Origin of the sequence: Streptomyces sp. NPDC048349 (genome assembly GCF_040651925.1) — a bacterium.
Taxonomy (GTDB): domain Bacteria; phylum Actinomycetota; class Actinomycetes; order Streptomycetales; family Streptomycetaceae; genus Streptomyces.
Genome location: NZ_JBEZLA010000064.1, coordinates 1 through 43048, shown reverse-complemented (window position 1 = coordinate 43048; position 43048 = coordinate 1). Strand labels below are relative to the sequence as shown.

The 43048-nt window shown below is 70.9% G+C and carries 39 protein-coding genes, 1 tRNA gene and 2 pseudogenes; 20 read left to right on the top strand and 22 right to left on the bottom strand.

The window, feature by feature from the left end; genetic code table 11:
* Positions 1–128 precede the first annotated feature (128 nt).
* From fabF to AB0D44_RS28275, 5 genes are all read right to left on the bottom strand, one after another.
* Positions 129–1394 (bottom strand): beta-ketoacyl-ACP synthase II, encoded by a 1266-nt coding sequence (gene fabF, locus AB0D44_RS28295; RefSeq protein WP_362596010.1) that lies wholly within the window; start codon positions 1392–1394, stop codon positions 129–131.
* A 79-nt stretch (positions 1395–1473) separates the two neighbouring features.
* Positions 1474–1722, bottom strand: a complete 249-nt coding sequence (locus AB0D44_RS28290; protein WP_361760513.1) for an acyl carrier protein — start codon at positions 1720–1722, stop codon at positions 1474–1476.
* Between the two features lie 54 nt (positions 1723–1776).
* Positions 1777–2781, bottom strand: coding sequence for a ketoacyl-ACP synthase III (locus AB0D44_RS28285; protein WP_362596008.1), 1005 nt, complete (start codon positions 2779–2781; stop codon positions 1777–1779).
* Between the two features lie 19 nt (positions 2782–2800).
* On the bottom strand, positions 2801–3718 hold the full coding sequence (locus AB0D44_RS28280; RefSeq protein WP_362596006.1) for an ACP S-malonyltransferase: 918 nt from the start codon (positions 3716–3718) through the stop codon (positions 2801–2803).
* A gap of 89 nt (positions 3719–3807) precedes the next feature.
* Positions 3808–5025, bottom strand: coding sequence for a helix-turn-helix domain-containing protein (locus tag AB0D44_RS28275; protein ID WP_362596004.1), 1218 nt, complete (start codon positions 5023–5025; stop codon positions 3808–3810).
* Between the two features lie 81 nt (positions 5026–5106).
* Between AB0D44_RS28275 and AB0D44_RS28270 the strand changes: the two genes are divergently transcribed.
* On the top strand, positions 5107–5799 hold the full coding sequence (locus tag AB0D44_RS28270; protein ID WP_362596002.1) for a pirin family protein: 693 nt from the start codon (positions 5107–5109) through the stop codon (positions 5797–5799).
* On the opposite strand, the gene AB0D44_RS28265 is transcribed toward AB0D44_RS28270, so the two are convergent.
* Entirely contained in the window at positions 5796–6617 is an 822-nt protein-coding gene (locus tag AB0D44_RS28265; RefSeq protein ID WP_362596000.1) for a serine hydrolase domain-containing protein, read from the bottom strand. The genes AB0D44_RS28270 and AB0D44_RS28265 overlap by 4 nt on opposite strands.
* A 51-nt stretch (positions 6618–6668) precedes the next feature.
* On the opposite strand from AB0D44_RS28265, the gene AB0D44_RS28260 reads away from it, so the two are divergent.
* The gene (locus AB0D44_RS28260) at positions 6669–7061 is read left to right on the top strand and encodes a MerR family transcriptional regulator (RefSeq protein ID WP_362595998.1); all 393 of its coding nucleotides are present in this window, start codon (positions 6669–6671) and stop codon (positions 7059–7061) included.
* Positions 7058–8092, top strand: coding sequence for an aldo/keto reductase (locus tag AB0D44_RS28255; protein WP_362595996.1), 1035 nt, complete (start codon positions 7058–7060; stop codon positions 8090–8092). The genes AB0D44_RS28260 and AB0D44_RS28255 overlap by 4 nt, the downstream gene beginning before the upstream one ends.
* A gap of 52 nt (positions 8093–8144) precedes the next feature.
* Here AB0D44_RS28255 and AB0D44_RS28250 read toward each other — a convergent pair whose 3' ends face one another.
* The 3 genes from AB0D44_RS28250 to AB0D44_RS28240 form a co-directional block, all read right to left on the bottom strand.
* On the bottom strand, positions 8145–8999 hold the full coding sequence (locus AB0D44_RS28250; protein WP_362595994.1) for a DUF4429 domain-containing protein: 855 nt from the start codon (positions 8997–8999) through the stop codon (positions 8145–8147).
* A 75-nt stretch (positions 9000–9074) separates the two neighbouring features.
* Positions 9075–10214: an alpha/beta hydrolase gene (locus AB0D44_RS28245; protein ID WP_362596016.1), complete on the bottom strand. Its 1140-nt coding sequence runs from the start codon at positions 10212–10214 to the stop codon at positions 9075–9077.
* Between the two features lie 194 nt (positions 10215–10408).
* Positions 10409–11101 (bottom strand): TetR family transcriptional regulator, encoded by a 693-nt coding sequence (locus tag AB0D44_RS28240; protein ID WP_362595992.1) that lies wholly within the window; start codon positions 11099–11101, stop codon positions 10409–10411.
* A 346-nt stretch (positions 11102–11447) separates the two neighbouring features.
* On the opposite strand from AB0D44_RS28240, the gene AB0D44_RS28235 reads away from it, so the two are divergent.
* Positions 11448–11828: a peptidase inhibitor family I36 protein gene (locus AB0D44_RS28235; protein ID WP_362595990.1), complete on the top strand. Its 381-nt coding sequence runs from the start codon at positions 11448–11450 to the stop codon at positions 11826–11828.
* Here AB0D44_RS28235 and AB0D44_RS28230 read toward each other — a convergent pair.
* Together AB0D44_RS28230 and aceE are read right to left on the bottom strand one after the other, a co-directional pair.
* On the bottom strand, positions 11825–12703 hold the full coding sequence (locus tag AB0D44_RS28230; RefSeq protein WP_362595988.1) for a potassium channel family protein: 879 nt from the start codon (positions 12701–12703) through the stop codon (positions 11825–11827). The genes AB0D44_RS28235 and AB0D44_RS28230 overlap by 4 nt on opposite strands.
* A 139-nt stretch (positions 12704–12842) precedes the next feature.
* Entirely contained in the window at positions 12843–15575 is a 2733-nt protein-coding gene (aceE, locus tag AB0D44_RS28225) for a pyruvate dehydrogenase (acetyl-transferring), homodimeric type (RefSeq protein ID WP_362595986.1), read from the bottom strand.
* A gap of 458 nt (positions 15576–16033) precedes the next feature.
* Between aceE and AB0D44_RS28220 the strand changes: the two genes are divergently transcribed.
* From AB0D44_RS28220 to AB0D44_RS28195, 6 genes are all read left to right on the top strand, one after another.
* A complete protein-coding gene (locus AB0D44_RS28220) occupies positions 16034–16462 on the top strand; it encodes a DUF3052 domain-containing protein (RefSeq protein ID WP_069920150.1) in 429 nt (142 codons plus the stop codon).
* A 159-nt stretch (positions 16463–16621) separates the two neighbouring features.
* Positions 16622–17080: a peroxiredoxin gene (locus tag AB0D44_RS28215; protein ID WP_362595984.1), complete on the top strand. Its 459-nt coding sequence runs from the start codon at positions 16622–16624 to the stop codon at positions 17078–17080.
* Between the two features lie 176 nt (positions 17081–17256).
* Complete coding sequence (locus AB0D44_RS28210) at positions 17257–17832, top strand: TerD family protein (RefSeq protein ID WP_266788238.1); 576 nt, start codon at positions 17257–17259, stop codon at positions 17830–17832.
* A gap of 158 nt (positions 17833–17990) precedes the next feature.
* The gene (locus AB0D44_RS28205) at positions 17991–18566 is read left to right on the top strand and encodes a TerD family protein (RefSeq protein WP_362595982.1); all 576 of its coding nucleotides are present in this window, start codon (positions 17991–17993) and stop codon (positions 18564–18566) included.
* Between the two features lie 25 nt (positions 18567–18591).
* Positions 18592–19707 (top strand): DUF475 domain-containing protein, encoded by a 1116-nt coding sequence (locus AB0D44_RS28200; protein WP_362595980.1) that lies wholly within the window; start codon positions 18592–18594, stop codon positions 19705–19707.
* Positions 19708–19823: 116 nt separating this feature from the next.
* On the top strand, positions 19824–20567 hold the full coding sequence (locus AB0D44_RS28195; protein ID WP_362595978.1) for a Tellurium resistance: 744 nt from the start codon (positions 19824–19826) through the stop codon (positions 20565–20567).
* Positions 20568–20648: 81 nt separating this feature from the next.
* Here the strand turns inward: AB0D44_RS28195 and AB0D44_RS28190 are convergent, their stop codons facing one another.
* Positions 20649–21425: a TerD family protein gene (locus tag AB0D44_RS28190; RefSeq protein ID WP_362595976.1), complete on the bottom strand. Its 777-nt coding sequence runs from the start codon at positions 21423–21425 to the stop codon at positions 20649–20651.
* 194 nt (positions 21426–21619) lie between these two features.
* Between AB0D44_RS28190 and AB0D44_RS28185 the strand changes: the two genes are divergently transcribed.
* Genes AB0D44_RS28185 through AB0D44_RS28170 form a run of 4 tightly spaced genes read left to right on the top strand, consistent with a single transcriptional unit; the run spans position 21620 to position 26844 of the window.
* Positions 21620–22786 (top strand): HpcH/HpaI aldolase/citrate lyase family protein, encoded by a 1167-nt coding sequence (locus AB0D44_RS28185; protein ID WP_362595974.1) that lies wholly within the window; start codon positions 21620–21622, stop codon positions 22784–22786.
* An 8-nt stretch (positions 22787–22794) separates the two neighbouring features.
* Positions 22795–25350, top strand: a complete 2556-nt coding sequence (locus AB0D44_RS28180) for a phosphoribosyltransferase (RefSeq protein ID WP_362595972.1) — start codon at positions 22795–22797, stop codon at positions 25348–25350.
* Positions 25347–26180, top strand: coding sequence for an HAD family hydrolase (locus AB0D44_RS28175; protein WP_362595970.1), 834 nt, complete (start codon positions 25347–25349; stop codon positions 26178–26180). The genes AB0D44_RS28180 and AB0D44_RS28175 overlap by 4 nt, the downstream gene beginning before the upstream one ends.
* 4 nt (positions 26181–26184) lie before the next feature.
* The gene (locus AB0D44_RS28170; protein WP_362595968.1) at positions 26185–26844 is read left to right on the top strand and encodes an O-methyltransferase; all 660 of its coding nucleotides are present in this window, start codon (positions 26185–26187) and stop codon (positions 26842–26844) included.
* 138 nt (positions 26845–26982) lie between these two features.
* Here AB0D44_RS28170 and AB0D44_RS28165 read toward each other — a convergent pair whose 3' ends face one another.
* From AB0D44_RS28165 to AB0D44_RS28155, 3 genes are all read right to left on the bottom strand, one after another.
* Positions 26983–27201: a zinc ribbon domain-containing protein gene (locus AB0D44_RS28165; RefSeq protein ID WP_362595966.1), complete on the bottom strand. Its 219-nt coding sequence runs from the start codon at positions 27199–27201 to the stop codon at positions 26983–26985.
* A 33-nt stretch (positions 27202–27234) separates the two neighbouring features.
* Positions 27235–27783 (bottom strand): DUF4383 domain-containing protein, encoded by a 549-nt coding sequence (locus tag AB0D44_RS28160; protein ID WP_362596014.1) that lies wholly within the window; start codon positions 27781–27783, stop codon positions 27235–27237.
* A gap of 479 nt (positions 27784–28262) precedes the next feature.
* On the bottom strand, positions 28263–29591 hold the full coding sequence (locus AB0D44_RS28155) for a hypothetical protein (protein ID WP_362595964.1): 1329 nt from the start codon (positions 29589–29591) through the stop codon (positions 28263–28265).
* 21 nt (positions 29592–29612) lie between these two features.
* Between AB0D44_RS28155 and AB0D44_RS28150 the strand changes: the two genes are divergently transcribed.
* Positions 29613–29687: transfer RNA gene (locus AB0D44_RS28150), tRNA-Val, on the top strand.
* Between the two features lie 68 nt (positions 29688–29755).
* On the opposite strand, the pseudogene AB0D44_RS28145 reads toward AB0D44_RS28150, so the two are convergent.
* Positions 29756–30683, bottom strand: a pseudogene (locus AB0D44_RS28145) (site-specific integrase); the annotation flags it as partial.
* 32 nt (positions 30684–30715) lie between these two features.
* Between AB0D44_RS28145 and AB0D44_RS28140 the strand changes: the two are divergent.
* Positions 30716–30922, top strand: a pseudogene (locus AB0D44_RS28140) (NUDIX hydrolase); the annotation flags it as partial.
* 625 nt (positions 30923–31547) lie between these two features.
* Here the strand turns inward: AB0D44_RS28140 and AB0D44_RS28135 are convergent.
* Together AB0D44_RS28135 and AB0D44_RS28130 are read right to left on the bottom strand one after the other, a co-directional pair.
* The gene (locus AB0D44_RS28135) at positions 31548–32480 is read right to left on the bottom strand and encodes a hypothetical protein (protein ID WP_362595962.1); all 933 of its coding nucleotides are present in this window, start codon (positions 32478–32480) and stop codon (positions 31548–31550) included.
* Positions 32481–33242: 762 nt separating this feature from the next.
* Positions 33243–34058 (bottom strand): TIGR04255 family protein, encoded by an 816-nt coding sequence (locus tag AB0D44_RS28130; protein WP_362595960.1) that lies wholly within the window; start codon positions 34056–34058, stop codon positions 33243–33245.
* 576 nt (positions 34059–34634) lie between these two features.
* Between AB0D44_RS28130 and AB0D44_RS28125 the strand changes: the two genes are divergently transcribed.
* The 3 genes from AB0D44_RS28125 to AB0D44_RS28115 all read left to right on the top strand — a co-directional run bounded on the left by AB0D44_RS28125 (position 34635) and on the right by AB0D44_RS28115 (position 36385).
* Positions 34635–34814 carry an HGGxSTG domain-containing protein gene (locus AB0D44_RS28125; RefSeq protein ID WP_362595958.1) on the top strand — a complete coding sequence of 60 codons (180 nt, stop codon included), beginning with the start codon at positions 34635–34637 and terminating at the stop codon, positions 34812–34814.
* A 766-nt stretch (positions 34815–35580) separates the two neighbouring features.
* Complete coding sequence (locus tag AB0D44_RS28120; RefSeq protein ID WP_362595956.1) at positions 35581–36087, top strand: hypothetical protein; 507 nt, start codon at positions 35581–35583, stop codon at positions 36085–36087.
* Between the two features lie 73 nt (positions 36088–36160).
* A complete protein-coding gene (locus AB0D44_RS28115) occupies positions 36161–36385 on the top strand; it encodes a DUF2277 domain-containing protein (RefSeq protein WP_362595954.1) in 225 nt (74 codons plus the stop codon).
* Positions 36386–36417: 32 nt separating this feature from the next.
* On the opposite strand, the gene AB0D44_RS28110 is transcribed toward AB0D44_RS28115, so the two are convergent.
* From AB0D44_RS28110 to AB0D44_RS28095, 4 genes are all read right to left on the bottom strand, one after another.
* Entirely contained in the window at positions 36418–36981 is a 564-nt protein-coding gene (locus tag AB0D44_RS28110; RefSeq protein WP_362595952.1) for a hypothetical protein, read from the bottom strand.
* Positions 36982–37150: 169 nt separating this feature from the next.
* Positions 37151–37798 (bottom strand): VTT domain-containing protein, encoded by a 648-nt coding sequence (locus AB0D44_RS28105; protein ID WP_362595950.1) that lies wholly within the window; start codon positions 37796–37798, stop codon positions 37151–37153.
* 208 nt (positions 37799–38006) lie between these two features.
* The gene (locus tag AB0D44_RS28100) at positions 38007–39665 is read right to left on the bottom strand and encodes an alkaline phosphatase D family protein (RefSeq protein ID WP_362595948.1); all 1659 of its coding nucleotides are present in this window, start codon (positions 39663–39665) and stop codon (positions 38007–38009) included.
* Between the two features lie 255 nt (positions 39666–39920).
* Entirely contained in the window at positions 39921–40565 is a 645-nt protein-coding gene (locus tag AB0D44_RS28095; RefSeq protein WP_362596012.1) for an HNH endonuclease family protein, read from the bottom strand.
* Positions 40566–41098: 533 nt separating this feature from the next.
* On the opposite strand from AB0D44_RS28095, the gene AB0D44_RS28090 reads away from it, so the two are divergent.
* Positions 41099–41680, top strand: a complete 582-nt coding sequence (locus tag AB0D44_RS28090; protein WP_362595946.1) for a TMEM165/GDT1 family protein — start codon at positions 41099–41101, stop codon at positions 41678–41680.
* Positions 41681–43048 lie beyond the last annotated feature (1368 nt).

Here is a 43048-nt window from a genome sequence, read left to right as displayed (position 1 = left end):
TGAACCGCTCGGCGGTGACCGGCGCCCCGTCGAGGCTGATCCGCTCGGTGACCGACTGCACATGCGGGCTGGTGTAGCGGCCGGCGACTGCCGGGCGGGGCCCCTTCACGTGGAACCGTGCAACGGGATCAGACGGTGCGGAACGCCAGCGTGACGTTGTGGCCGCCGAAGCCGAAGGAGTTGTTGATCGCGGAGATCGGGCCGTCGGCCGGCAGCTTGCGCGGCTCGCCGCGCACGATGTCCGCGTCGATGTCCTCGTCGAGTTCGTCGATGTTGATCGTCGGCGGGGCCAGCCGGTGGTACAGCGCCAGCACGGTCGCGACGGTCTCGATGCCGCCCGCACCGCCCAGCAGGTGGCCGGTCATCGACTTGGTCGCGGAGATCGCGATGTGGTCGAGGTCGTCGCCCAGGACCTTGCGCAGGGCCTTCAGCTCGGCCGTGTCACCCTGCGGGGTGGACGTGGCGTGCGCGTTGACGTGCACCAGTTCGGCCGTGTCGAGCCCGGTGTTGTCGAGCAGGTTCTGCACCGCGGCGGCGACACCGCGGCCGGTCGGCTCCGGCTGCGCGATGTGGTGGCTGTCCGCGGACAGGCCCTGGCCCAGCACCTCGCAGTAGACCCGGGCACCGCGCGCGGCGGCGTGCTCGGCGGACTCCAGGACGACGACGCCCGCGCCCTCGCCCAGCACGAAGCCGTCACGGGCCTTGTCGTACGGGCGGGAGGCCAGCTCGGGGTTCTCGTTGTTCTTGGACATCGCCATCATGTTGGCGAACGCGGCGATCGGCAGCGGGTGGATCGCCGCCTCGGTGCCGCCCGCGACGACCACGTCGGCGCGGCCGGTGCGGATCATCTCGACGGCGTAGCCGATGGCCTCGGCGCCCGACGCGCAGGCGCTGACCGGAGTGTGCACGCCCGCCTGGGCGTTGACCTCCAGGCCGACGTTGGCGGACGGGCCGTTCGGCATGAGCATCGGGACGGTGTGCGGGGAGACCCGGCGCACACCCTTCTCCTTCAGGACGTCGTACTGGTCGAGCAGGGTCGTCACGCCGCCGATGCCGGAGGCGATCACGGTGCCCAGACGCTCGGGCGCGACGCCCGCGTCCTCACCCGCCGGGGCGGTGTAGCCGGCGTCGGCCCACGCCTCGCGGGCGGCGATGACGGCGAACTGCGCCGAGCGGTCGAGCTTGCGGGCCAGCGGCCGGGGCAGGACCTCGCTCGGGTCCACGGCGACCGGTGCGGCGATGCGGACCGGGAGTTCGGCGAAGCGCTCGCCCTCCAGGGGCTTAACGCCGGAACGGCCGGCGAGCAGACCTTCCCAGGTCGAAGCGCTGTCGCCACCCAGCGGAGTGGTTGCGCCGATACCGGTGACGACCACGGTGCGATTGGTCGGGCTCACAGGAATTCTTTCTCCACGTCTCAGGGGGTGCTGAATTGTCACGGCGCCACCGCCGGGTGGCGACAAACGCTCGTCAGGCTCAGGCCTGGTGGTTCAGGATGTAGTCCGCGGCGTCGCCGACCGTCTTGAGGTTCTTGACGTCCTCGTCCGGGATCTTGACGTCGAAGCGCTCTTCGGCGGCGACGACGACCTCGACCATGGAGAGGGAGTCGACGTCGAGGTCGTCCGTGAACGACTTGTCGGTCTGGACGTCCTCGACGGGGATGCCGGCGATCTCGTTGACGATCTCCGCGAGACCGGCGACGATCTCTTCCTGGGTGGCGGCCATGTGGCGCTCCTTCTCTGGGTAACTGGGTATTCGGGCCGGATGCGAATCCGGACCCTAGGGGAGGGTAACGACCGTCGCGGCGTAGACGAGTCCCGCCCCGAAGCCGATGACGAGCGCGGTGTCGCCGCTCTTCGCCGCTCCGGTCGCCAGGAGCCGCTCCATAGCGAGCGGGATCGAGGCGGCCGAGGTGTTGCCGGTGGTCTCCACGTCACGGGCGACCGTGACGTGCTCCGGCAGCTTCAGAGTCTTCACCATCGAGTCGATGATCCGCATGTTTGCCTGGTGCGGAATGAAGACGTCCAGGTCGTCCGCGGTGATCCCGGCGGCGTCGAGCGCCTGCTGGGCCACCTTGGCCATCTCGAAGACGGCCCAGCGGAAGACCGCCTGGCCCTCCTGCGTGATGGCCGGGAACCTCTCGGTGCTGTCCTTGCTGCGGAACTCGTCCCACGGCACGGTCTGCTTGATGGTCTCGGACTTGTCGCCCTCCGAACCCCACACCGTGGGGCCGATGGCCGGCTCCTCCGAGGGGCCGACGACCACGGCGCCGGCGCCGTCACCGAACAGGAAGGCCGTCGCGCGGTCCTCCAGATCGGTCAGGTCCGAGAGCCGCTCCACGCCGATGACCAGGACGTACTGGGCCGAACCCTCGACGACCATGCCCTTGGCCAGGGTCAGGCCGTAGCCGAAGCCGGCACAGCCCGCGGAGATGTCGAAGGCGGCGGGCTTGCCCGCGCCGATCCGGTGCGCGATCTCCGTGGCGACGGCCGGGGTCTGCTTGAAGTGCGAGACCGTCGAGACGATCACGGCGCCGATCTGCTCGGCGGAGACACCGGCGTCGGCCAGCGCCTTGCCGGAGGCCTCCACCGACATCGCGGCGACGGTCTCCTCGGGCGAGGCCCAGTGCCGGGTCGCAATGCCCGAGCGGGACCGGATCCACTCGTCGGACGAGTCGATCGTCTCGAGGATGACCTCGTTGGGCACCACACGGGTCGGGCGGTAGCCGCCGACACCGAGGATGCGGGCGTAGGGGGAGCCCTTGGCCGGCTTGATCTTGGACATGCTGTGTGGGCTCCTTCTCTCAGGCCGTCTGCTCGGCGATGAGCGCCGCGGCCTTGTCGAGATCGTCCGGGGTCTTCAGGGCCACGTTCGGTACGCCCTTCAGCGCACGCTTGGCCAGACCCGTCAGGGTGCCGCCGGGGCACAGCTCGATGATCCCCGTGACGCCCAGCTCGGCGAACGTCTCCATGCACAGGTCCCAGCGGACCGGGTTCGCGACCTGGCCGACCAGGCGGGCGACGACATCGGCGCCCGTGGTGACGACATGACCGTCCTTGTTCGACACGTACTTCAGCGCCGGGGCCGCCGGGGAGAGGACCGAGGCGGCCTTCTCCAGCGCGTCGACCGCAGGAGCCATGTGGTGCGTGTGGAAGGCGCCCGCGACCTTGAGGGCGACGACCTTCGTGGAACCCTCGGGCTTCTCGGCCACCAGGGCGGCGATCTGCTCCGTGGTGCCGGCGGCCACGATCTGGCCCGCGCCGTTGATGTTGGCCGGGGTCAGACCCAGCGCCTCCAGGTGCGCGACGACCACGTCACGGTCCCCGCCCAGGACCGCGGCCATGCCGGTCTCGGTGACGGCGGCGGCCTCGGCCATGGCCAGACCGCGCGTACGGACCAGCGACAGCGCGTCCGCGTCGGACAGGACGCCGGCGTACGCGGCGGCGGTGAACTCACCGACGCTGTGGCCCGCCACGGCACCGAAGGCCGAGGCCGGGCCGAGCGCGCCGGCGGACAGCAGACCCGCCGCGACCAGCAGCGGCTGGGCCACGGCCGTGTCGAGGATCTCGTCCGCGTCAGCTTTGGTGCCGTAGTGGACGAGGTCGAGCCCGATGGCGTCCGACCATGCGGCGACGCGGTCAGCGGCACCGGGGAGGTCGAGCCAGGGAGTCAGGAAGCCGGGCGTCTGAGCGCCTTGGCCGGGAGCGACGAGTACGAGCACCCTCACACTCTCTCTTGTGGAGGGTCCCTGCCGCCCGTGGGGACAGGGACCAAGAACCGTCGGGGTAATTGTTGATGTCCGACAAAAGTCTAGGACTGGCTCTCGCCGTCGGCCAGACGCCCCAGGATCAGGGCGATCCGCAGCGTGAACGCGGAGCGGACATCAGAAGGTGACCAGCCGGTGACGTCGGTCACACGTCGCAGCCGGTAGCGCACCGTGTTGGGGTGCACGAACAGCATGCGGGCCGCCCCCTCGAGACTGCTGGCCTGCTCCAGATAGACACTCAAGGTCTCCAGCAGCGCCGACCCCGCCTCTTCCAGCGGTCTGTAGATCTCCTCCACCAACTGCTCCCGCGCAGCGGGATCCGAGGCGATCGCCCGCTCCGGCAGCAGATCGTCCGCCAGCACCGGGCGCGGGGCGTCCTGCCAGGCCGTGCAGGCCTTCAGCCCGGCCGCCGCGGCCTGCGCCGACTTGGTCGCGTTCAGCAGATCGGCCACCACCGGGCCGGCCACCACCGGACCGGCCGCGAACGGCCCGATCAGGGACTTCGCCACCTGCATCGGGTTGTCGCTGCCGCCCGCGATGACGACGAGGCGGTCACCGAGCACCCCCGTCAGCACCTGGAGCTTGTGGTGCCGGGCCGCGCGCCGGATCGCCTCGACCGTCAGCTCGCTGTCCCCCTCCGGCGCGGTGCCCAGCACCACGCACACGTGCTCCGGGGAGTTCCAGCCCAGCGCCGCCGCCCGCGAGAGCGCGCCCTCGTCGGCCTCACCGGACAGCACCGCGTTGACGACCAGCGACTCCAGCCGCGCGTCCCACGCCCCGCGCGCCTCGGCGGCCTGCGCGTACACCTGGGCCGTCGCGAAGGCGATCTCCCGGGCGTACACGAGCAGCGCCTCGCGCAGGATCTGCTCGTCGCCCGGGGCCGCCACCTCCTCGATCGCCGTCTCCATGACCTCGATCGTGGTGCGGACCATCTCCACGGTCTGGCGCAGGGTGATCGCCCGGGTCAGCTCCCGCGGAGCCGTCCCGAACACGTCGGTGGAGATCGCCTGCGGGGTCTCCGGGTGCCGGAACCACTCCGTGAACGCGGCGATGCCGGCCTGGGCGACCAGGCCGATCCAGGACCGGTTCTCCGGGGGCATCGCCCGGTACCACGGCAGGGTCTCGTCCATCCGCGCGATCGCGTTCGCGGCGAGCCGGCCGGAGGACTTCTCCAGTCGGCGCAGCGTCGCGGTGTGCGGATGGGCGGGAGCGGGATGCGCGGCGTGTGTCGCGGGGGAATGCTCACGTTCGGGTTGGGGCACGGGACAAGACTGCCTTATCGGGACGGCTGCGCGGAGTCCGGTCCCCTCCCCGGCCCGCGCCCGGCGGCTACGGTGGCCCCCATGATTGATGTACGCCGCGGCTCCGACCGGTACGAGGGAGGGGATCCGGCCGCCGGGATCACCACCCGGCACGCCTTCTCCTTCGGACCCCACTACGACCCGGACAACCTGCGCTTCGGCCCCGTCCTGGCCTGCAACGAGGAGACCCTCGCCCCCGGCGCCGGATTCGACGAGCACCCGCACAGCCACACCGAGATCGTCACCTGGGTCGTCGAGGGCGAGCTCACCCACCGCGACGACACCGGCGAGGAAGGCGTGGTGCGGCCCGGCGACGTACAGCGGCTCAGCGCCGGATCCGGTGCGCGGCACGTGGAGCGCAACGACGGCGAGGGGCGGCTGCGCTTCGTGCAGATGTGGCTCGCGCCGCTCACGCCCGGCGGCGAGCCCTCCTACGAGGTGGTCAGGGGCATCGGCGACCACGCGCCCTACCCGCTGCCCGCGGCCGGAGCCGTGCTGCACGTCCGGCGGCCGGGCGCGGGCGAGCGGGTGCCCGTACCGGCGGCGGAGCGGGTCTACCTGCACGTGGTGCGCGGGGACCTGCGCCTGGACGGGGAGGAGCTGGGGCCGGGGGACGCGGTGCGGATCACCGGCGAGAAGGACCTGGAGATCGTCGCCGGGTCCCCGGGCGAGCTGCTGATCTGGGAACTGCCGGCCGCGCCCGCCGCGCCCGCCCCGCCCGCCCCGGCGCTCTAGCGGGAGGAGCGGAGGTCGGCGAGGACCGCGTCGGTGAACGGGGTCCACGCCTCCACCGCCCACGGGCCGAACGCGCGGTCCGTCAGGGCCACGCACGCGGCGCCGACGTCCGGGTCCACCCACAGGAAGGTGCCGGACTGGCCGAAGTGGCCGAAGGTGCGCGGGGAGGAGGAAGTTCCCGTCCAGTGCGGGGACTTGCCGTCGCGGATCTCCATGCCCAGGCCCCAGTCGTTCGGCGACTGGTGCCCGTAGCCGGGCAGGACGCCCTTGAGGCCGGGGTGCACGACGGAGGTGGCCGCCGCCACCGTCCGGACGTCGAGCAGCCGGGGCGCCTGGAGCTCGGCGGCGAACCGTACGAGGTCGGAGACGGTCGAGACGCCGTCCTTGGCGGGCGAACCCTCCAGTGTGGTGGAGGTCATGCCCAGCGGCTCGCACACCGCCTGGTGCAGGTACTGCGCGAAGGGGATGCCGGTCGCCTTGGTGATGTGGTCGCCGAGCACCTCGAAACCGGCGTTCGAGTACAGCCGGCGCTGCCCGGGCGGGGCGCTGACCCGGTGCTCGTCGAAGGCCAGCCCGCTGGTGTGCGCGAGCAGGTGACGAACCGTCGACCCGTCGGGCCCGGCCGGCTCGTCCAGCTCGATCGCCCCCTCCTCGTACGCGACGAGGGCCGCGTACGCGGCGAGCGGCTTGGTGACCGAGGCCAGCGCGAAGCGGTGGTCGACGGGTCCGTGGGAGCCGGCCAGTGTGCCGTCGGCGCGTACGACGGCCGCCGCGGCCGTCTGCACCGGCCAGTTCTCGATGATCCGCAAGCTCTCCATGGCGTCGAGCCTACTTGCTTGGAGTGCACTCAAGGGTTTTAGCGTGTGGCCATGAGCCTGACGCAGACGCGGTACACGATCAGCGAGGTCGAGGCCCGGACCGGTCTGACGCAGCACACGCTGCGCTGGTACGAGCGGATCGGCCTGATGCCGCACGTGGACCGCTCCCACTCGGGGCAGCGGCGCTTCAGCGACAAGGACCTCGACTGGCTGGCGTTCGTGGGCAAGCTGCGCGCGACGGGGATGTCGGTGGCGGACATGGTCCGCTACGCCGAACTGGTCCGCGAGGGCGACCACACCCTCGACGAACGCCGCGAGCTGCTGGAGGCCACCCGGCGCGACGTGCGGGCGCGGCTCTCGGAGCTGACGGACGCGCTCGCGGTACTCGACTACAAGATCGATTTCTATGCGATGAACGCGGTCGCGGGGAAGGTGCAGGCATGACGGTCACAGCGGAGTACGACGGCACCGCCATCGAGCAGGTCGAGCTCGGCAAGGGCGGTCCGCTCGTCGGCGTCCAGGGCCTGGGCTGCATGGGCATGAGCGAGTTCTACGGGGACACCGACGAGGCGGCGGCCCGCGAGACGCTGGACGCGGCGCTGGCCGCCGGGGTCACCCTCTTCGACACCGCGGACACCTACGGACTGGGCCGAAACGAGGAGTTCCTCGCCCCCTTCGTGGCCGCGCACCGCGAGGAGATCACCCTGGCGACGAAGTTCGCCATAGAGCGCAACGAGGATCCGCTCTACCGCGGCGTCCGCAACGACCCCGCCTACGTCCGGCAGGCGGTGGAGGCGAGCCTGCGCCGGCTCGGCGTGGAGGTGATCGACCTGTACTACATGCACCGGCGCGACCCCGCGGTGCCGCTCGCCGAGTCGGTGGGGGCCATGGCGGAGCTGGTGCGCGAGGGCAAGGTGCGCCACCTCGGGCTCAGCGAGGTCACCGGGGCGGAACTGCGCGAGGCGCACGCCGTGCACCCGATCGCGGCGCTCCAGTCGGAGTGGTCGCTCTTCAGCCGGGACGTGGAGCGCAGCGCGGCGGGTGCGGCGGCCGAGCTGGGCGTGGCCTTCGTGCCGTACTCCCCGCTGGGCCGGGGCTTCCTGACCGGGGCGTTCGCCGATGCGTCGGCGGACCTGGCCGCCGGGGACTTCCGCCGCCACCAGCCGCGTTTCACCGGCGAGAACGCGAAGGTGAACGCGGCGCTGCTGGATCCGGTGCGGGAGGTCGCCGCGGCGCACGGCGCGAGCCCGGCGCAGATCGCCCTGGCCTGGGTGCACCAGCGGGCGCAGGTGCACGGGCTGACCGTGGTCCCGATCCCGGGCACCCGCAAGGCGGCCCGGCTGCGGGAGAACGTGGCGGCGTCGCGGATCACGCTGACGGCGGCGGAGCTGGCGCTGCTGGAGCCGATCGCCTCCCGGGTCGCGGGGGACCGCTACCCGGACATGACGTTCACCTCGGCGTCCCGCGAAGCGTAGCCGGGCCTGAGGGACAGGCCGGGCGGGGCGGGCGGGGCGCGGCGGGACCGGATCAGGGCCGCTCGGCGGTGAACCGGTCCCGCAGGGTGACGTACTCCGCGTCCGTCAGCAGGCCGGCCGAGTGGAGCTCGCTCAGGTGCTCGAGCCGCTCGTCGGACGGCCGGGGCGAGGGGACGGCGGCGACCGGCGTGCGCCCCCGCAGGGCGGCGAGGACGGCCGCGGCGAACGGCAGCGACTCGTGCACCGCCCCGCACCCCAGGGCGAAGACGGCCGCCGCGAGGTCATGGCTCGGGCGCGGGTCGGCCCCGGCCGGCGGGGGCTCGCGCAGCAGCAGCCGCAGGTGGCCGCCGGGCCCGGCCGGGGAGCCCCACTCGACGCCGGAGAGGGCGGCCAGCGGGTAACGCTGGTCGCCCGCCTTCCATTTGGTGCTGGTCGCGCCGGTCCGGGACCAGTGGAAGGTGACCGCCGAGCCGTCGAAGGCCACGCGCGCGTCGTACGCCTTCAGCTGGAGCGGCGGCTGCGGGACGCCGACCAGGAAGTGGTCGGCGGGCTCGGCGGCCTCCGGGCCGAGCCGGGAGCGCAGGGTGTCGGCGAAGGCGGCCGCGTACGGGGCCCGTTCGCCCGGCAGGACCAGCCGGTAGGGGTCGCAGGCCTCCTTCAACTGCCCGGCGGCGGCCTCCACCAGCGGATCAGCGCCCGGCCGCGGCACGGCGCGCAGCACGACCGTGTCCCGCTTCCCGGCGGTCACCGTCACCGCGGACACCGCTTCCAGGGGGATCCGGCGGGCTCCCAGTGCATGGAAGAGCCTCGGCTGACGCGGCGTTCGTATCCCCCGTGCGAAGCGGATGAGCACCGAGTCCGAGTCGAACTCCCAGACGGCATGGTTTCCGGCCAGTACGTCACCCATGCGCCACATGGTAAAGGGAGGGGCCCTCACGCGTCCCCCCTGGTGCGAGGGCCACTTTTCGGGCTTCTACGCGTGTCAGTCGCTCTCCGCGCCGGACATACCGTCCCGGCAGGAGTCGTCCCCGGTCGCGCAGACAACGGAACCGAATGCGCCGGTTCCGATTTTGGCGAAGTTGTCCACCGAGTCGGTACCTGGCTCGAAATAGCCGGTGTGGGCCTTGGCCGTCGCCGAGGACAGCAGCCGCGCGCCGAACTCCGGGGACACCGGGTCGGCTCCGTGCCCCAGCCCGCCGACCTCCAGGTGCGGCACGTCCGCGATCCAGTCGCCCTCGTCCCGCGTGGCCCAGACCCGGGCCGAGGTGCGCAGACCGGCGACGTTCGCGGCGCGCATCCCGGGGCTGCCCGCCACCACCACGTCCGTCACCCGGTCCGGCAGCTCGTGCGCGGCGACCCCGCACACCACCGACCCGTAGCTGTGGCAGAACAGCGCCACGGTGGAGTTCCCCGGCAGCGAGGTGGTCAGCGACTTCAGCCGGACGGCCCCGTCGAAGGCCATCCGGCCGGTGGCGGCGTCCATGCCGACCCCGGTGGGCGCGTCGTACCCGGCCCAGGCGATGACCGCCGTCCGGCCGTCCGGGGCGGTCTCCCGCTGCGCGTCGTACAGGGACCGGGCCATGCCGACCGGGGCGGTGAACCGGCGCTGCGTGCGCTCGAAGGTGATCGCGTCGGTGTCGACGCCGGGGACGACGACCGAGACCCGGCGGGCGTCGTCGAGGTCGCCGAAGACCTCGGCGACCAGGCCGCCGCCGGTGGGGTCGAAGGCGAGGATCTGCCGGCCGGGCTCGGCGAGCGAGGCGAAGCGGTGGGAGCGGCGGGTGGCCGTGAGCCGGTCGGCCGGGGCCAGGGCCACGTCGCGGCTGCGGGCCTCCTCGACCTGCCCGGCCTGTTCCAGCCCGCGCCGGTTGGCCCGGTAGCGGGTGGCGGCGGGAGCCCCGTCGAGGTTGCCCACGACCAGGGGGTAGCCGTCGGCGAGCCGGGCCCGCTGGGCGCCGTCGAGCCCGTCGAAGAAACGGGCCACGGTCCGCGGGGAGGCGTCCGCGGCCGGGACCGGCCGTCCGTCGATGCGGGCCTGGGCCCAGGCGGCGAGGGCGGCGGCGCGCAGCGGGGTGCCGCCCTCCGGACGGTGCACGGCCGTCCAGCCGGTGGTCGCGAGCATGACGAAGACGACCGCCAGCGCGAGCAGGGTGCGCAGGGCGGCGGGGCGCGGGTCGGCGCCGGGAGCGGTGGGGAGGGCGAGGCCGGACAGGTTCACTGGGACCAGCGTAGGAGACCGGTTCCGGCCGGGGCGCGCCGGGTGACGGGTCTCACGGCCGACCGGGTGGGGCCGCAGCGGCGGTTGCTGATCACCGGTCAGCCGGCCGGGCCCCGCCCTTCGGCGGGCGGGCGGCGCCAGTTCCCGGCCAGGGCCGGGCCGATCTGGTCCAGGTACGCCTCGGTCATCCGCCGGATCGCGGCCACGCTGGTGTCCTCGCCCCGCCCCCACAGCCGCCCCGTGACCCGCATCACGCCGCAGAACGCGGCGGCGGCGATCCGCGGCCGCGGGTCGGCGTCCACGTCCAGGCCCTCGCGGGCGGCGATCAGCCGGGAGATCCGCTCCTCCAGTCCGGTGGAGCGGCGCAGGTGCACGGCGAGCAGGGCGGGCGTGGACTCGATCAGCCGGTAGTTGCGCATGTACAGGTCGACGGGGACCACCTCGGACAGGGCCTCCTCCAGGGTGTCCCACGTGGAGAGCACCGCGCCGCGCATCGCCTCGAGCGGGCCCTCGGCGGCCGGCCGTGCCTGCAGTTCAGCGAAGAAGTGGGACTCGACCAGGTCCTGGACGGCGAACGCGACCTCCTCCTTGTTCGCGAAGTAGCGGAAGAAGGTCCGCTGCGAGACGTGCACGGTGTCGGTGATCTCGTCGACCGTGGTGCGCTCGTACCCCTGGGAGACGAAGAGCAGCAGGGCGGCCTGGAGCAGCGCGCTCCGGGTGCGCCGCTTCTTGCGCTCGCGCAGTCCCGCCACCACCGGTGCGGCCGGTGCCGTCCGCTCGTCGGTCTTCACTGCGGGGCTCCTTTCTGACGCCGAGTGGGCGGTCAGGCTACCTGTGACCCCCGTTACACCGGCCGTCCCGTTAAGCCGTTGGTGAAGGGACGGCAACTCGTTCGGGGACAGCCGGCGGGCGGCTCCCCCCGGCCCGCCGGCGCCCGGGAGGGCCCGCCAGAGCCTGGCGGAGGCGTCAACTCCGCAGATGCGCAGGGCCCGTCGGGCGGTTCCGGCAGGGCTGTCGCCTATCAGGGTGGACCCGGCCAAGCCCCCTTTCGCCCGCCCGTATCCGCAGGTCAGCGTGGTGTCAGCGGAGCCCCGGAAACGGTCCGGGTGCCGCCCGTCCACAAGGAGTTGACCCGTCATGCGTACGTGGAGCACCACTTTCGCCGTCGTCGCCCTGGCCCTGACCGCCCTCATCCCGAGCTCCGCGGGCTCCGCGCACGCCGCGGGCCGGGCGGCCGCCGGGGCATGCGCCACCGGCCAGCTGTGCCTCTGGGCGAAACCGGAGTTCAAAGGCACCCGCCACACCCACGAACTGAGCACCGTGGACATCAACAGCTGCACCGCGCTGCCCGAGGGAACCAGCGCGCAGTCGCTCGTCAACCGCACCGGACGCCCGGTGACCACCTACCAGTCGGCCGTGTGCGCGGAGACCGGCGAATTCCAGACCTACCCGGGCGACGGAGTCTGGCTGCCCCAGTCCCCCTACCAGGTGAGGGCGTTCAAGGTGTGGGAGAGCTAGGTCGTCTCTTTCGGAGCCTGCCGGGCGGCGCGGGTCCGGGGGCGCCTCCCGGCGGCAGCTGGGGGAGCAAGATCGGGAAGGGACGGCTCAGGGCCGGCCGGGTGCCCCGCCACCGCCTCGCGCGGCGCCGGGGCCCCCGGCTGCCCGGCCTGCGGGCCGCCCAGCCGGGCCACCTCGGCGCGCAGCGCCCGCACCTCCGCGTGCAGCTCCTGGATGGCCGCCAGCTGGAGCCGCTCCACCTGGTCGTCCCGGTCGAAACGGGCGATGAACCAGGCGGCGATGTTCGCCGTCACCACACCGAGCAGCGCGATCCCGGACAGCATCAGCCCGACGGCCAGCACCCGGCCCAGGCCGGTGGTGGGGGAGTGGTCGCCGTACCCGACCGTCGTCATCGTGGTGAAGGACCACCACACCGCGTCGCCCAGGTTCTTGATGTTGCCGTCCGGGGCGTCCCGCTCCACGCTCAGCACCGCGAGCGAGCCGAACATCAGCAGCCCCACGACCGCTCCGGCCACATAGGTCGTCAGCCGGACCTGCGGAGCCATCCGCGCCCGCCGGCCCACCAGCAGCAGCGTCGACACCAGTCGCAGCAGCCGCAGCGGCTGTACCAGCGGCAGCAACACGGCGCACAGGTCCAGCCAGTGCGTCCGTACGAAGTGCCGGCGGTCCGCCGCGAGCCCCACCCGCACCAGGTAGTCGACGGCGAAGGCCCCCCACACCACCCACTCCGCGTACGTGCACGCCCGGTGCACCCGCGCACTCGCGTCGGGGACGACGATCGGCACGGCGTAGGCGACGGCAAAGGCCACGGCGAGGACGAGCAGCGGGGTCTGGCTCCGCCGCTCCCAGCGCAGCTGGCGGGATGGTTCCTTCATGCCGAGCATCGTAGGGAACGCATAAAGCAAAGCCGCCCCCGGCCGAAGCCGGAGGCAGCCTCACTTCCCCGTGTGGACGGGCCGTCAGTCGGCGGCGGGCCGGGCCCGGCCGCCACCGCATCCGCCCGCCGCGCGGTGCCTACGCGTCGCCGCCCGCCGCACCCGGGTCCGCCGCCGAGACGTCCAGCAGCTGGTACCGGTCCACGGCCTGCTTCAGCACCGACCGGTCGATCCGACCCGCCTTGGCCAGCTCCGTCAGCGTCGCCAGCACCACCGACTGCGCGTCGATGTGGAAGAAGCGCCGGGCCGCCCCACGGGTGTCCGCGAAGCCGAAGCCGTCCGCGCCCAGCGAGGTGTACGGGCCGGGCACCCAGCGCGAGATCTGGTCCGGCACCGCCCGCATCCAGTCGGAGACCGCCACGAACGGACCCTCCGCACCCGACAGCTTCCGCGTCACGTACGGCACCCGCTGCTCCTCCTCCGGGTGCAGCAGGTTGTGCTCCTCGACCTCCACGGCATCGCGCCGCAGCTCGTTCCAGGAGGTCGCCGACCACACGTCCGCCCGGACGTTCCACTCGGCCGCGAGGATCCGCTGCGCCTCCAGCGCCCACGGCACCGCCACGCCCGAGGCCATGATCTGCGCCCCGATGGTGCCCGAGGTGCCCGCCGACACCCGGTGGATGCCCTTGAGGATCCCGTCCACGTCCACGTCCGCCGGCTCGGCCGGGTGCTGGATCGGCTCGTTGTAGACGGTCAGGTAGTAGAAGACGTCCTCGGCCTCGGGCCCGTACATGCGCCGCAGACCGTCCTGGACGATGTGCGCGATCTCGTAGCCGTAGGCCGGGTCGTACGCGACACAGCCCGGGTTCGTCGACGCCAGCAGCTGGGAGTGACCGTCGGCGTGCTGCAGGCCCTCACCCGTCAGGGTGGTCCGGCCGGCCGTCGCACCCAGCACGAAACCGCGCGCCAGCTGGTCGGCCATCTGCCAGAACTGGTCACCCGTGCGCTGGAAACCGAACATCGAGTAGAAGACGTACACCGGGATCAGCGGCTCGCCGTGCGTCGCGTACGCCGAACCCGCCGCGATCAGCGAGGCCGTGCAGCCCGCCTCCGAGATGCCGTCGTGCAGCATCTGGCCCGTCGGCGACTCCTTGTACGCGAGCAGCAGCTCGCGGTCGACCGCCTCGTACTGCTGCCCCAGCGGGTTGTAGATCTTGGCGCTCGGGAAGAACGCGTCCATGCCGAAGGTGCGGTACTCGTCGGGCGCGATCAGCACGAAGCGCTTGCCGATCTCCTTGTCCCGCATCAGGTCCTTCAGGATGCGGACGAAGGCCATCGTGGTGGCGATCGACTGCTGGCCCGAGCCCTTCTTGGCGGCCGCGTACGTCTTGTCCTCGGGCAGCTGCAGCGGCTTGGCGCGCACCACTCGGGTCGGCACGTAGCCGCCCAGGGAGCTGCGCTGGTCGTGCATGTACTGGATCTCGGGCGAATTGCGGCCCGGGTGGTAGTACGGCGGCGCGCCGCTCTCCAGCTGCTGGTCCGTGATCGGGATGTGCAGGCGGTCGCGGAAGCGCTTGAGGTCGTCGACCGTCAGCTTCTTCATCTGGTGCGTCGCGTTGCGGCCCTCGAAGTTCGGGCCCAGCGTCCAGCCCTTGACCGTCTGCGCCAGGATCACCGTCGGCTGGCCCTTGTGGGCCTTGGCCGCCGCGTACGCCGCGTAGACCTTCTTGTGGTCGTGCCCGCCGCGGCCCAGGTGCTGGATCTGGTAGTCGGTCATGTTCTCGACCATCGCCCGCAGCCGCTGGTCGTCCCCGAAGAAGTGCTCACGGATGTACGCACCCGACTCGGTGGCGTACGTCTGGAACTGCCCGTCGGGGGTGGTGTTCATCTTGTTGACCAGGATGCCGTCGCGGTCCTGGGCCAGCAGCGGGTCCCAGGAGCGGTCCCAGATCAGCTTGATGACGTTCCAGCCCGCGCCGCGGAACTGCGACTCCAGCTCCTGGATGATCTTGCCGTTGCCGCGCACCGGGCCGTCGAGGCGCTGCAGGTTGCAGTTGACGACGAAGGTCAGGTTGTCCAGGCCCTCGCGGGCGGCGATCGACAGCTGGCCGAGCGACTCCGGCTCGTCCATCTCGCCGTCGCCGAGATACGCCCAAACGTGGGACTTGGAGGTGTCCGCGATCCCGCGCGCCTCCATGTACCGGTTCATCCGGGCCTGGTAGATCGCACCGAGCGGGCCCAGGCCCATCGACACGGTCGGGAACTCCCAGAAGTCCGGCATCAACCGCGGGTGCGGGTAGCTCGAAAGGCCGTACGGGGCCTTCGACTTCTCCTGCCGGAACGCGTCGAGCTGCTGCTCGGAGAGCCGGTCCAGGAGGTAGGCGCGCGCGTAGATACCGGGGGAGGCGTGGCCCTGGAAGAAGATCTGGTCGCCGCCGTCACCCTCGTCCTTGCCCCGGAAGAAGTGGTTGAAGCCCACGTCGTAGAGGGAGGCGGAAGAGGCGAACGTCGCGATGTGGCCGCCGACCCCGATGCCCGGGCGCTGGGCGCGCGAGACCATGACGGCAGCGTTCCACCGGGTGGCGTTGAGGACCTTGCGCTCGATCTCCTCGTTGCCGGGGAAGAACGGTTCGTCCTTGGTGGCGATGGTGTTGACGTAGTCCGTGCTGCGCATCTCGGGCACGGCCACGCGCTTCTCGCGGGCCCGCTCGATCAGCCGCAGCATCAGGTAACGGGCGCGTTCACGGCCCCGCTCGTCGACCGCCGCGTCCAGGGAGTCGAGCCACTCCTGCGTCTCCTCCGGATCGAAGTCCGGGACCTGACTGGGCAGGCCGCCAATGATGATCGGATTGCGATCGGATGCGGAAACCACGCTGTTCCTTCGCTGTCGGGGGAGTCGTGCCTTGGGTTCGCCGCCTCCCATGGTCTTACGCCCGGCCGAAATCGTCATCTTTACCGCTGGGTAATCCCTGGAGACGGCAGGAAGTCGGGCCGGGCGCTTCCGAGGGCGTCGGGCCAAATCGCAACCTTACGCCCAAGCCGGTCACGCCCCACCGAGAAAACTCGCAAGGACGTTCGTCCCTCAAACAGGCAGGAAAGTCCCGAGGTGTTGCCGATGATGCCGAATGGGCTGCAATGGTGTGGGATGAATCACCAGAGCCCCGCACGGGGAGGCTGGAAGTTGCGGCGAGACGGCCGCAATCGTCACCGTTTCGACGGTCTCGGCGGCCGGGTACTTGCGCGATCCGCCGCGCCCGTGTGGACTACGTCCCATGCTGCGCGTACGCGCGCCGCCGAAGACATTCACCGAACATGAGCAGGAGGCACCCCGTGAGCGCGACCGCGGACCACGCGGAGAACCTGGCCGCCCGGCTGGGTTTCCAGTCCGAACAGGTGGTCCAGGAGATCGGCTACGACGACGACGTCGATCAGGAATTCCGTGATGTCGTTGATGAGCTCGTCGGCGATCTCGTCGACGAGGACTACGACGACGTCGCGGACGCCGTGCTGCTGTGGTTCCGCGAGGACGACGGCGACCTGGCGGACGCCCTGGTCGATGCCACCGAGCTGATCGAGGACGGCGCACTGATCCTGCTGCTGACCCCCAAGACGGGCCGCCCCGGCTACGTCGAGGCCAGCGACATCAAGGAAGCCGCGGAGACCGCCGGCCTCTCGCTGGCCAAGGGTCTTCCCGTGGGCAAGGAGTGGGCCGCCACCAAGCTGGTGACGCCCAAGACGGCCGTCAAGTCCAAGCGCTAAGCCGCGCCCCCCGCTGCCGAGCGGACACCACGTCCACCCCGTCGACCCCGCGGTCGGCGGGGTGTGTGCGTTCCCGGCCCCGCCCCGCCTAGGCTGTGCCTCACCCGAACGGCCCACTGCGGGCGATCCAGGAATTGCGGGAACGAAGGGATGCGAGAGATGGCGATCGAGGTCGGCGACAAGGCCCCGGACTTCGAGCTCAAGGACAACCACGGCGCCACGGTGCGGCTCTCCGACTTCCGGGGGGAGAAGGCCGTGGTGCTGCTCTTCTACCCGTTCGCCTTCACCGGCGTCTGCACCGGCGAGCTGTGCGAGCTGCGCGACCAGCTGCCGCGCTTCCAGAACGACGAGGTCCAGCTCCTCGCCGTCTCCAACGACTCCGTGCCCACGCTGCGGGTCTTCGGGGAGCAGGAGGGCCTGGACTACCCGCTGCTGTCGGACTTCTGGCCGCACGGGGAGACCTCCCGCGCGTACGGCGTCTTCGACGAGGACAAGGGCTGCGCGGTCCGCGGCACCTTCATCATCGACAAGGACGGCGTCGTGCGCTGGACTGTCGTCAACGGACTGCCCGACGCACGTGACCTGAACGAGTACATCAAGGCGCTCGACAGCCTCTGAGGAGTCCGCGAGGAGTCCCAGGGGGCTCGTCGCCGCAGTTCCGAGCGAAAACCGCTTACAGGCGGGAACCCGTCACTAGGATCGAAACGTTGATCCGGTAGCTCCCCCGGCCACGGCCGGGAGGGCCCCCTGCACGACGGGGCACCGCCCCACACACAGAACCCAATGGAGGACCCGTGGGAGTCAGCCTCAGCAAGGGCGGCAACGTCTCGCTGACCAAGGCCGCGCCTAACCTGACGGCGGTCATCGTCGGTCTGGGCTGGGATGCTCGCACCACCACCGGTGTCGACTTCGACCTCGACGCCAGCGCGATCCTGACCAACGACCAGGGCAAGGTCGCCAGCGACGCCAACTTCGTCTTCTTCAACAACCTCAAGAGCCCCGACGGCTCCGTCGAGCACACCGGTGACAACACCACCGGCGAGGGCGAGGGCGACGACGAGGCGATCAAGGTGAACCTCGCCGGCGTCCCGGGCGATGTCGCCAAGATCGTCTTCCCGGTCTCGATCTACGAGGCCGAGAGCCGCCAGCAGAGCTTCGGCCAGGTCCGCAACGCGTACATCCGCGTGGTGAACCAGGCGGACAACACCGAGCTCGCCCGCTACGACCTCTCCGAGGACGCCTCGACCGAGACCGCCATGGTCTTCGGCGAGCTGTACCGCAACGGCGCGGAGTGGAAGTTCCGCGCCATCGGCCAGGGCTACGCCTCGGGCCTGCGCGGCATCGCGCAGGACTTCGGCGTCAACGTCTGAGCCCAGAGCAGTCACCCGTCCGGCGCCGTGCACTGTGTGTACGGCGCCGGACCGGGTTTGCGGCCCGTACGGACCGGTCCCACGGCCGGTCCGGTCCGGGCCGCGGCGCACGGCACACCGTCACGCAGGCAACACCGTCGTCCGGGGAGGACCACAACATGGGCGTCACACTCGCCAAGGGGGGCAACGTCTCCCTCTCCAAGGCCGCACCGAACCTGACCCGCGTCCTCATCGGCCTCGGCTGGGACGCGCGCTCGACCACGGGCGCGGACTTCGACCTCGACGCCAGCGCGCTGCTGTGCAACAGCGGCCGGGTGCTGGGGGACGAGTACTTCGTCTTCTACAACAACCTGAAGAGCCCCGAGGGGTCCGTCGAGCACACGGGCGACAACCTCACCGGCGAGGGTGACGGCGACGACGAGTCGATCATCATCGACCTCACCAAGGTGCCGGACCGCGTAGACAAGATCGTCTTCCCGGTCTCGATCCACGAGGCCGACAGCCGCCGGCAGAGCTTCGGCCAGGTCAGCAACGCCTTCATCCGCGTGGTCAACCAGGCCGACGGCCAGGAACTGGCCCGCTACGACCTCTCCGAGGACGCCTCCAGCGAGACGGCGATGATCTTCGGCGAGGTCTACCGGTACGGGGGTGAATGGAAGTTCCGTGCAGTGGGGCAGGGGTACGCGTCGGGCCTGAGGGGCATCGCTCTAGACTTCGGGGTCAACGTTTCGTAAAGCCGTACAAGACGATGGGGTGCCAGTGGTTCTCAAAACCTTCGGCTGGTCGTTCGCAATCACTGCGCTCGGTCTGGTCGCAGCGGTGTTCTACGGGGGGTGGCAGGCCTTCGGGATCGTGGCGATCCTGTCGATCCTCGAGATCTCGCTGTCTTTCGACAACGCGGTGGTCAACGCCGGAATCCTGAAGAAGATGAACGCCTTCTGGCAGAAGATCTTCCTCACCATCGGCGTCCTCATCGCGGTCTTCGGCATGCGACTGGTCTTCCCCGTCGTGATCGTCGCGATCAGCGCCAAGATCGGGCCCATCGAGGCCGTCGACCTGGCGCTCTCCGACAAGGAGATGTACCAGCAGCTCGTCACGGACGCCCACCCGTCCATCGCCGCCTTCGGCGGGATGTTCCTGCTGATGATCTTCCTCGACTTCATCTTCGAGGACCGTGACATCAAGTGGCTCGCCTGGCTGGAGCGTCCCCTCGCCAAGCTCGGCAAGATCGACATGCTGTCCGCGTGCATCGCGCTGATCATCCTGGTCATCACCTCGATGACCTTCGCCACCCACGCCCACCAGCACGGCGGCACCCACGTGGACAAGGCGCAGACCGTCCTGATCTCCGGCGTCCTGGGCCTGATCACCTACATGGTCGTCGGCGGCCTCTCCGGCTACTTCGAGAACAAGCTCGAGGAAGAGGAAGAGGCCGAGCACGAGGCGGAGGAGGCGGCCAAGAAGAGCGGCAAGCCCGTCTCGGCCGTCGTCATGGCCGGCAAGGCCGCGTTCTTCATGTTCCTCTACCTCGAAGTCCTCGACGCCTCGTTCTCCTTCGACGGGGTCATCGGCGCCTTCGCCATCACCAACGACATCGTGCTCATGGCCCTCGGCCTCGGCATCGGTGCCATGTACGTCCGGTCGCTGACGGTCTACCTGGTCCGCCAGGGCACCCTCGACGACTACGTCTACCTGGAGCACGGCGCGCACTACGCCATCGGCGCCCTCGCCGTGATCCTCCTCGTCACCATCCAGTACGAGATCAACGAGGTCATCACCGGCCTCGTCGGCGTCGTGCTGATCGCATGGTCCTTCTGGTCCTCGGTGCGCCGCAACAAGCGCCTGGAACTGGAGGGCGCCGCCGCCGAGGCATGACGGCGGCGGTAATGCGGAACGCTCCATGGCGGGGCGGCCTGCGGGGTCCACGGACCCGGCGGGCCGCCCCGCTTCCGTAGGCATCCACGGGACCAGGGCAACAGGGGGGCAGGGGAATGGGCTTCTTCGACGGGATCATGGGCAGCCGCGCCGTGCAGTTCCAGTCGGGCAGCGCCTCGTCGAACGCGATCGAGCTGACCAAGCGGCATCCCACGGTGTCGCTCACCAAACAGGGGGCGGTCCACGGCAATCTGCGCGTCAACCTGTCCTGGCGCATGCGCACCTCGGACATAGGCGGCAACAGCTACGGGCAGGGCGGGCGGCTCCTGCGGCATCCGTTCAAGCTGTTCAAGCCCGACATGGTGCAGGCGCACACCCAGGGCATGGTCAACGTCGACCTCGACATGGGCTGCCTGTACGAGCTGACCGACGGCACCCGCGGTGCTGTCCAGCCGCTCGGCAACCTGCTGGGCGACATCAACGACCCGCCGTACGTGAAGCTCAGCGGGGACGACCGGTTCGGCTCGGCGTCCGGGGAGACCCTCTACGTCAACCTCGACCACGCCGAAGAGATCAAGCGGATGCTGGTCTTCGTCTACATCTACGACCAGACCCCGGCCTTCGACCGTACCCACGCCATGGTCACGCTCTTCCCGGTGACCGGACCGCGGATCGAGATCCCCCTGGAGGAGCGGCACCCGCAGGCCCGGTCCTGCGCGGTGGTCTCCCTCGAGCACGTCAAGGGCGAGTTCGTCGTCCGCCGCGAGGTGAAGTTCGTGTACGGGTTCCAGGCCGAGCTGGACCGGCTGTACGGCTGGGGGCTCCAGTGGGGGCGGGGCTACAAGAGCACCAAGGCCTGACCGGAGCCCCGTGCGGGGGCCGGCCGGGGCGCCGCGCCGTCCGGGGCAGGGGGGCGCGGCGGCGTCCGCGGCGTCCGCGGGTCAGCGGCGGATGAACTGCGGGCCCTGCACCGGCAGCCGGAAGGACGGGTCGGCGCCCGGCCCCGGCACCGGGGCCGGGGAGACCGGCTGCGGGTACCCGTAGGCGGGCTGGACGGGCGGCGGGGCCTGGGTGGGCGGGGCCATGGCGGCCGTCTGCTCGGAGGTGGGTCCGGCCGCCGGGATCCCTGCCGCCGGGATCCCCGCCGCCGCGCCCGCGCCGGCATCGGGGGCGTTCTCGTCCACCGAGATCCCGTGGTCGGTGGCGAGCCCCACCAGCCCGTCGGAGTAGCCCTCGCCCAGCGCGCGGAACTTCCACCCCTCGCCCCGGCGGTAGAGCTCCCCGCAGATCAGGGCCGTCTCGGCGCCGGTCTCGGGCCGCACGTCGAAGTAGGCCAGCGGCTCGGCGCCGCCGGCCGCGGTGGCGTCGTACAGGAGGATCCGCAGGTCACGGACCCGCTGGAAGGGGACGTCCTCGGCGGAGGCGACCACCAGGATCCGGTCCACGGACGGGGTCACCGTCCGCAGGTCCGCCTGCACGGCGTCGGTGACCGCCTCGCCGAGCTGCTTCTTGCCCAGCCGCCAGACGGCCCCCGAGGGGTGCCGGGGCTGGTTGTAGAAGACGAAGTCCTCGTCCGAACGCACCCGGCCGTCGGAGCCCACGAGCAGTGCGGAGGCGTCCACGTCGGGCACCTCGGGGCCGGTGGACCAGCGCAGCACCGCCCGGACCGCTGCGGCGGCCACCGGGATGTTCGAGCCCTTCTGCATCGCGTGCGTCATGCACGTCATCCTGCCCTCCCCGGGTGGACCGGGACAATGCGGCCCCCCGTAGGGCCTTGTCTCGAACGCCAGAGCTGGGCATGGTGCAAGAGGGTTACCTGAACTTCATGTGCTTGAGGAACTCTTGACTCAGGTTCGTACGTACTATTACCGGCCACGCCAGTTGGGCCGCCGAGGCAGTACGGGGGAAGCACATGCGTCACTTTGGGCACGTATCGCCCACCGTCCGTAAGGACCTCTTCCACCAGGAACCGGCCGAATTCACCGGAGCCTCGCCCGCCCGCACCCTCGCCGCAGCCCTCGGCGCCACCCTCTACAGCCCCGCCACCCGCCCCCAGCTGGCCCGCGACATCCGCAAGCAGGCCGGCCGCGGGGTCGTCTCCATGGTCCTGTGCCTGGAGGATTCCATCAGCGACGGCGACGTCACCGGAGCCGAGGAGAACCTCGTCCGGCAGTTCGGCGAGCTCGACGCCGACGCCGACGAGCTCCCCCTGCTGTTCATCCGCGTCCGCACCCCCGAGCAGATCCCCGACCTGGTGCGCCGCCTCGGGGGCTCCGCCGGCCGGCTGTCCGGATTCGTACTTCCCAAGTTCAACGAGGGCACGGGCGTCGCCTTCCTCGAGGCCGTGGCCGAGGCGGAGGCCGTCGGCGGGCACTCCCGCCTGTACGCCATGCCCGTCCTGGAGACCCCGGACCTGCTCCACCTCGAGACCCGCGTCGAGACGCTCGCCGGCATCTCACGCACGGTCAACAGCCACCGCGAGCGGGTCCTGGCCCTGCGGCTCGGCGTCACCGACTTCTGCTCCGCCTACGGCCTGCGCCGCACCCCCGACATGACCGCCTACGACGTCCAGATCGTGGCCGGCGTGATCGCCGACGTGGTCAACGTCCTCAGCCGCGCCGACGGCACCGGCTTCACCGTCACCGGACCCGTCTGGGAGTACTTCCGCAGCCAGCAGCGCCTCTTCAAGCCCCAGCTGCGCCGCAGCCCCTTCCTCGAGGAGGGCGTGGAAGAACTGCGCACCGCCCTGATCGAACATGACCTGGACGGCCTACTGCGCGAGATCGAGCTCGACCGGGCCAACGGGCTGCTCGGCAAGACCTGCATCCACCCCGCCCACGTCACGCCCGTCCACGCCCTGTCCGTGGTCTCCCACGAGGAGTTCTGCGACGCGCAGGACATCCTGCGCCCCGAGCGCGGCGGCGGCGGAGTCATGCGATCCGCTTATACGAACAAAATGAACGAGGTGAAGCCCCACCGGGCCTGGGCCGAGCGCACCATTCAGCGCGCCGAGGTCTTCGGTGTGGCCAAGGAGGAGGTCGGCTTCGTCGACCTGCTCACGGCCGGACTCCAGGTCTGAACCCCCTGGTGACGGCGTCGACGACGAGGAAAGGCAAGACGATCGAAGCGGTGTGGTCGGGAACCTGGGTCGCGCGGAGGCTGGGCGTCAGCCTGGAGGAGACCGGTGCGCCGGATTCCCCGCGGCTCGCCGAGCTGCTCGGGCTCGCGCTGCGGCGCAACCCCAAACGGGCGCACCTGCTGGTCTCGCAGGTCCTGGGCAAACACGTCCCGCAGTCCCCGGCGATCGTCTACGCCGCCGGCTACGGGCTCGGCGAGCGGGTCCGGGCGCTGCTCGGCCCGGACGGCGCCGCCGCGGCCGTCGTCCTCGGCTACGCCGAGACGGCCACCGGGCTCGGCCACTGCGTCGCCGACGGCCTCGGCGCCGCCCCCTACCTGCACTCCACCCGCCGGCCCGTACCGGGCGTGGAGCCCGCCGGCGGTTTCGAGGAGGCGCACTCGCACGCCACCTCGCACCTGCTGCTGCCCGAGGACCCCGAGCTGCTCGCGGGCAGCGGGCCGCTGGTCCTGGTCGACGACGAGTTCTCCACCGGCAACACGGTCCTGAACACCATCCGCGACCTGCACGGCCGCCATCCCCGCACGCACTACGTGGTCGTCGCCCTCGTCGACATGCGCTCCCCGGCCGATCGCGACCGCCTCGCCGCCTTCGCCGCCGAGATCGGCGCCCGCGTCGACCTCATAGCCCTGGCCTCCGGCACGGTCACCCTCCCGGAGGGCGTCCTGGCCAAGGGCCAGGCACTGGTGGAGGAGTACGAGACCCGGACGGCCACAGGCCCGGCCGGGGCCCCCGCAGACGGCCGGCAGCCGGTCACGCGCGTGGACCTGGCCTGGCCGCCCGCCGTGCCCGACGGCGGCCGCCACGGGTTCACGCCCGCCCACCGCAAGGCCCTGGACGAGGCCCTGCCCGAGATGGCCGCCCGGCTCGGCGCTGCGCTCGGCGACGACCCCGGCCGCGTCCTCGTCCTCGGCAACGAAGAGCTGATGTACGCCCCCCTCCGTCTCGCGAAGGCCTTGGAAGAGGCGGGCGCGGCCCGCGAGGTCCGCTTCTCCACCACCACCCGCTCGCCCGTGCTCGCCGTCGACGACCCGGGCTACGCCATCCGCACGCGCCTCGTCTTCCCCGCCCACGACGCGCCGGCCGACGGCCCGGGCGACCGGTACGCCTACAACGTCGCGGGCGCCGGCTTCGACGCGGTCGTCGCCGTGGTCGACTCGGCCGGCGACACCCCCGAGCTGTACGCCGGACTGCTCGCGAGCCTCGCCCCGCACACCGGCCGGGTCCTGCTGGCCGCCGTACCCTCCTACGTACCCGACCGGCAGGAGCAGAAGCCGATCATGACCGAGCCGACCCCGCACGCGCCCGCGCTCGACGCCGTGAACGAGCCCGTGGCCCGGCCCGCGCTCGAGCCGCTGCTCCCGTCCGCGCCCGAGCCGCTGCGCGGGCCCGCCTTCTCCTCGTACGCCGCCGAGGACGTCGGCTGGCTGCTCCAGGACTTCTCCGACGTCCAGCTCGAGGCACCGACCGAAGAGCGCGAGGAGGCGATCCAGGCGGGCGGCGCGCACTATGCCGAGTCCCTGCCCGTCGAGTACCAGCCGTCCCCCCAGTACCAGGAGCTGTACCAGAACGCCCTGACCGCCTCGGCGGCCCGCATCGCCCGCGCCGTCGGCACCGTCACCGAGACCGTCCTCGCCGAGCGCTCGCCCTCCCCGGTGCTGGTGTCCCTGGCCCGCGCCGGCACCCCCGTCGGCGTGCTGATGCGCCGCTGGGCCCAGGCCCGCCACGGCCTGGACCTGCCGCACTACGCCGTCTCCATCGTGCGCGGCCGCGGCATCGACGCCAACGCCGTGCGCTGGCTCGCCGCCCGGCACGACCCGGCGGACGTCGTCTTCGTCGACGGCTGGACGGGCAAGGGCGCCATCACCCGCGAACTGACGGCCGCCCTCGCCGCATACCCCGGCTTCAACCCGGAGATCGTGGTCCTCGCCGACCCCGGCTCCTGCGTGCAGACCTACGGCACCCGCGAGGACTTCCTGATCCCCTCCGCCTGCCTCAACTCCACCGTCTCCGGCCTCATATCGCGTACGGTCCTGAGGTCCGACCTGGTCGGGCCCGCAGACTTCCACGGCGCGAAGTTCTACCGCGAGCTGGCCGGCGCGGACGTGTCCTCGGCGTTCGTCGACACGGTCGCCGCCCACTTCGACGAGGTGGCCGACGCCGTCGGCGAGCAGGTCAAGGAACTCCTCGCCGCGGACCGCACCCCGACCTGGGAGGGCTGGGCGGCCGTCGAGCGGATCAGCGAGGAGTACGGCATCCACGACGTGAACCTGGTCAAGCCCGGAGTCGGCGAGACCACCCGCGTACTGCTGCGCCGGGTGCCGTGGAAGATCCTCGCCCAGCGCGGCGCGGGCGCCGACCTGGACCACGTACGGCTGCTCGCCGAGCAGCGCGGGGTCCCGGTGGAGGAGGTCGACGGGCTGCCCTACACCTGCGTCGGACTCATCCACCCCCGATTCACGCGCGGCGCCACGGGCGCCGACGGAAAGGCTGTGGCCTCGAAGTGACTGTCCTGGTAGCCAGTGATCTCGACCGTACGCTCATCTACTCGACGGCGGCCCTCGGCCTGACGATGCCCGACCCGGTGGCCCCCCGGCTGCTGTGCGTCGAGGTCCACGAGAGCAAGCCGCTGTCCTACATGACGGAGACGGCGGCGGAACTGCTGGCGGAGCTGACGGCCGACCCGTCCGTGGTCTTCGTCCCGACGACGACGCGGACCCGCAAGCAGTACCAGCGCATCCGCTTCCCCGGCCGCCCCGCCCCGTACGCGATCTGCGCCAACGGCGGCCAGCTGCTGGTCGACGGGGTGCCCGACCGGGACTGGCGGCGCCAGGTCGCGGCCCGCCTGGCGCAGGAGTGCGCCCCGCTGGAGGAGGTCCACGCCCACCTGCTGGCGACGGCCGACCCCGCGTGGCTGCGCAAGGCGCGCGTGGCGGAGGAACTGTTCGCGTACCTCGTCGTGGAACGCGTCCTCGTCCCCGACGAGTGGGTCAAGGCCCTGGCCGAGTGGGCGCAGGCGCGCGGCTGGGCGGTGTCCCTCCAGGGCCGCAAGATCTACGCCGTGCCGCGTCCGCTGACCAAGAGCGCGGCGATGCACGAGGTGGCTCGCCGCACGGGCGCCACCAGGACCCTGGCCGCCGGCGACTCGCTCCTGGACGCCGACCTGCTGCTCGCGGCGGACGCCGCGTGGCGCCCGGGGCACGGAGAGCTGGCCGACGCGCACTGGCACGCCCCGCACGTGACGGCCCTGACCACGGCGGGCGTGCTCGCGGGAGAGGAAATCGTCCGCGAATTGGCCCGAGCAGCCGGACGGACGGACGGACCGTTGCGAGACTGACCGTATGACCAAGGGCAACAGCACCAAGATCACTGACGAGCTCTACCGGTACATGCTCGCCCACAACCCCCCGCTGGACCCGGTCCAGCGGGGGCTGGTGGAGACGACCTACGCCACGTTCCCGGACGTCGCCGGGATGCAGTCGGCGGAGGAGCAGGGGCCGCTGCTGGCCTTCCTGGTCCGGCTGACGGGCGCCCGCCTCATCGTCGAGGTGGGCACCTTCACGGGCTTCTCGGCCCTGTCGATGGCCCAGGCACTACCCGCCGACGGCCGCATCATCACCTGTGACGTCTCCGAGGAGTGGACGGCGTACGGCAGGGAGGCCTGGAAGGCGGCGGGCGTCGCGGACCGCATCGACCTGCGGATCGCACCGGCACTGGACACCCTGCGGGCCATGCCCGCGGAGCCGCACATCGACATGGCCTACGTGGACGCCGACAAGGAGAGCCAGATCGCGTACTGGGAGGAGCTCGTGCCGAGACTGCGCCCGGGCGGCCTGATCGTCACGGACAACACGCTCTTCCACGGCTCGGTGCTGGACGAGTCGGCCACCGGCTCGGCGGCCGGTGTCCGCGCGTTCAACGACCACGTCTCGGCGGACACCCGCATGGAGTCCGTCCTGCTGGCGATCTCGGACGGCCTCACGCTGTCCCGCAAGCGGTAGCGCCGCCCGGTCCCCGGCCGCCCGGCGGCCTTCCGGCCGCTGCGCCGCCCGGTCCCCGGCCGCCCGGCGGCCTTCCGGCCGCTGCGCCGCCCGGTCCCCGGCCGCCCAGCGGCCTTCCGGCCGCCGCCCGCTTCCGGTTCAGCCGCAGCCGCCACCACCGCAGCAGCCCCCGCCGCCCATGGCACGAGCGGGCGCGGGGGCACTGCTCGCCCCGCCGCCGACGGCGACGGCGGACAGCAGCTTGACGGTGTCGGCGTGACCTGCGGGGCAGTCGGCGGGCGCGGAGGACTCGGCCATCGGCCGGCTCAGCTCGAAGGTGTCGTCGCAGGTCCGGCAGCGGTACTCGTATCGAGGCATGCGGACAAGGCTAAGCGCCGGTGGCCGCCAGGGCTACGGGCGACCCGGTGCGGGCCCCCGGTACGCGCGGTGCGCCCGGTCCTCCCGGGCGGCCTGCTCGGGGTGGCGGGCCCGCCAGTACGGATTGTCGTGCGGCAGGGCACTGCCCACCCGCCCGTACATCCCGAACCACATCAGCATCACGCCGACGACGAAGCTGAACAGCACGTTGGGGATCTTGAAGGCCAGGAAGTTGAGCCCGGTGTCGAGCAGCGCGAGGTTCACGAACCCGCTCGCGATGAACAGCAGGCCCAGCACGATGTTCAGGGTGGAGGCGAACGTCCCGCCGATCACCATCCCGATGAACAACAGCGAACCGATGCAGATGGACAGGACGCTCAGCGCGCCGTTGGTGTTCAGAGCGAGCACCGTGTCCCCGCCGGTGTCGAAGAACCCGATCCGGTCGATGAGCCCCAGGATGCCGAAGACGACCAGCAGCAACCCGGTCAGACCGGCGCCGACCCGGTAGACCTTGCTGAGCTTGTGGTCGGCGGGCAGGTGCTCGTCGAGCCGGGCGTTGACGGGATGCAGGACGCGCCGCAGCCTCCCGTGGGGGACCTCGGGGGCGTGCGACGCGTAGGGCTCGTGGGGTACGTACGGTGCATAGGACTCATGGGGCTCGGTGCACCCGTAGAGGGCGTGCGGCGCGTAGGACCCGTGCGGCGACTCGGACCCGTGCGGCGCGTCGGACCCGTGCGGTGCCGGGGTCCGCCGGGACCTGCGGGAAGTGTGAGACGTATGGGCAGCCATACCGCCCTCCTCTGCTCCGTTCCGCGCACCTCCAGCATCCGCCGATGCCCGCCCACGGACAACCCGGCCGGGGGGAGGGAGGCGGCTCGTCCGGGCCGGGGGCGGCTCGGACCGGCCCGGTGGGCCGGCCCGCCGCGGCCCAGCCCGGCCGGTCAGCGGTGCCCGCGCTCCACCGGTCAGCGGTGCCCGCGCTCCACCGGTCAGCGGTGCTCGCGCTCCGCCGGTCAGCGGTGCTCGCGCTCCGCCGGTCAGCGGTGCTCGCGCTCCGCCGGTCAGCCGTGCCCGCGCTCCGCCCGGATCCCCTGGACCACGCGGTTCACGGCCTCCCGTACGTCCTGCATCTCCAGCAGGAACGCCCAGTAGTCCGGATGCCGCCCCTCCAGCCCCGCCAATGCCCGCTCCACCCGGGCCACCGACTCGTCCAGCGGCCGCGCGTGCCGCGGATCGGGCACGCTGCGGCCCGCCATCGCCAGCCGCTGCGCGTCCCGGATCGCGAACCGGGTCCGGTCCACCTCCTCCTGCGGGTTCCTGGCCACCGCCTCCAGCCGCGTCAGCCTGTCCTGCGCCGCCGACACCGCCTCGTCGGTCGCCTCCAGCGCTTCCCGCACCGCGTCGATCAGCACGGCCACATCGGCCCAGCGCTGCTCGGCCCGGGCCCGGGACGCTTCCCCCAGCCGCTCCTCGGCCTGCGCCACATCGCGTACCGCCTGGTCCGGCACGTGCTGCAGGTCCTGCCAGCAGGCCGCGCTGAACCGCCGGCGCAACTCGCTGAGCACCGGATCCACCCGGTCCGCCCGGTTGCGCAACGCCTGGGCCCGCGTCCGCAGGCTCACCAGCCGCCGGTCGATCTCCGCGGCCCGTTCCGGCAGCCGCTCCGCCTCCGCCCGCACGCCCTCCGCGTCCCGCAGGATCCGGTCGGCGCGCTGCACGGTCTCCTGCACCCCGTGCCGACCCGCGCCCTCGTTCAACTTGGTCAGCTCCGGCGCCAGCGCCGCCAGCCGCGCGGCCAGGTCATCGGCCCGCATCCCCTTGGCCCGTACGGCATCCAGCGCATCGCTCGCAGCCAGCAGCGCGGCCTTCGCCCGCTCCCGCGCCGGCGCGACCCGGGCCAACTGGGTCTCGGCCTTGTCCAGCAGCGGCTGCAACCCCTGCGCGAACCGGTCCAGCTCCGCCTTGACCCGTACCAACTCGTCGCGCGCCCGGGTCAGCTCCTCCCGCGCCCGGGACGCGGCGGACGCTTCCAGGTCGACCCGGTCCAGATCGTGCGCGTCCACGGCCTCGATGTACACATGGCTGACCTGGTCGATCCGCTGCCCGAGCGCGGCGAACCCCTCGCTCGCCTGCCGCCCGGCCGGCGAACCGTCCGCGGCGGCGATCGTCTCGATCGAGATCCGCAGATCCCGCTGCGCACTGTCCAGCTCGTAGAACGCCGCGGCGGCAGCATCCTTCGCCGCCTGCGCATCGGCCCGCCGACTCTCGTCCCGCCCACCGAACCACCGCCGGGATGCCGTTGTCACAATCCCTCTCCCGTACCGCGTCCGCAATGCCCCGGACCATTCTCCCCCAAGGGATCGGGTTTGCGTGGGGGGTGTGCCCGCCATGTAGGCTGTCCACTCGTCCACGGGTGCGTAGCTCAGGGGTAGAGCGCTGCTCTTACAAAGCAGATGTCGGCGGTTCGAAACCGTCCGCGCCCACCAGTCAAAAGGCCCCCAACCGATCATGGTTGGGGGCCTTTGGCATCTGCATCCGACCTCAACGGGAGCGGTCAGGAACGGCCGCGCCGGGTCTTCAGCAGCCGGTCCATGTGCCCGACCGCCGCGCGCTGCGTGTCCTGCACGACGTGCGCGTAGACGTTCATGGTGACGGCCATCTGCGAGTGCCCGAGGATCTCCACCACCACCCGAGGCGGGACGCCGGCGGCGGTCAGCAGCGTCGCGGTCCCGTGCCGCGCGTCGTGCAGCCGGACAACCCGGATCCCGGCGTCCTTGGCCACGCGGGTGAAGGACCGGTAGACGTTCCGCGGCTCGATCGGCGGTCCGGCCCGGGTGGTGAACACGCAGCCGGTCTCCTCCCACTTCTCCCCGGCGGCCTCCCTCATGGCGGCCTGCTTCATCCGCTGCCAGCGCAGGGGAGCGACGCAAATTCCTGGCAGCGGCAGGGTCTTGTCGGCGGCGGCGTCCTTTGGGGGTCGTCCTCTATAGCCCTCACCACGAACACGCTGCCGCTGACTCCGCACCCGGATCTCCCGCTTCTCCAGGTCGACGTTCTCCCACCGCAGTCCGACCAGCTCACCCCGCCGCAGACCGAGGGCGATGGCGAGGACGAAGGCGGGGTACAGCGGATCCTTGCGGGCGGGGGCCAAAAGTCGCGGGTCTCTTCCAGCTCCCACGGCGACACATCCCGAACCTGCACATTGGGCGGCTCGACGAGCGAAACCACGTTCCGGCTGACGAGCTCTTCCCGGCAGGCGGCGGCAACGGCGGTCCGCAGCACCCGGTGCGACTCCTTGGCGGTTGCCGCGCTGGTCTGCTTCTGCAGCTGCACAAGGGCCCGCCGCACGTCGGCGACGCTCAGCGACTCCAGCCGCTTCTTCCCCAGCAACGGCACCAGGTAAAGACGGACATGGGTCTCGTACTTGCGAAGGTCGTGCGCTTGCGGTGCGGGCGAACGATGTTCTCCAGCCAGTACGGCAGCACTCGGCGAGCATGGCCGACGGGGTGGGCACGGCGTCGTCGCCCTGGTGTTCCGGTGCAAGCCCTCCGGGGGCACCGAGCGCACGTCCGACGAGACCACGGCGGTCCAGTGGCTCACGCACGAGGAGGTGTCCGAGCGGATGTCCGAGGTCTACGCGATCGGACTGCTGGACGCCTTGGATGGGAACGGGCCGCACGTTCGGAGCCATGTCGAGCGCCAGCTCATCACGGTGCGGTGAGAGTTTCCCTACTCCATCAAGGCACCCGCCGCGCACAGCGCGGCGCGCGCGCCCGTCGCCCGGGCCTGCGCTCCTCTCTACGCCCCGCTCCACCCCGACCGCCGGCCGCGCGCCAGACGGCACGGGTTCGATGGTGGAACAACCGCGGTACGGCTGAGCACCCGAGCCCACAAGGCTGGCCCACACCCACCAAGCGCCTGTGCCGAGCGAGACCATGACTCCGCCCAACACTGCCAGGCTCAGCCCCTGACGCGGGCCCCAGCGGAGCGCATGCCGAGCCGTCGGAGGCCGAGCAGCGGGATCCCAAGGCGACATCACCACCCGCTCAAAGACATGCCTCCGGCGGGGGGCGCTCAGGCTCCGGGATGACCGGGGCAGGCCGTGCGGGTGCGGGCCGGTTTGTGGTGGGGTGGGGAGCTGTCATCCCGTCTGCCGTCGACCCAGGCAAGCCATAGCAGACCAGGCTTCTGGGGCCCAGGTCGTTCGTCCAGCAGGGCGCTCCACCTGGGCCCCAGAAGCCTGGTCTGCTATCACTCCGTGTGGGTCGACGGCAGACGGGACGACAGCAGGGGGCGCCAAGTATGACGACGAGCCGGATCTCGCCTTAGGGCCGAAGGGACTACCTCTAGCCTGCGGGGCTAACACGGTCAGTCGGCAGCTCGGTCATTTCCTTGTATTCCTTGACTGACATCTCGGAGGTCGTCTTTTGCTCCATGGGAAGAAGAGTAAAGTCGAGCCTGGTGGCTTCCTCTGCGGCGGAGTCCCACCAATCCAGCCACCATTCCCAAACCGCATCAGTCAACTTGTCTTCCGTAAGAAGAATTACGCGTGCCTGCTTAGGTGCCAAGTGACTGTCAAGCCCTACGCGAATTTCTCGAACGCTGGCCATGATCTCGGTATGAAGGGCCTTGTTTGACTTCTTAAGGGCCCGGAGGGAATCCACCAAGGGCGCCTGAACCGCAGAAACGAATGAACCAGCAAATGCAGGCCTGCTCCTCAAGGCAGCGAGCCGCTGCCCCACCTTCCTCTGCAGCGACTCATCCAGGAATCCGTCTACCGGAGTCCTGGCTGCTAGCCACCCCTTCTCCACCGGCACCTCAATGCGGAAATCGGCCACCCAGAATCCGTTGGGGATTGACGGGAGGTGAAGGAAGTAAGCGTTTCCGTCAAACCTTTGCAGCTGCTTCTTTTGTCCGTTGTCCAGACAGCCCGACATGTCGTAAACAGGGCTTATTTGAACCCATGGACGTTTGGGGCGAGGCGCATCTTCCTCTGCGATGTCACAGGTCTGTGTTGTGACGATCCCATACATGGGGAGCGTTGCCCCAGATCCCTCGATCACTTCAGGCCCATAACCCCTGCCGCTATATGCGCGGGTTCGCATCCAGACAGGGTTTTCCGGATCCGCAAAATAAAAGAATGGGGGATCCTGAATCAGGCACCCTTGCGTAAACTCTCGAAGATTCTCCAGCGTTCCCGTCGGCCATTCCTCTTTGTTGACCGGAAGCCCTTGATCGATGGTGGCGCGAACCGCATCGACGCCTGCTGACTCGTTCACGCTGGACGTGGCCTCCGAGGCTTCGGCGGGTCGTCAAATAGCATGGGTGTTACAGGTGCACTGAACTCGGAAGCGGGATCGGCATACGGCAACAACTCGGCTTCGGGCGGGGGTGCGAAGGCCACCGACTGTAGCTCTGATGCGAGCTTCCTCCGACCTTCCTCTGACCTCAGCGCCTCAGTCCGTGACTCTGAAAGGTCGGTTCCCGGCTGTTTCAGCCACAGCAAGGCATCGGAAGCGCCAAAGCTGCTTACAGCTCCTCTGACGACCGCATGCGCCTCAAAGAGGGAGCGAACAGTCTTCGCGTAGACGCCACCGCCGGCTCGCCAGTTAGTTGTACTGCGACGATTGAATCCACAAAGTTCGGCGATTTTTTCTTCCGGAAGATTCAGCCATTCACTTAGGTCGACAACAGCAGCCAACGCTCGCTCAGCAGCCCGCCGGTTCCTCTCACTCCGCTCGTTAGCAGCTGGGGCGGGGTTCGAACTCAAGGCGGCGGATGTCCGAATCGCGGCGAAAGGAAGGAGGGGCTCGACTTCGTTTGAGAGCCCCGTGCGCGTGACTGGCAGACGAGAGTTGATCGCGCGAGCGAGTACCTCGGCAGGAGGCGTAGGGAGGGAAGCCGTGACAGCCACGGCCCCTGCAACGAGGAGAGGCCTCGCCGCTCGCTTGAGCGAGCTGAGCAGCGCCAGTGAAGAACCCGACGGGTCGTTTCCAGATTGCCCCAGAATCGGCGTCTGATCACGGAGGATGTCCTCAAGGCTAATTGCTCTCAAATCCTCCCTCTCCCTTCAAGACCCTCATCAATTCAGGCGTCACCGAAGCTTGAAATACTTGCAGAGCAAGTTCATGCAAATCCCCAGCGCCTTTGACGATTTCAGGGCAGCTGAACCGGCGGCTAGAGACTCTGGTGCAATCCGTATCGAGCAAGTAGGGCCAGGTCCCCGACGAATCATCTCGCTGCGTTCCATGGCGCAGTAGCACCTGCATTTCATCAGGTGCCGGCATGTGAATGACCTGCTGCACTCCGGAGATGGCGTCGCCAAATTGAGGGTGAAGGATCGGGCCCAAGAGTGAGCCCTCGATGTAACCGGCCCATTGCTTTGGGGTACTTACGGCAGGATGGTTGATGCTGTCGACGTAGCGCAACCCGAGTCGCTGCTCCAGCGTGGGCTGAAAGATCCGTTCAACCGCGCCACACAACGCCTCAAGGCGAGTTTTGAAGTCGGACCACGAAGTGTATCCCGTACTCTCCAAGGCGAAGAAATCCGGAAACAGTGCTACTAGCCACTTTCCGTCGCGGGAACGAAGTCTCCAGCCATTTGATGGGCCACTGTTGGGGAGCGGTGAAACGCCAGAAGGGCTGAACTCGAATGCCACTTCCTGCTGTGCCAGCTGCTCCAGGCCAAGCTCCTCACCCATCGAAGTCGTGAGTGCGTCTCGGATCGCCAGCACCTGATCCCCATGCCGCGGGCCAGCCACGCGATCGTGGCGCACCTGGCACACCACCAGCTGGAGGGGGGCGTCCTTGAGCTGAGTCGTTGATGGCTTCGGAAGAACCAGTGGCGACGGGGTCACTGAAGGCCTCTCCTTGGGAAGGTTACGGGAAAGTATGGCTCCCAGGACGCTACCCGGTCAATCCATCTGCGTCGCCACGGCGCGGCCGCATAGAGGTGTGCGCTCGGCCCCGAATAGCATCTGACCTGCGGAAATAGTGCTGGTGGCGACTGGACCCGCGCCGGAGGCCTCTCCCGGTGAGCACCCTTTCGGCAGACCCCGTTCGCCGGACAGGAGTGCGTGCGTTGGTGGGTTCGTCACGCCTAGAACCCCTCGACAGTGGGTGAGCAGGCGTAACCAATCCTTGCGCGAGAGGTGTAGGGCGAGTGGTCGGTACGTGCTTTCGCGCCTTGCGCCACCTGCAACACGCGCCACTTGCTCCGGCACAGGATCACGATGGCCTGGTGGCCTATTCGTGGACCGATCAGGCAAGGGGCAGCATCTCATGCGCTCTGACCTGCGGAAACGAACGAGCCATCGGGGGCCTCCGGAGCTGTGTGCGGGGTGTGCATCTGTCCGCGCTCGATGCGCCTCCCGCGCCGTCAGTGTGCGCGCCACCATCCGTAGGACCTGACGTCGAATCTCTGGGGACGGTGGATGGCGGTGGCACAGCCGAGGTGTGGGGCGCGGACGAAGGTCGGCGGGCGGTGCAGGAGGCTGGCGGTCAGCGGGACCTCCAGGTGCAGCCTGCACCAGGGGCCCTGGTCGGCCTACGGGGCAGAGCAGGAGAAGATACGGCAGGCCAAGGCAAAGATGAAGAAGCTGCGGAACAGGTAGACCCGCCCGCTGATGGCGGTAAGGGCTGACATCCACAGGTGACATCAACGACTACAGACGAGGCCAGCTCTGAGCGGTGACGCCGGTACTGCACATCACCGCAGTTGGTGGCCCTTAGCGCGGGCTGGGCGAGCTTACAAAGCAGATGTCGGCGGTTCGAAAGCGTCCGTTCCCACCCGTTGGGAAGGCCCCCAACCCATCACGGTTGGGGGCCTTCGTCGCTCCCCCGCGCCCGTGGGGATGAGCCGCAGTCCGAGCCGTTGTCCAGGGTGGGTGCCTGCTGTTCCCCGCGCCGCGGGGATGATCCCGACTGGATGACCGACGAGGTTTTGGGCTTCTGCCTCCCGCGCGGGCGGGGATGGTGCCGCGCTGAGCGCTGGGGCTGACGGCAGCCGCTGGCGGTGGCACCCGACGGATGGGGTCGGAGCCCGACGGCCACTGTGGACGCGACGAGGCATGAGGCGGGCAGCCCGGCCTGCGCGTGGGGTTTTGAAGCGGGCCTGTCGGTTGGCGCCGTGCGTCGCGGGTGGCCCGCGACGTGAACGCCAACCGGCGGCCGCGGGTGGGTGATTGGCCTGCGCGGCGGCGGCCCTTCCTGGGGGCTGCGGACCGGACCGGCGTTGCTCCTGAGGCCGAGGGGGCCCGGATCAGGGCTGGTGGGAGTCGTCGGGGCGGGCGATTGTGGGGAAACCCGGCGGAGTCGAAAGGGCGTTCATAGGATGTGCCTTCTCTTTGAACCGTGAACGGCTTCTGGGTGGGGGTAGCGATGAACAGCGACATGGGTGAGGGCCGGAGAGGCAGCCGCAGACGGGTCGAAGGCGCCGCGCGGCGGGCGTTGGTCGCGTTCGTGGTGGCCGGTGTGGCCGTCGCGTGCGGGCCGGCCGGGGGTGGGGGACCCGCCGTTTCGGCGCCGCCGCCGGTCACCTCTGCGGCGCCGACCACCGCCGCACCGGTACCCACGCCGACCCCGACGCCCACACCCTCCCCGACGCCGTCCGCCGCGCCGACGCCGACGGCCGACCAGAAGGCGCCCAGCGCCGCCCCGGCGGCCCCGGCCGCCACCCGGCCCGCGCCCAAGCCGACCACCAAGGCCCCCACGAAGGCGCCGACCGAGCCCGCTGCCGCGGAGTGCGAGATCGTCTCCAACGCCGGGAACTGCTACAGCGCGGGCCAGTACTGCCGCAAAGCCGACGTCGGCCGGTCCACGCACGCCGCGAACGGGCGCATCATCCACTGCCGCGACGACGGCGGTCAGCCGCGCTGGGGGTATTAGGACGCGACGCCCGGCCGGCCAGGCCCCGCAGCGGCCCTGGTCCGGGCAGCCCGGCCCGCGGGATAGTGGGAGTATGTGCCGCTCCATTAAGACCCTGCGCCCGCCCGCCATCCCCGAGAAGGCCACCGAGGAGGAGATCCGCGCCGCCGCGCTGCAGTACGTACGCAAGGTGTCCGGCTTCCGGGTGCCCGCCGCGCACAACCGGGAGGTGTTCGAGGCGGCCGTGGACGCCATCGCCGAGGCCACCGCCGAGCTCCTCGACGGGATGCACGTACGCGGCCAGGCCGCCCCCGCATGAACCGGGCGGGGGCCGCCTCGATCAGGTGGGGGTCAGGCGGACGCGCGGCGCCGCACGACCCACACCCCGGCGCCGAGCGCCCCCGCGACGAGGGCGCCGCCCACTGCGATCTGACCCGGGCTCACCGAGTCGATGCTGCCGCCCGTACCGCCGCGCGCGGCGCCCGGGGTGACCTGCAGGGACACGGTGACGCGCTCACCGCCGGGGGCGCACTCGAAGGTGACCCGGTGGGTGCCCTGGCCGGCGTTGCGGTAGACGGTGGCACTGCCGAAGAGATTGGTGGCCTCCAGGTTCCCCGGGGTCAGGCGTACCTCTCCGAAGGCGCTGGAGGTGGCCCGGCCGACCTTGGTGCCGCAGCCCGCGAGGTTTAGGGCGACCCGGCCGCCCGGGGCGACGGTGGTGGGCGAGACGGTGGCGGTGGGAGCGGCGTACGCGGTCACGGCGGGCGTGACGGCGGCCACCGCGAGGGTCACGGCCGCAACGGCCGGCAGGCGGCGCCGTACTGCGGACGGCAGGCCCCGGGGTGCGGCGGGCTGCAGGACGCGGGATGTGACGGGCGGCAGAACGCGGGGTGTGGCGGGCGGTTTGGCGGGCATGGAGAGAACTCCTCGGCTCCTCGAAACGGCGCGGCCACGGCACGGATGTGACGCGGATTCGGTGCGCACCGTGCTGTGGACGCTAGGAGCCCAACCCGGGGGCGGCGATCGGGGCCGGGTGAACGGGTGAGCGCACTGCTCCGCCCGGGGGAGGGACGGGGGCGGCTGCCTATGCCGCCGGCGCCGCCGCCGACGGCGTGGGACGGCGCACGAGGAAGGCCGCCAGCGCGCCCGCGGCGAACAGCGCCACGATGGAGACCGCGGTCCCGAGCCACTGCGTGCCGAGCCACTGGGTACCGAAATAGCCCAGGGCCACGCTGTAGCCCGCCCAGGCCATGCCCGCCAGCATCGACCAGGGCAGGAACTCCTTCACCTTGCGGTGCGTCTTGCCCGCGCCCAGCGACACCACCGAACGCCCCGCCGGGGCGAAGCGGGCGATCACGACCAGGGCGCCGCCGCCCCGGGCCAGAGCCGTGCCGAGGCGTTCGTGCGCCCGCGTCAGCCGGCGGGAACGGGCGATGGCCCGGTCCAGCCGGGCACCACCCCGCCGGCCCAGCCGGTACGCGGCCATGTCACCGAGCACCGAGGCGGTCGTCGCGATCACGAGCAGCGCCAGGATGTCCGGCACCTGCTCGGGAACGGGCACGGCCACCGGACCCACCGGACCCGCCGCCCCGGCAGCCGCGGCCGCCGCCGCAGCGGTGATCACCAAAACCCCGCTCGGCAGCACCGGGAGGAAGACGTCGAGCACGACGGACACCGCCACCACGGCGTAGATCCATGGGCTCGCGGTCAGCGACCCCAGAGTCTCAAACAAAGCGGGACTCCCCAGTCCGGTTGACGTGCAGCGGCATGAAGCGCCGCGACGTCGCGGGGGAGCGGCAGGAGCGGCTTGACAGCCATACAGCGTACGCCCGGCGTTCGCCCACCGGATGCCCGGGGCGCCCCCGCACCCCCCTGCGCGTCAGCCCCCCGACGCCACACCGGATTCCGTATCCGCGCACACCAGAGGCCAGGCCCGCACCCTACTCCGCCCCGGCCAGCTCCCGGTCCCACACCGTCACCAGCCGGGCACCTTCCCGCCCCCTGCCGCCCTTGCGCGCCTGGTCCAGCCGCAGCCGGGCCGACCGGCCCGCCAGCGCCAGCGTCATCAACTGGTTCCCGAACCACGGCCCGCCCGTACGCCGCCAGCTCAACGGCGGCCGCCCCGTGCGCCCGTGCCGCGAGAAACCGCGCCCCAGCCACCGCCCCACCCGCGACCAGCCCAGCCGGAAGCCCAGCCTCACCGCCGTGTGGATGGAGTTGTGCACCGGCGAGCACGTCAACTGGAACACCCGCGCCGTACTGGGTATGCGCGGCTCGGCCACATACGCGTGGTGCACGTCCCCCGACAGCACGCACACCGTCGCCGGAGCCCGCGGCCCCGTCCCCACCTCCTCGATGAGATCACTCAGCGCCGCGAACGAGGCCGGGAACGCCGCCCAGTGCTCCAGATCGCTGCGCCGGCGCAGGTTCTCCCCGATCCGCGCCCACCGCGGCCCCCGCTCCCCGCGGCACAGCGCGGCATTCCACGTCTCCGCGTCATGGATCAGCGGCGGCATCAGCCACGGCAGCGAGGACCCGATCAGCAGGTGGTCGTATCCTCCGTGCGCCGCGAGCGCGTTCTCTCGCAGCCACCCCTGCTCCGCCGGGTCGAGCATCGCCCGCCCGTCCTCGGCCAGCACCCGCGCGGCCCGGGTGTCCACCATCAGCAGCCGGGTCCGGCCGAAGTCGCGCCGGTAGCTCCAGCGCACCGTCGCCGGATCGGCATCGGCCGCCGACGCGAAGGAGCGCAGCAGATCCGTGCCGTCGGGGGTCTGCCGTACCGCCTCGTACAGCCCGTCGGCCGCCAGCTCGGCGGCCGAAAGGTTGCCCAGGTGCTGGTACACCCAGTACGACATCAGCCCGCTGACCACCCGCTCCTGCCACCACGGGGTCGCCCGCATCTCTGCCAGCCAAGCCGCGCTGGTGTTCCAGTCGTCTATGACGTCGTGGTCGTCGAATATGTGCAGGCTCGGCACGGTCGACAGCAGCCAGCGGATCTCCGGGTCGAGCCAGGACTCGTAATAGAGCCGCGTGTACTCCTCGTAGTCCGCGACCTGGGCGCCGGGCGGCTCCCGCAGGTCCCGCCGGGCCGCCAGCCACTTCCGGGTCTCGTGCGACAGCGCGTCGGCATACACCTGGTCCCCGAGCAGCAGCAGGAGGTCCGGGCGCACCGCCTCCGGCTCGGCGGCCAGCCGAGCCGCGAGCGTGTCGAGCGCGTCCGCCCCGTGCGGCCCGTGCCTCCCGGCCGGCGGGGCGGCCTGCCGACAGGAGCCGAACGTGATGCGCAGCCCGGGATCACGCCCCGCCCCGGCCGGGGCGGTGATCGTGCTCGGCGGGAAACCGCTGTCCTCCAGCGGCCACACGCGCAGCCCGTCGAGCAGCACCTCGTACTCCGTCGCCGTCCCGGGCGTCAGCCCGGTCACCGGAACCAGCGCGTAGTGATGCCCGGCGATCTGGAAGGTGCGCTCACGGCCGCCGGCCCCGTCGGCGCACCGCACCTCGGCCGTGCACGGGCGGTCCGCCTCGACCCATATGGTGGCGGACCTGCCCGTGTCCCAGTCGACGTGGCGCAGCAGCGGTCCCAGACGCAGTCCGGCCATGTGACTCCCCCTCCTCCGTAGCCCCTTTGATCACGGTACGACGGGGAGGGGGAGCCACGCCTCCCCCTGGCGGGGGAAAAGACCGGCCGCTCGGACCGGCAGCCGTGGAGCGTTCGGGCTGGCAGTCGTCGGGCGTTCGGACCGGCAGTCGTGGGGCGCCCGCACCGGCAGTCGTCGGGTGCCCGGACCGGCAGCCGTCGGGTGTCAGGACCGGCTGCCCTCGAGCGCCTGGACCGGTGGCTGTCCGCGCCTGGATCAGCAGCCGTTGAGGACGTTCACCAGGGCGGTCTTCTCCGCGGAGTCCATGCTCAGGCCCCAGTACTGCTTCACGTGAACCCACATCCGCGCGTACGTGCAGCGGTAGGAGGTGCGCGACGGCATCCACTCGGCGGGGTCGAGGTCGCCCTTGGCCTGGTTGACGTTGTCGGTGACCGCGATGAGCTGCGGGCGGGTGAGGTCGTTGGCGAACTGCTGGCGCTTGGAGGTGGTCCAGGAGCTGGCACCGGAACGCCAGGCCTCGGAGAGTGCCACGACGTGGTCGATGTCGAGGTCGGCGGCGGCGGTCCAGGTGGCGCCGTCGTACTCGGAGTACCAGCTGCCGCTCACGGCCGCGCAGGAGGAGTCCTGGACGACGTTCACGCCGTCGCGCTTGAGGACGGTCTCGCGGGTGTTGCAGCTGCCGGAGACGGTGCTCCAGTGCGGGAAGAGGTCGCGGCTGTAGCCGCTGCTGGAGCCCTCCGCGCGCGGCGTGACGGTCGCCAGGTACGAGCGGGCGGCCGAGGCGCTGATGGGGGTGGGCGGGGCGGCCTGGGCGGCGGGGGCGTTGACGAGGGAGGTGAGGGAAGCGAGGGCTACGGCTGATGCGAACACGCCAATTCGACGCGCGTAGACGGTGGGTATGAGTGCCATGAGGGGCTCCCTTGGTGCGGGGGGTGTGACCGTGCGGCCCCGGCGGGGCGCGGCCATGCTTGCGGCGCCGGGTTTCGAGGGGATGGGCGCCGGGTGACAGCGTGGCGACATGTGCACGTCAGATCAAGTCGGGCAACGCCCTTCTTTCAAGCGGAAGTTGAGGTTCCGCCGAAATGCCCGACCCGTCACCGGATGGAGCGGGACCAAGGACCTATTCCGGACACCTGCCGGCGTCCCGTACCCTGGGTGCAGCAGAAGGGGAGTAGCTCTTCGCCGGACCGTCGACATACTGCTGGGTCACCCCAGCCGGCGCCCGGAGGCAGGCCGCGGACAGCGGCAGGCCAGCGAGACCTTCGGCCGCAGTGTCCTGTCCCTGCGTGCGCGCGCTTTCCTGCGCGCATACGCAAGCCAGGGCGCCGCCGAGCCGAAGCGACCCCCGACAGGCGTACGGATGTACGCGCGTAATGCAGTCCAGGTCTCTCGGTACCGATGGCGCCCTGCCCGACCGATTGAGGTTCCACCCCGTGTTCAGCTTCAGCGTCACGGCGATCGCCTTCGGCGTCGTCTTCCTCGCCGAACTCCCCGACAAGACGGCCCTCGCCGGCCTGATGCTCGGCACCCGCTACCGCGCCTCGTACGTCTTCGCGGGCGTCGCCGCCGCATTCGCCGTACACGTCGCCCTCGCCATCGCCGCGGGCAGCGTGCTCAGCCTGCTCCCGCACCGGCTCGTGCAGGCAGTCGTCGGCGTCCTCTTCCTCGCGGGCGCCGCCATGCTGCTCTGGAAGAAGGACGACGGGGACGAGGAGGTCAAGCCACCTGCCGACCAGTCCTTCTGGAAGGTCTCCGGGGCAGGCTTCATGCTCATCCTGGTCGCCGAGTTCGGCGACCTGACCCAGATCATGACCGCCAACCTGGCCGCCCGGTACGACAACCCGGTGTCCGTCGGCATCGGCGCGGTACTCGCCCTGTGGGCGGTCGCGGGCATCGGCATCCTGGGCGGCCGCACCCTGATGAAGTACGTCCCGCTCCGCTTGATCACCAAGATCGCGGCCGCGGTAATGGCAGCCCTGGCGGCGTTCTCGCTGTACGAGGCCGTCGGGGGGTAGGGGTGGGGGGAGGGGTGTCTGGGGTGGGGCAGGCGTGGGGGCGCTGGGCGGGGGCTTCGGGGGGCCTGCGCCCCTGGGGCCTGATCAGGGAGGGTTTGGGGGTTTCCCGCCAGTCCCACTGTCCTTCCGGGTCGGGCCGCCCTGTCAAGGGCGCTCCTTCGTCGCGTCGCTTCGCGATGGCCTTCGGCCACCCTTGACAGACCGTCCCGCCCCGGAAAGACAAGGACTGACGGGAAGCCCCCAAAAGAACGGTCCACTGGTTCATGGGCAGGGTGCGGGGCCATCAGGGACCGGCTCCAGGGTGCCCGTCGCCACGCCCCGCCCCGGCCTCATGACCATCGGCGGCCAGGGGGCCCGGCAGCCGCCCCAGATCGCTACGCGCTCCTCTCATCTCGGCGTCCGGCGGCCGTCCGGGGCTCAACCCGCACCGGACGGCGGTCAGAAGCGCATTCCACGCCATGGGCGCGACAGATCGCTACGCGCACACGCATATTCCGGCGTCCGGCGGCCGTCTGGGGTCCAACCCGCACCAGACAGCGGTCAGAAGCGCATTCCACGGCTTGGGCGCATCAGATCGCTACGCGCTGCCTCGGGTCTCGGCGTCCGGCGGTCGTCTGGGGTCCAACCGGCACTAGATGGCGGCGCCGCAAGCGCCGGAGGAGTCGCGGGGGCGGTGGCGCGGTCGCTTCGAGCGTCTCCATCCCGCGGGAGTGAGTCGATTGCCTTTGCTCAGTGCAGAGTTGGCGCGGTGCGGCGGCGGGCAGTTTTTTTGCCGTAAAACCTCACAAGCGGGAGTGGGATACGCGCGGCGCGGCCGCCGAGGAGGGCGAACGATGTGTGGGACGGCTTGTGTTCAGTCCATTCCGGGCTGATCGCCGCCAGATTCTCAGCTGAGTAGCGATCGTGGGCGGCCTGTTCCCAGCCCCGGATAGCCGCCGGACGCTGCGATATGAGGGTGCACGTAACAAGCTGACGCGCCCCCGTCTCGCCAGGCGTTCTTGGCCGCTGTCTGGTGCGGGTTGGACCCCAGACGGCCGCTGGACGCTGAGATCTGAGGAGCGCGTAGCGATTTGATGCGCCTGCCGTCTCGCCAGGTGCTTCTGGTCGCTGTCTGGTGCGGGTTGGACCCCAGGCGGCCGCTGGACGCTGAGATCTGAGGAGCGCGTAGCGATTTGATGCGCCCACCGGCCCCGCCTTCGGCGGTCATGGGGCCGGACGGGGGCGTGGCTCCCTGCAACCTGGGAGCTGGTCCCTGATGGCCCCGCACCCTGCCCATGAACCAGTGGACCGTTCTTTTGGGGGCTTCCCGTCAGTCCTTGTCTTTCCGGGGCGGGACGGCCTGTCAAGGGTGGCCGAAGGCCATCGCGA

What these genes read in the sequence shown, in the direction of transcription:
- AB0D44_RS28190 (WP_362595976.1), bottom strand. Translation starts at nt 21,425, where the DNA reads ATGACGCACGCGATGCAGAAGGGCTCGAACATCCCGGTGGCCGCCGCA.
- AB0D44_RS28270 (WP_362596002.1), top strand. Translation starts at nt 5,107, where the DNA reads ATGATTGATGTACGCCGCGGCTCCGACCGGTACGAGGGAGGGGATCCG.
- AB0D44_RS28230 (WP_362595988.1), bottom strand. Translation starts at nt 12,703, where the DNA reads ATGAAGGAACCATCCCGCCAGCTGCGCTGGGAGCGGCGGAGCCAGACC.
- AB0D44_RS28205 (WP_362595982.1), top strand. Translation starts at nt 17,991, where the DNA reads ATGGGCGTCACACTCGCCAAGGGGGGCAACGTCTCCCTCTCCAAGGCC.
- AB0D44_RS28100 (WP_362595948.1), bottom strand. Translation starts at nt 39,665, where the DNA reads ATGGCCGGACTGCGTCTGGGACCGCTGCTGCGCCACGTCGACTGGGAC.
- AB0D44_RS28110 (WP_362595952.1), bottom strand. Translation starts at nt 36,981, where the DNA reads ATGCCCGCCAAACCGCCCGCCACACCCCGCGTTCTGCCGCCCGTCACA.
- AB0D44_RS28195 (WP_362595978.1), top strand. Translation starts at nt 19,824, where the DNA reads ATGGGCTTCTTCGACGGGATCATGGGCAGCCGCGCCGTGCAGTTCCAG.
- AB0D44_RS28250 (WP_362595994.1), bottom strand. Translation starts at nt 8,999, where the DNA reads ATGGGTGACGTACTGGCCGGAAACCATGCCGTCTGGGAGTTCGACTCG.
- AB0D44_RS28170 (WP_362595968.1), top strand. Translation starts at nt 26,185, where the DNA reads ATGACCAAGGGCAACAGCACCAAGATCACTGACGAGCTCTACCGGTAC.
- AB0D44_RS28115 (WP_362595954.1), top strand. Translation starts at nt 36,161, where the DNA reads ATGTGCCGCTCCATTAAGACCCTGCGCCCGCCCGCCATCCCCGAGAAG.
- AB0D44_RS28165 (WP_362595966.1), bottom strand. Translation starts at nt 27,201, where the DNA reads ATGCCTCGATACGAGTACCGCTGCCGGACCTGCGACGACACCTTCGAG.
- AB0D44_RS28185 (WP_362595974.1), top strand. Translation starts at nt 21,620, where the DNA reads ATGCGTCACTTTGGGCACGTATCGCCCACCGTCCGTAAGGACCTCTTC.
- AB0D44_RS28125 (WP_362595958.1), top strand. Translation starts at nt 34,635, where the DNA reads ATGGCGGTGGCACAGCCGAGGTGTGGGGCGCGGACGAAGGTCGGCGGG.
- AB0D44_RS28215 (WP_362595984.1), top strand. Translation starts at nt 16,622, where the DNA reads ATGGCGATCGAGGTCGGCGACAAGGCCCCGGACTTCGAGCTCAAGGAC.
- AB0D44_RS28235 (WP_362595990.1), top strand. Translation starts at nt 11,448, where the DNA reads ATGCGTACGTGGAGCACCACTTTCGCCGTCGTCGCCCTGGCCCTGACC.
- AB0D44_RS28265 (WP_362596000.1), bottom strand. Translation starts at nt 6,617, where the DNA reads ATGGAGAGCTTGCGGATCATCGAGAACTGGCCGGTGCAGACGGCCGCG.
- AB0D44_RS28285 (WP_362596008.1), bottom strand. Translation starts at nt 2,781, where the DNA reads ATGTCCAAGATCAAGCCGGCCAAGGGCTCCCCCTACGCCCGCATCCTC.
- AB0D44_RS28120 (WP_362595956.1), top strand. Translation starts at nt 35,581, where the DNA reads ATGAACAGCGACATGGGTGAGGGCCGGAGAGGCAGCCGCAGACGGGTC.
- AB0D44_RS28155 (WP_362595964.1), bottom strand. Translation starts at nt 29,591, where the DNA reads ATGGCGGGCACACCCCCCACGCAAACCCGATCCCTTGGGGGAGAATGG.
- AB0D44_RS28255 (WP_362595996.1), top strand. Translation starts at nt 7,058, where the DNA reads ATGACGGTCACAGCGGAGTACGACGGCACCGCCATCGAGCAGGTCGAG.
- AB0D44_RS28260 (WP_362595998.1), top strand. Translation starts at nt 6,669, where the DNA reads ATGAGCCTGACGCAGACGCGGTACACGATCAGCGAGGTCGAGGCCCGG.
- AB0D44_RS28245 (WP_362596016.1), bottom strand. Translation starts at nt 10,214, where the DNA reads ATGCTCGCGACCACCGGCTGGACGGCCGTGCACCGTCCGGAGGGCGGC.
- AB0D44_RS28290 (WP_361760513.1), bottom strand. Translation starts at nt 1,722, where the DNA reads ATGGCCGCCACCCAGGAAGAGATCGTCGCCGGTCTCGCGGAGATCGTC.